General features: G+C 36.4%; 43 protein-coding genes. 23 read left to right on the top strand and 20 right to left on the bottom strand.

Features of this window, described 5'->3' with window-relative positions:
• Positions 1–103 precede the first annotated feature (103 nt).
• Positions 104–1,753, top strand: a complete 1,650-nt coding sequence (locus Q0794_RS14430; RefSeq protein ID WP_298943046.1) for a sensor domain-containing diguanylate cyclase — start codon at positions 104–106, stop codon at positions 1,751–1,753.
• Positions 1,754–1,770: 17 nt separating this feature from the next.
• Here Q0794_RS14430 and Q0794_RS14425 read toward each other — a convergent pair whose 3' ends face one another.
• The 3 genes from Q0794_RS14425 to Q0794_RS14415 all read right to left on the bottom strand — a co-directional run bounded on the left by Q0794_RS14425 (position 1,771) and on the right by Q0794_RS14415 (position 3,208).
• Positions 1,771–2,340: an HAD hydrolase-like protein gene (locus Q0794_RS14425; RefSeq protein WP_298943044.1), complete on the bottom strand. Its 570-nt coding sequence runs from the start codon at positions 2,338–2,340 to the stop codon at positions 1,771–1,773.
• Positions 2,330–2,581 carry a hypothetical protein gene (locus Q0794_RS14420; RefSeq protein ID WP_298943043.1) on the bottom strand — a complete coding sequence of 84 codons (252 nt, stop codon included), beginning with the start codon at positions 2,579–2,581 and terminating at the stop codon, positions 2,330–2,332. Before Q0794_RS14420 ends, Q0794_RS14425 begins: the two co-directional genes overlap by 11 nt.
• Before the next feature lie 417 nt (positions 2,582–2,998).
• Positions 2,999–3,208 carry a hypothetical protein gene (locus tag Q0794_RS14415; RefSeq protein WP_298943041.1) on the bottom strand — a complete coding sequence of 70 codons (210 nt, stop codon included), beginning with the start codon at positions 3,206–3,208 and terminating at the stop codon, positions 2,999–3,001.
• A 361-nt stretch (positions 3,209–3,569) separates the two neighbouring features.
• Between Q0794_RS14415 and Q0794_RS14410 the strand changes: the two genes are divergently transcribed.
• Genes Q0794_RS14410 through Q0794_RS14400 form a run of 3 tightly spaced genes read left to right on the top strand, consistent with a single transcriptional unit; the run spans position 3,570 to position 6,334 of the window.
• Entirely contained in the window at positions 3,570–4,940 is a 1,371-nt protein-coding gene (locus tag Q0794_RS14410; protein ID WP_298943040.1) for an NAD(P)/FAD-dependent oxidoreductase, read from the top strand.
• Positions 4,937–6,025 (top strand): DMT family transporter, encoded by a 1,089-nt coding sequence (locus Q0794_RS14405; RefSeq protein WP_298943038.1) that lies wholly within the window; start codon positions 4,937–4,939, stop codon positions 6,023–6,025. The genes Q0794_RS14410 and Q0794_RS14405 overlap by 4 nt, the downstream gene beginning before the upstream one ends.
• 15 nt (positions 6,026–6,040) lie before the next feature.
• Positions 6,041–6,334: a hypothetical protein gene (locus Q0794_RS14400; protein ID WP_166370629.1), complete on the top strand. Its 294-nt coding sequence runs from the start codon at positions 6,041–6,043 to the stop codon at positions 6,332–6,334.
• Between the two features lie 1,206 nt (positions 6,335–7,540).
• Here the strand turns inward: Q0794_RS14400 and Q0794_RS14395 are convergent.
• The 3 genes from Q0794_RS14395 to Q0794_RS14385 form a co-directional block, all read right to left on the bottom strand.
• Complete coding sequence (locus Q0794_RS14395) at positions 7,541–8,470, bottom strand: NAD(P)-binding domain-containing protein (RefSeq protein WP_298943033.1); 930 nt, start codon at positions 8,468–8,470, stop codon at positions 7,541–7,543.
• 402 nt (positions 8,471–8,872) lie between these two features.
• A complete protein-coding gene (locus Q0794_RS14390; RefSeq protein WP_298943031.1) occupies positions 8,873–11,209 on the bottom strand; it encodes an AsmA family protein in 2,337 nt (778 codons plus the stop codon).
• 83 nt (positions 11,210–11,292) lie between these two features.
• Positions 11,293–11,754, bottom strand: a complete 462-nt coding sequence (locus tag Q0794_RS14385) for an Lrp/AsnC family transcriptional regulator (RefSeq protein WP_298943030.1) — start codon at positions 11,752–11,754, stop codon at positions 11,293–11,295.
• A gap of 177 nt (positions 11,755–11,931) precedes the next feature.
• On the opposite strand from Q0794_RS14385, the gene Q0794_RS14380 reads away from it, so the two are divergent.
• Entirely contained in the window at positions 11,932–12,999 is a 1,068-nt protein-coding gene (locus Q0794_RS14380; protein ID WP_298943028.1) for a PLP-dependent cysteine synthase family protein, read from the top strand.
• A 185-nt stretch (positions 13,000–13,184) separates the two neighbouring features.
• Positions 13,185–14,360 (top strand): endonuclease/exonuclease/phosphatase family protein, encoded by a 1,176-nt coding sequence (locus Q0794_RS14375; protein ID WP_298943026.1) that lies wholly within the window; start codon positions 13,185–13,187, stop codon positions 14,358–14,360.
• Between the two features lie 468 nt (positions 14,361–14,828).
• Here the strand turns inward: Q0794_RS14375 and suhB are convergent, their stop codons facing one another.
• Entirely contained in the window at positions 14,829–15,617 is a 789-nt protein-coding gene (gene suhB, locus Q0794_RS14370; protein ID WP_298943025.1) for an inositol-1-monophosphatase, read from the bottom strand.
• 215 nt (positions 15,618–15,832) lie between these two features.
• On the opposite strand from suhB, the gene trmJ reads away from it, so the two are divergent.
• The 9 genes from trmJ (at position 15,833) to Q0794_RS14330 (ending at position 26,268) form a co-directional block, all read left to right on the top strand.
• Positions 15,833–16,585, top strand: a complete 753-nt coding sequence (trmJ, locus tag Q0794_RS14365) for a tRNA (cytosine(32)/uridine(32)-2'-O)-methyltransferase TrmJ (protein WP_298943024.1) — start codon at positions 15,833–15,835, stop codon at positions 16,583–16,585.
• Between the two features lie 184 nt (positions 16,586–16,769).
• On the top strand, positions 16,770–17,246 hold the full coding sequence (gene iscR, locus Q0794_RS14360; RefSeq protein ID WP_298943023.1) for a Fe-S cluster assembly transcriptional regulator IscR: 477 nt from the start codon (positions 16,770–16,772) through the stop codon (positions 17,244–17,246).
• Between the two features lie 16 nt (positions 17,247–17,262).
• Positions 17,263–18,465, top strand: a complete 1,203-nt coding sequence (locus Q0794_RS14355; RefSeq protein WP_298943022.1) for an IscS subfamily cysteine desulfurase — start codon at positions 17,263–17,265, stop codon at positions 18,463–18,465.
• 829 nt (positions 18,466–19,294) lie between these two features.
• A complete protein-coding gene (locus Q0794_RS18305; protein WP_366522559.1) occupies positions 19,295–19,387 on the top strand; it encodes a Fe-S cluster assembly protein IscX in 93 nt (30 codons plus the stop codon).
• Between the two features lie 56 nt (positions 19,388–19,443).
• The gene (gene pepB / locus Q0794_RS14350) at positions 19,444–20,739 is read left to right on the top strand and encodes an aminopeptidase PepB (RefSeq protein WP_298943021.1); all 1,296 of its coding nucleotides are present in this window, start codon (positions 19,444–19,446) and stop codon (positions 20,737–20,739) included.
• 267 nt (positions 20,740–21,006) lie between these two features.
• On the top strand, positions 21,007–21,411 hold the full coding sequence (locus Q0794_RS14345) for a hypothetical protein (protein ID WP_298943020.1): 405 nt from the start codon (positions 21,007–21,009) through the stop codon (positions 21,409–21,411).
• 446 nt (positions 21,412–21,857) lie between these two features.
• Positions 21,858–24,902: an FAD-binding and (Fe-S)-binding domain-containing protein gene (locus Q0794_RS14340; RefSeq protein WP_298943019.1), complete on the top strand. Its 3,045-nt coding sequence runs from the start codon at positions 21,858–21,860 to the stop codon at positions 24,900–24,902.
• A gap of 43 nt (positions 24,903–24,945) precedes the next feature.
• On the top strand, positions 24,946–25,374 hold the full coding sequence (locus tag Q0794_RS14335; RefSeq protein WP_298943018.1) for a hotdog fold thioesterase: 429 nt from the start codon (positions 24,946–24,948) through the stop codon (positions 25,372–25,374).
• 54 nt (positions 25,375–25,428) lie between these two features.
• Positions 25,429–26,268: a S1-like domain-containing RNA-binding protein gene (locus Q0794_RS14330; RefSeq protein WP_298943017.1), complete on the top strand. Its 840-nt coding sequence runs from the start codon at positions 25,429–25,431 to the stop codon at positions 26,266–26,268.
• A 145-nt stretch (positions 26,269–26,413) separates the two neighbouring features.
• Here the strand turns inward: Q0794_RS14330 and Q0794_RS14325 are convergent, their stop codons facing one another.
• Positions 26,414–28,048 (bottom strand): FMN-binding glutamate synthase family protein, encoded by a 1,635-nt coding sequence (locus tag Q0794_RS14325; protein ID WP_298943016.1) that lies wholly within the window; start codon positions 28,046–28,048, stop codon positions 26,414–26,416.
• Positions 28,049–28,300: 252 nt separating this feature from the next.
• Positions 28,301–28,921, bottom strand: a complete 621-nt coding sequence (locus Q0794_RS14320) for a LysE family translocator (protein WP_298943015.1) — start codon at positions 28,919–28,921, stop codon at positions 28,301–28,303.
• A gap of 370 nt (positions 28,922–29,291) precedes the next feature.
• Here Q0794_RS14320 and Q0794_RS14315 point away from each other — a divergent pair, with 370 nt between their 5' ends.
• Positions 29,292–29,930 (top strand): hypothetical protein, encoded by a 639-nt coding sequence (locus Q0794_RS14315; protein ID WP_298943013.1) that lies wholly within the window; start codon positions 29,292–29,294, stop codon positions 29,928–29,930.
• A gap of 103 nt (positions 29,931–30,033) precedes the next feature.
• On the opposite strand, the gene Q0794_RS14310 is transcribed toward Q0794_RS14315, so the two are convergent.
• Positions 30,034–31,482 carry a M48 family metalloprotease gene (locus tag Q0794_RS14310; protein WP_298943012.1) on the bottom strand — a complete coding sequence of 483 codons (1,449 nt, stop codon included), beginning with the start codon at positions 31,480–31,482 and terminating at the stop codon, positions 30,034–30,036.
• A 314-nt stretch (positions 31,483–31,796) separates the two neighbouring features.
• On the opposite strand from Q0794_RS14310, the gene Q0794_RS14305 reads away from it, so the two are divergent.
• The 4 genes from Q0794_RS14305 to Q0794_RS14290 all read left to right on the top strand — a co-directional run bounded on the left by Q0794_RS14305 (position 31,797) and on the right by Q0794_RS14290 (position 36,021).
• Positions 31,797–32,006, top strand: a complete 210-nt coding sequence (locus Q0794_RS14305; protein WP_298943011.1) for a sulfurtransferase TusA family protein — start codon at positions 31,797–31,799, stop codon at positions 32,004–32,006.
• Between the two features lie 130 nt (positions 32,007–32,136).
• A complete protein-coding gene (locus Q0794_RS14300; RefSeq protein ID WP_298943010.1) occupies positions 32,137–33,219 on the top strand; it encodes an AI-2E family transporter in 1,083 nt (360 codons plus the stop codon).
• Between the two features lie 136 nt (positions 33,220–33,355).
• Complete coding sequence (gene bcp / locus Q0794_RS14295; protein WP_298943009.1) at positions 33,356–33,820, top strand: thioredoxin-dependent thiol peroxidase; 465 nt, start codon at positions 33,356–33,358, stop codon at positions 33,818–33,820.
• A gap of 314 nt (positions 33,821–34,134) precedes the next feature.
• Entirely contained in the window at positions 34,135–36,021 is a 1,887-nt protein-coding gene (locus tag Q0794_RS14290; RefSeq protein ID WP_298943008.1) for a methyl-accepting chemotaxis protein, read from the top strand.
• A gap of 206 nt (positions 36,022–36,227) precedes the next feature.
• Here the strand turns inward: Q0794_RS14290 and uspE are convergent, their stop codons facing one another.
• The 10 genes from uspE to ccoN form a co-directional block, all read right to left on the bottom strand.
• On the bottom strand, positions 36,228–37,169 hold the full coding sequence (uspE, locus tag Q0794_RS14285) for a universal stress protein UspE (RefSeq protein WP_298943007.1): 942 nt from the start codon (positions 37,167–37,169) through the stop codon (positions 36,228–36,230).
• A 127-nt stretch (positions 37,170–37,296) separates the two neighbouring features.
• Positions 37,297–38,040, bottom strand: coding sequence for an FNR family transcription factor (locus tag Q0794_RS14280; protein ID WP_298943006.1), 744 nt, complete (start codon positions 38,038–38,040; stop codon positions 37,297–37,299).
• A 126-nt stretch (positions 38,041–38,166) separates the two neighbouring features.
• A complete protein-coding gene (locus Q0794_RS14275; protein ID WP_298943005.1) occupies positions 38,167–38,844 on the bottom strand; it encodes a sulfite exporter TauE/SafE family protein in 678 nt (225 codons plus the stop codon).
• The gene (gene ccoS, locus Q0794_RS14270) at positions 38,834–39,085 is read right to left on the bottom strand and encodes a cbb3-type cytochrome oxidase assembly protein CcoS (RefSeq protein ID WP_298943004.1); all 252 of its coding nucleotides are present in this window, start codon (positions 39,083–39,085) and stop codon (positions 38,834–38,836) included. The genes Q0794_RS14275 and ccoS overlap by 11 nt, the downstream gene beginning before the upstream one ends.
• The gene (locus Q0794_RS14265) at positions 39,082–41,505 is read right to left on the bottom strand and encodes a heavy metal translocating P-type ATPase (RefSeq protein WP_298943003.1); all 2,424 of its coding nucleotides are present in this window, start codon (positions 41,503–41,505) and stop codon (positions 39,082–39,084) included. The genes ccoS and Q0794_RS14265 overlap by 4 nt, the downstream gene beginning before the upstream one ends.
• Positions 41,506–41,982 carry a FixH family protein gene (locus Q0794_RS14260; protein WP_298943002.1) on the bottom strand — a complete coding sequence of 159 codons (477 nt, stop codon included), beginning with the start codon at positions 41,980–41,982 and terminating at the stop codon, positions 41,506–41,508. It abuts the gene before it with no gap.
• A 139-nt stretch (positions 41,983–42,121) separates the two neighbouring features.
• A complete protein-coding gene (gene ccoP, locus Q0794_RS14255; RefSeq protein WP_298943001.1) occupies positions 42,122–43,081 on the bottom strand; it encodes a cytochrome-c oxidase, cbb3-type subunit III in 960 nt (319 codons plus the stop codon).
• On the bottom strand, positions 43,081–43,272 hold the full coding sequence (locus Q0794_RS14250) for a cbb3-type cytochrome c oxidase subunit 3 (RefSeq protein ID WP_160063096.1): 192 nt from the start codon (positions 43,270–43,272) through the stop codon (positions 43,081–43,083). The genes ccoP and Q0794_RS14250 overlap by 1 nt, the downstream gene beginning before the upstream one ends.
• Before the next feature lie 47 nt (positions 43,273–43,319).
• Positions 43,320–43,958 (bottom strand): cytochrome-c oxidase, cbb3-type subunit II, encoded by a 639-nt coding sequence (gene ccoO, locus Q0794_RS14245; RefSeq protein ID WP_298943000.1) that lies wholly within the window; start codon positions 43,956–43,958, stop codon positions 43,320–43,322.
• A 13-nt stretch (positions 43,959–43,971) separates the two neighbouring features.
• A complete protein-coding gene (ccoN, locus tag Q0794_RS14240; RefSeq protein WP_298942998.1) occupies positions 43,972–45,402 on the bottom strand; it encodes a cytochrome-c oxidase, cbb3-type subunit I in 1,431 nt (476 codons plus the stop codon).
• Between the two features lie 220 nt (positions 45,403–45,622).
• Here ccoN and Q0794_RS14235 point away from each other — a divergent pair, with 220 nt between their 5' ends.
• From Q0794_RS14235 to Q0794_RS14225, 3 genes are all read left to right on the top strand, one after another.
• Positions 45,623–46,114, top strand: a complete 492-nt coding sequence (locus Q0794_RS14235) for a hypothetical protein (protein ID WP_298942997.1) — start codon at positions 45,623–45,625, stop codon at positions 46,112–46,114.
• A 595-nt stretch (positions 46,115–46,709) separates the two neighbouring features.
• The gene (locus tag Q0794_RS14230; RefSeq protein ID WP_298942996.1) at positions 46,710–47,273 is read left to right on the top strand and encodes a sigma-70 family RNA polymerase sigma factor; all 564 of its coding nucleotides are present in this window, start codon (positions 46,710–46,712) and stop codon (positions 47,271–47,273) included.
• Positions 47,266–47,985, top strand: coding sequence for a DUF3379 family protein (locus Q0794_RS14225; RefSeq protein ID WP_298942995.1), 720 nt, complete (start codon positions 47,266–47,268; stop codon positions 47,983–47,985). The genes Q0794_RS14230 and Q0794_RS14225 overlap by 8 nt, the downstream gene beginning before the upstream one ends.
• Positions 47,986–48,421: the final 436 nt, after the last annotated feature.

Here is a 48,421-nt window from a genome sequence, read left to right as displayed (position 1 = left end):
GGTTTGGCGATTACTATCAGATCAAATTCAGAGCATGTTTTCAATGTATTTTTTTCTTAAGATCCAACCTATGAACAAGTCCTAGACAATAAGTTTTAATTTAATGAAAACTATTCTTATTCCCATAACGCCATCGCGTATTTCTACTAAATTATCTATTTATGTGTCAGCATTTATTGTTGTTATTTTTACATTACTTCAAATTTATAATTTTTTAATTATTAAGTCTGAAATAAAAAATCAAATTAATAAAGAGCAATACACAGCAGCTAATTTTATTGCTAAAGATATAAAAAATAAAATTGATAAACGTACCAAATTTTTAGCCGCTTTAGCTGCTTTGATTCCACCAGAAAGAATGCAATCAGAGGAGTTTTTAACTGAAAAAATTAAAATGTATATTACTTTTACTGATTTTTTCCCGCAAGGTTTTGCTGTTATACACCCTTCTGGAAAAGGCGTAATAGCTGAATATCCAGTTATCCCAGGTAGAAGAAATTTAGACGTATCTAGTTATAAATGGATGATAAATGCTAACAATAGTGAACAGGTGATTATTAGTTCTCCTTTTCGTTCTGAGGTTAATGGTGAAATTCTTGTTGTTATTGCAAAAGCATTAAGAGATGAAAGTGGACGCGTTTTAGGTGTTTTAGAAGCGCCTATTTTTTTGAACCGTCCAGGATTTATGGAGTATATTTTTGATCGAGATTACAGTGATGCTAGCGATATTTTAGTGATATCAAAAACGAATAAGGTATTTTTAGCATCAAGTACGCCAAACTTAGTATTTAAAAGCATTCCCAAAAAAGGGGAGGTTACCTTTTACGATGATGTCATGGATGGTTTTAATGGCGTTGGTGAGACGATAAGCGCGTCCGGCGATGAGATGCTGGTTGCTGCATCTAATATTCGCGCTTTAAATTGGTTTGTGATTGTAAGGTCGCCTGTTGATAAAGTTTATCAAACAATAAACGAAAGTTTAAAAGCTTCAATTATCAGTGGCGTGATTGTCAGCTTTGCTGTTTTTTTGGCTATTACCTTTTTTCTCTTTTTCTTCTTTAGCCCTTTAAAAAAAGCGGCTGAATCTATTAAAGAAATGGTGCTAAATAAACAACCTTTAGAACATATTGAAGGTTATAAAAAAGATGAAATTGGCGATCTGATTATTGGCTTTAATACTGTGATTGATATGGTTAATGAGCGTCGAGATGAGCTTGAAAAATCAAATGCTATGCTGGAATCTTTATCTCAAATTGATGATTTAACAGGGGTGTTTAATAGAAGGTGGTTGGATTATACACTTAACAAACTATGGCAGGTAAAAATACGCAGTCAAAAGCCGTTAACTTTATTGATGATTGATATCGATGAATTTAAAAAGTTTAATGATACGTATGGCCATGTGGCGGGCGATAAATGTTTACAAAAAGTAGCTGAAAACATACAAAAATCACTTAAAAGGCCGACTGATTTCTTTGCGCGTTATGGTGGAGAAGAGTTTGTTATTTTATTAGAAGGTGATTTGGTCGAAGGTTTTTCGATTGCAGAGAAAGCAAGAAAAGTAGTTAATAACTTGCAAATAATGCATAGCGAATCTCCCTACAATCATGTAACCATCAGTTTAGGTGTTTCATCTGTTATTCCACAACTCAATACTGATTCTGTCGAATTAGTTAAACAAGCGGACCTTGCTTTATATAAAAGCAAGAGACGCGGTAAAAATAGATATGAATATTATCAACATGAAGAGTAAGCACAGTAACGATTGAATTATGCTTTAAACCAATCAATATAGAAGCTAGGCTTAACTGAAAAATCATCACATAGATTAGTGATACTTTTTTCATCACCAATCGCTTTAGTATGGATGCCTGAGGTGATGAATAAACTGCTAATATCTGCACCATTAGCGCCTGCTATATCATGCTCTAAGCTATCGCCTACCGCGATTGCATTGTCCCAACCGCCGACGAGCTCTTTACACATAGTATAAATTTCTTTCTGTGGTTTGCCATGCCAATGTACAGTGCCTCCCATTTTTTGGTAAGCACTCGCTATCGACCCCGGGCAGGTTTTTAAAGTGCCTTCCGGCGTCATGGCGACCAAATCTGGGTTACTGACAACTAACTCCAGATTGTTTTGATAAGCGAAAGTTAAGTCATCCATATAGGCATCAACGTCACCACGATCAACACCGCAACATAAAATAAAAGAAGCGTCATCTCGTTTGGACTCTATGAGACCACAGTCATCAATGACGCTATGGTCGTTATCCCAAGTAAAATGTAGTGCTTTTTTACCTAAATGTTGAAACTTTCCTGATGCAAAATTATGACGCATATGAGCGCCAGAAGTATAAATCGCGTGTAATACCAGAGTCTTTTAAACGACCGTAAGAGAACGAACCTGTTTTACCACTGTTAGATAAGATAACGACTTTTTTATTCTGTGATTTTAAAAAATGTAATGCTTCTATCGCTTCAGGAAATGCGTCTCCACCGTTATGTAATACTCCCCATTGGTCGAGAATGAAGGTATCAAAATTATCAATTATATCTTTAAGGCCATTAATTTTTTTCACTAGATAGGTTCCTTTTGTCACGAGAGTGGTAGAGTCAATTTCAGACCCTCTATTATATACCCGTTACAAGTCAAGATGCATTAGTCAGTTGCTAACTCGGAGGTCAATACAAAGCGTTACATGATCACCTTTCGAGCGATTAACTGCGTTAATCCTCTCTCGATAGGTAAAACAAGTCTTCCCGTTTAAATGGCGAGTCCTTATCGAATGTTGTTACAGATAAGGATTTTCGAGTTGGCGACCCACAGGGTAAGTCGTGAGGTAAATACCTTGGTTTCTGTTATAAATGGGCATAAAGTGTAGATTTAACCCGTTAGCTCTTCAATTTTATGTTTAGAATCTGTTCGCCTCACGGCTTGCTGATTTGCATATTGAATGATAACGGCTATACACACTCTTCACAGTTACTTGTAGGGGCTAATTTTTTGTATCTTCTTTAAATTCTCTATACAAATTTTTGAGGGTAAAAAGGATAGATCTATTTTTTGTTTTTATAGCAATTTCTGTATTAAATTCATTCATTTTTCCGATCCAATATTCAATTACATAGTTAATGGGATTGGTATTATAAATAGCATTTTGATTACTCATTGTATTGATTTTCCAATAAGTGATGGCGTCATCCATCGCAGCCATCTTGTATTTTATGGGAAGAAACCTCATCGGTAACTAAAATGTGTTAAGATAATGTTACTGGTATACGAGGTAACAAGCATTTTTATCTTACTTGACCAGTTCGAACGCACCCCTAAGGCGTATTCTCGAAACCTCGTGTTTGATCGGTGACCAGCTCACCCTCGGTTTTTGTTTCTCACAATAAAGGCCGTCTTCACTACTGTACCATCGGTTAATTCGAATTTGGTGCATTTCACTGTGGAATTTCATTGCTGAATCGTTGTCGGTTCAACCTGTGTTATTCCCTGCTTTTAATCGTCGCTCGGGCTTCTTTCTCCTGACGGACGACACATCCCCTGTAAAAGGAATTTTTATGAGTTTTAGAGTTGCAATTTTAGGTGCTGGCCCCAGTGGTTTAGCACAATTACGTGCATTTGAAGCAGCCCGCGACGCCGGTGCTGATATCCCTGAGATTGTTTGTTATGAAAAACAAAGCGACTTGGGTGGCATGTGGAATTATACATGGCGCACAGGCTTGGATGCCTACGGTGAGCCAGTCCACGGCAGCATGTATCGTTATTTGTGGTCAAATGGCCCTAAAGAATGTTTAGAATTTGCGGATTATAGCTTCGAGGAGCATTTTGGTCGTCCTATCCCATCATATCCACCACGTGCAGTATTGCGTGATTACATCATGGGACGTATCGCTAAGAGTAATATGCGTCAATACATCCGCTTTAACACTGCGGTACATTGGGTGACACATGACGAAGCTAGCGATAAATTTTCAGTGACAGTAAGGGATCTCAAAAAGGACGAACTGAGTACGGAAGAGTTTGATCATGTGATTGTCGCCACTGGGCACTTCTCTACGCCTAATACACCTTATTTTGAAGGTTTGGAACAGTTCCCAGGCCGTGTTTTACATGCGCATGACTTTCGTGACGCTTGTGAATTTAAAGGTAAAGATTTGTTATTGGTTGGTAGTAGCTACTCGGCAGAAGATATCGGTACACAGTGTCATAAATACGGCGCTAAATCAGTTACTTTCAGTTATCGTTCTAACCCTATGGGTTTTGACTGGCCAGCATCTTTTAGCGAAGTTCCTTTGCTCACGGGCGTAACCGGTAAAACAGCTCACTTCAAGGACGGGACTAGCAAAGAGGTTGACGCTATTATTCTGTGTACGGGATATCAGCATTATTTCCCGTTCCTACCTAATGAACTAACGCTGACGACACATAACAGAATGTATCCAGAAGGTTTGTATAAAGGGATTGTTTCTCTAGCAAATCCGAAGTTGATATTTCTGGGTATGCAAGATCAGTACTATACCTTTAATATGTTCGATGCTCAGGCTTGGTATGCGCGTGATGTAATGCTTGGTCGCATTAAATTACCTGAAAGTGATGTAATGACAGCTGATACTAAAGAGTGGGTTAGTCGTGAGCTTAAGCTTGCTAATCCTACTGACGATATCGACTTTCAGGCTGCTTACATTGAGGATCTAATTGCACCGACTGATTACCCAGATTTTGATGTATCTGCTGTTGCTGAAACATTCAAAGAATGGGAACACGATAAAGAAGCCGATATTCTTGGTTATCGTAATAAGAGTTATCGCTCTACATTGACTGGAACACTAGCGCCTGTGCACCATACACCGTGGATGGAAGCGATGGACGATTCTCTAGAAACCTTCCTTTTTGAAGATAAAAAGCAGATTGTAAAGGAAGTCTCATGAACTCAAGCTTGAATGAAGCCCGATCTCGTTTCACTGCGAGCAGTATACGTTGGGGTTTTATGTGGGCTTTGTGGGCAGCTGTACTGTGGGGGGCTTGGTATGTGCCGGGTTCTGCAGTCTGGTTTGAAGCTCCTTATGTTGACCTCAGCTACGATACTAATGCTGAGTTTCTATTAGCTGCGGCGGTGTTAACTACCTTTAACGCGATTATGGTGTTGTTGTTCCTGTTTGTTTGGAATGCGGTATTGGGAAAATTAGGAGAGTATGTCCGTACCATTAAGCAGATGCGTCATATCTCCAAATGGTTCTTTATCGGGGCTATTTTTGGTGGTCCGATGGCTATTTTTGGTTCGTATCTGGCGATTGGTTATATCGGCGGGGCTTTTGCGGCCATTTCAGCACTGATGTATCCGATCATTGGTGCTAGCTTAGCTAGGCTCTGGTACAACGAGAAGATTACTCGTCGTGCGGCCGTGGGTATTTTCATCATTCTTGCTGGTGGTGTGACGGTATATGCTCCCGGTATTATTGCTGAAATTAATGGTACTGGCGACGCTGGATGGCTTGGTTATCTGGGTGGCGCAATGGCAGCGATAGGCTGGGGTGTTGAAGGTGCAATCGCAGGCCGTGGCTTAGATGTCGCTGATCCTGATGTAGGTATTACGGTGAGGTTTACGGCCGAAGTCCTTTATTGGGTTTTACTTATTCTACCTGGGATCTACTTCTTCACTGATCAACCCGTTGTAGAGCTAGTTATCGCTACATTTAACTGGGCGGCTATCGGTTGGCTGCTGTTGGCAGGTGTCACTTTTGCCTTCTGCTATGTCTCTTGGTATAAGTCGTTTCCATTGATAGGTGTCGGGCGTGGACAAGCAATTGCTGCATTGTATGGGCTTTTTGCCGTTATCTTTCTTGCTGCATTCACGCTTAAGTTTCCTGATTGGAATTTCTTGGCTGGTTTGTTTTTATTTGTTGGGGGCGGTTTTGTCATGTTTACGGAAAGTGACGATGTGCTGGAGGTCGTTCGTGCTGTATCGACAGAAGCGAAAGCTGATACTGGCAATACTAAGTCGATTAAATCGTAATAATTGGAGTACGTAATGAAAAGATTACATATGAAAGGGCGCATTCTACAATTGATTCATGAGCAGCTAGATATTGGCATTTGGGATTGGGAAGTGACTGACGCAGTGATGAAAGAATACGGTCTTAATGGTGCTTACTGGCGTGGTACTACACGCGTCACACTCGCTGATTTATTTTCCAGCGGTATCATTGAAAGTGTTGAAGAACAACTCGACGAACAAGCGTACTTTGGCGAAGGCCGAGTGTTATTTAAATTTAGACTCAACGACTTCGGTCGACAGCGTATGCGCGACACTGCATTAGCCTGAGAATGAGTACTACGTTTATTTTTACTTTAAATAAGGAGATAGAATGTCTGATTTTTGGGGATTTCCGGGAGCTGATATACTTGCTGTTGCCGTTATTATCATACTTAGTGGCGTTGCACTTTACCAGGCTCGCACCTTTGTAACTAAGCTTTAAACATACAGTGCTGGTTACCCTTTAAGGTTATCAGTACGAGTTTTTAGCCGTTTTTCTGAGCTAACTTCATATAACCCGAGGTTAGCTCAGTCTTAACACTTAACTTCCCTTAGGTAGCTATTGCTACGATGATTTACCTGAACTATACCTTCATATTACCTTCATATATCCCCATTAAGTCCTGATATTTCCCATTAAGCAGAGTTGAGGTTAAATAGTATTTCAATAGGTTAAAGCTCAACCCTAAAATGCGAATAAATCGTTACTCTACACTTTTTGTATTATCTACTCCTATCTATTGCACAGTCTTAGGCGCATACTGAATCGTTATGCATCAGCCTTACTGCTACTGCGTAACCTCAATCATTAGGTTAGCTCAAACTGACTTTAGTTTAGAGTCCATCTCCAAAAGGAAAGCATCATGAGTAAAGGCCAAGACAGTAAAAAAGCGACTAAAAAGAAACCACTTTTAACAGCAAAAGAAAAGAAAGCGGCAAAAGCAGCTAAAAAGCCAGCGAGTGCTTTTTTAGCTAATTAAGCTAAACATTATATTTATCTGAGTAAGTGGCCCATCTATTTTTGGGTGCTAACTATATCCAACGTTAAATAAAATCCTGCAAATTGAATGAGTGACTTATGCATTTTTTTGTAAAACTTAGCGCATTACTAACCTGATTAATATCGAAGGCCATCATTTCATTCGATGGCCTTTTTAATAAAGCGTTGTTAGTAAAGTGAAAGATGATTCTATTTAACCTCAATTCTGGTTAACGGAAGCGAAGGTTATTTTAAATCATATAGTTATAAAAATTTATTATACAATACTGCTAGTTGTGCGTAGTTCAAGGCAAATTGTTGAAGCAATAACTGGTTATTGGGAAATAATTTAACGAAGAAATACGCTCAAATAGTGGTGTTGTATCGCTTTTCTTATCCGGAACTGAGGTTGTTTATTAATAACAAATGAAAGCCTGGCTATTTTTAAATAAACGCACTTATTATCTGAATCCAAGAAACCTTTTACTTACAAGAAATCACTCAATTATATCTGTTTACGCTTTGGTATTTTGACGACATTCCATAATGTATAGCGCTGTCATTAAATCAAGATGAGCGCCGCCACCATTTTTAAAAAGCGTGATCTCTTTATCTGTTTTACGTCCGCTATCACCATTACATAATTGGTAGAAGTCAGCGATAACAGCATCCTCATTGATAATACCTTGCTTAATTGGAATAGCTAACTCACCTATATCGTGAATGGCTGTTTCTCTGGCATCTACAAAAATACGTGATTTCACGAGTAGTGCATCATCGGCTTCTCTCATATCTGGGCGGTATGCACCAATTAAATCAACATGAGTTCCTTCTTTAATCCACTCTCCTTTGATGAAAGAAGCGGTCGACATAGTCGAAGATGAAATAATGTCTGCATGACTTAATGCTTCAGAAAGGTCTTGGATAGCCACTGCCTCTTTTTCTTCAGCGAGCTTCTGTGCTTTTTCAAAGGTACGATTCCAAATGATCACTTTTTCTAGATCAGGAAACAAGGCTCGGTAAGCATCAATGATTGATGATGCAACAGCGCCTGCACCAACCACTGTTAATACTTTACTATCGGGTCTTGCTAATAATGTTGCAGCAAATACAGAATCACCAGCGGTCTTCCATTTAGTGACTAACTTGCCATCAATAATAGCGACAGGGATACCTGTTTGATCATCAAATAAAGTAAAGATTGAATTAACACTTGGGAGCGGTGTTGATAATTTAGCGTTATTTGGAAATATCGTCGCAGTTTTAACGCCTATTCCTTTATTCTGTATCCACGCTGCACGGTTTAATAAAGCATTGTCGCCGTGTTTGAATAAAATATCATCTATGTCTGCACGAGATGCTTTGTGCCCTTCATGGAACGCTGTGCAGAGTTTTGTCCATGATAATTTACTTTCAATATCTTGTGCATTAATAAATGGAAGCATAGTAAGTGAAGTCCTTAGGTTAGATTAAGTTAAATGAGGCAAATTCAATTGATGTATGGCGTATTACCTATTTTATTTTTTCTATCAATTTTCTGGTATAGATGCTTTAGAAAGCCATTTTCTATTAATGAGTTATATCATTAATCTCATTTTTAATCTGCCTCTTGGTATTTTAGAAAGTCGATATCATTGGCTTTATAGATGTGTTGTTTAAGTTGCATTGTTTAACAGAGTGAATTAAGGAAGGTTGCTCATTAGTTTTTATTTTATTAAAGCTAATAGTGTATTTATCGGTTTTAAATGTAGAGAAGGGTTGTTAAGTATAAATAAAAAAATAGCTGAAACAGTTTCCTGAATCAGCTATTTATAATGTTAATTGTTATGTGATTAAATAGATGTTATTTAAAATAAACTTTTTAGTTTATCTTTCAGGTCTTTTGCTTCTTCTTTCAATTCATCACTCGATTTGTTTCCTAAGATCGCGTCTTTTGCTTTTTCTTGTAACGCTTTTTTACCCGCTTCAATTTTCTCTTTTAAAGCTGCTTCAGTATCTAAATTAAATGATGGTTTAGTAAAAGTACCTTTAATTAATAATGGAATTGTTACACCATTAAGATCTATGAAGTCAGTTTCTTCACCTGCTTTTGAAAGAGGAGTGACACCTAATTTGTAATTAAGCGCTTCAGTAATCGTATTAGCAGTACCTGTTCCATCCAAGCGCATAACAGGTGATGACATCAATAATTTTTGATTATTTACGATACCATCTTGTACTGTAAACTCACCGATTAATGATGCAAAGTCGGTTTTCTTAACCAGTTTGTCAGGGGCTAGCGTTTTACCTTGTATTTTTGCTTTTAAAACACGTATTTCTTGTGACAGGTTAATACCGTATAACTCACCATCAAGGATTTTAAAGTCACCTTTTGCATTCACACCTTGTTGTATCTTAGTTGAGGTTAACCCTTTGCCGTCTGCTACTAAGTTAAAGTTTGCAGTACCGCTTAATAGGTCTACTTTAGCAGCGTCTTTCAACAAGTCCATTAGCACAACATTTTTAATAGAAGTGGTCGCTTTATATTGATTTTCACCACCTTTCTCATCAACCCATGCGTCAATGTTTAATGAACCATCATAAAGCTCTGCGTTTAATGGGCTAATACTTGCTTTACCATTTTTAACAACTAAGTTATTAGTAATTTTACCTATTCTAATATCTTCATATAACAAGCCTGCGATCGTTAAGTCACCTTTAATATCAAGCTCTTTTAAAATGCTTAAGTCAGGTTCTGCTTCAGCTGTTTGCTCACTTTTTTCTGTTGTCGCGGCATCATCCTCTTGGTCTGCAGTTTTCGCTAGGTATGGATTTAAATCCCACACATTACCTTTTAAACTATAACGAATAACTGGGACGGTTTGTTGGATGAAGCTAAGTTGCCCACCTAATTCTATATCGTTCACCGTTGATTGAAGTGAATCGACACTTAACTTTTGTTTTGCAAGGTCATAGCTAATCTCACTTTCTATTGTGCTATTAATTTTATCTTTGCTTACCGCTGGTACATTTAATTCACTAACCAATTTGAATTGTTTAATTAATATTTTTTCAAAGTCACTAACATTCATTTCTTTAAACGAAAGGTTTAAGTTACCTTGTAAATCTTTACCTTCGATTGTATTTTTTAATTCAAATTGGTCTATTTTTGCAGTTTGCTTTTGTATGTCTGCTGCTAGGTTAGTTTGTAAGTTTGTGTTTAATGTATTATTGCTTAAAGCACTGCCCGTTAAACTACTTGTTAAAGTTAGTTTACCAAGCTCTAATTCATTGTGATTGGTTACATGGATATCACTACTATTAATGTAAATATCACCGTCTAAGTATGAACCTGTGAATTTATTGTTAATTGTGATGGCTTTAACATCTAACTTTTTTGTATCTACTTTATAAGTTAATCCACTAGTGAATGTTGTATTTAGTGTGCTATCTGCTAGCGCATCACTTAATACTTCACTTTCAATGGTCAAGTCAGTGAGTTCAATGTTATTCAATGTTGAATCTATAAATATATCGGCTTCTAGTGCGATATCAGCATCTACTTGTTCATTCTTATATGAACTCGTTAAGCTAAAGTGGGATTTTTTATCGAAAGCAAATTCACTTAATACCATGCTTTTTATGGCGATCTTTTGGTTTTCATTCGTTTGATGATCAATAACCTGCAATTCTGCATTGGTTAATGTGATACCAGACAAAACAAATTGAGAAAGGTCAACAGCTTCTGTTGATTGTTCTTCTTCGGTCGCAGGTGTTTCTTCTTTTGCTGTATCAGCAACGACTTCTGTACCCTCTGCTTTTAAATTATCTAAGTTTGACGAACCGTCTTTATTGGTAATAAGATTAAAATTAACACCATCTAAGATAATTTCGCCGACTTCTATTTGCCCAGAAATTAGAGGTAATACATTAATTGATATTGATGCATTTTGAACATTTAAAAAGGTTTTTTCTTCAAATTCAGGATTGTTATATAACGTGACTTGACCACTTTTAAGGCCTAATAAAGGGTATAAACTCCAATCGAGTTCACCTGTGATCACTAAATCTCTATTGATATTTTTTTTAACTTGTTCTTGGATTTGCTGCTTGTAGTCATTTGGATCAACAACATTGATGACGATTACCACGGTTAAAATTAAAAGCACAATGAGTGCGGCGGCTAACTTTAGAAACAATTTCATTAAAAACATCCTTATACTGGAATTAGGTATTCATTGGAGATACTGACATTGTAATGTGTTAAACGTTCAGGATCACTATTTGATTACATTATAGGAAGTTCGGTCGTAAATTTTAACTGTTGCATGGCAAAGCTAGTATTTACATCGGTTAATCCATCGACATCATTTACTAATTGCTGATAGAAGTGATCATAACTGCGCATATCTTTAACAATCACTTTCAGTAAGTAATCATATTCGCCTGCCATTCTATAAAACTCTAAAACGTGTGCAAACCCTTTTACCTGCTGCACACAGTTTCGCAACCAAGCTTCCGAATGTTGTTGTGTTTTTATTTGTACAAAAGCGACCAATTCTAACCCTACTTTTTTAGGTGCAATTAATGCCACGCGCTTTTGAATCACACCTTCATTTTCTAAGCGTTTAATTCTGTTCCAACAGGGGGTACTGGTTAGGTTCAATTGTTCTGATAATTGCTGTAACGATAATGAAGCATCTTGTTGTAGTAGGGTGATTATCTTTTTATCTGTAGCGTCTAAGTTCATATTACTTCCTCAATTCTTTGTACAGGGTAAGTTACTCTGCAGTATAAGTATTATTTTCTTTTTATTTAACTTTAACAGAAAAATATTTTTTATTGAGGCTTATTAGAAGGTTTATAGGAGGTTAATTCTGTTTAAGCACAGGTAAACTAGCTTTATTGTTTAAACAGGATAAATATTATGAATCATCAACGTCAATGGGTAAATACAGCCGTCGCCAAAATTCAAGCTGATGTCCAACGTAGTGCCGATACGCATTTAATTAAAGTCGATTTACCACAATTAAAAGGTATTGATATTTACCTTAAAGACGAAAGTACACACCCAACCGGAAGTTTGAAACATCGTTTAGCACGCTCTTTATTTTTATATGCATTATGTAATGGCAATATCAAAGAAGATACTGTGATAGTGGAAGCATCATCTGGTAGTACTGCAATTTCTGAAGCGTACTTTTCTCGTTTGTTAGGATTACGTTTTATTGCTGTGATGGCTAAGTCAACTAGCATGCAAAAAATAACAGAGATAAAGCGTTATGGCGGAGAGTGTTTCTTAGTGGATTCAACTAATTTAATTTATGCAGAATCAGAACGGTTAGCGAAAGAGTTAAATGGCTATTATATGGATCAGTTTACTCATGCTGAACGCGCAACTGATTGGCGAGGTAATAACAATATTGCTGATTCTATTTTTATACAAATGCAGCATGAGCCACACCCTGTACCAACACATATCATCATGAGTGCAGGAACGGGCGGTACCAGCGCAACTATTGGGCGTTATCTTCGTTATCATCAATTAACGACTGAATTAACCGTTGTTGATCCTGAACACTCCGTTTTTTATGATTATTATTTAACCGGAGATAAACTCTTAATTAATGGTGAAGCGAGTTTAATAGAGGGAATTGGTCGACCTCGTGTAGAGCCTTCATTTATTGCGTCTGTTATTGATAATATGCTGTGTGTTAGTAATAAACAGTCTATTGCTGCGATGTTATGGACTGCATCATTGTTAGGGCGAAAAGTGGGAGCAAGCACTGGCACTAATATGTTTGGTGTATTAAAGCTAGCAGAGAAAATGATTGAGCAAGGGCAAACGGGATCGATTGTGACATTGATGTGTGACCGTGGTGAGCGTTACACTAATACCTATTATGATGAACAGTGGGTTACTTCTAATATTGGCGATATTAGTTTACAACAAGCTGAGATTACACACTATCTTGATAATATAGCCAATCAATAGACTGCATCTTCTATTTATATTTACGCTAAACATAAAGCTTTAAAAGGAATGTTTAAAAGCAGTGAATAAATGATTGTGTATTTATATTCTTATACTATGACTTCTCTGTGCGATACTATTATTTATTAAACATTAAATAATTTATCTTATTCATGTTTCATCACTTTCAGGAATGATCATTAAACATGAATAAAAGAGAGGAGTTTGTGCCAATTAATTCTATGTCCCTTCTATCTACCAATAATGAACTTTCCAGTAATGCATCTTCGAGTGATGATTTATCGTCAGCACCACAAGTTGAACAAACACAAATCAAAGTCGCGACTTTTAACCTGTTTAATTACCTTGCTCCACCTGATGCCTTTTACGATTTTGATCGTATCTATTCAGCAGAGCAGTGGCAAAAAAAAGAAAATTGGATTGCTTCTTATTTGCAAACACATCAACCTGATATTATTGGATTCCAAGAGGTCTTTAGTATTAACGCTCTTGAGGCCTTGGTAAAAAAACAAGGTTATGAGTATTTTGCTGTTGTCGATAAGCCAACAGTGATTGATGATTTTATTCATCGTGACCCAGTGGTTGCATTAGCGAGTAAATTTCCTATTATCGAGGTCGCCGCGGTGAATGTTGATAAAGATCTAGCGGTACAATTAGGTTTAACGGAAGCATTTAACTTTAGTCGCCAAGTGGTAAGAGCAACCGTTGAGCTTCCTCATTTAGGTTTATGTGATTGTTATGTTGTGCACTTTAAATCTAAACGCGCCTCATGGCAGGGAGACGTTGATAAATTAAGTTCATTAGAAGGTAATGTCTTATCGCAATTCAAAGCGCAAGTCGCTGGTGGTTGGGCATCCTCTATTCAGCGAGGGAGTGAGGCGACGTTATTAATGATGCAAATGCTTGAGCGAAGAGCTAAAAAAGGTAATGCAATGATATTAATGGGGGATTTTAATAACCCGTTAAAGGACGGTATTCTTGCACACTTGGTCACGCCTAATATGTTGTTCAATAATGATCAAAATCAACAGAGACTTGTTAAGTTTTATACCTTACGAGATGCATGGGATTTATATGAAGCAAACCATGACGCTAATAAGCAAATGATTAACGATGCGAATCAAAACGTTGAAACTGATAAGGTGTTAACACGTGGCGCGACACATTATTTTGGCCAAAGCAGTTCGGTATTAGACTACATTCTACTTTCTAGTGAGTTTGATGCCGCCGAACAATCAAGTTATTTTGAAGTCAGTGATTATATCAATACTGATAAACATTTAATTAACCCCAGCTTTGATATCGATGGTGAAAGCACCGATCATGCCGTCGTCAGTATTAACTTAACTTTACGAAAATAAGGTTAGCTTTCATATTCTATAATTTTTCTAAATTAGAATATAAATAAGGCAGTTTTTTATTCATAGTGTATTACGCTTTTTTTGGTTTAGTTTATTAATTTTTTTAGTGGATAAATTAAAAAAACTTACGATAACCTAAAATAATAAAAGGGCTCATGGTTAAAGCGTTGAACAAATAGACTATAGTCTTGGATGATTTACTGCTGCATATAGATTAGAGTTCGGCGCTAGAATTCGACGAAGTTAAGTTTGTTAGGGTTTAAAAGATAAAGAGCTAAAAAGCTAAAGATTTGAAAAATAAAGAGTTGAAAGGTAAGAAATAACGGTAAAGCTAGGTGGCAACGTTTAATGTCTAAGCTTATAAAACGTTATTTTTATTAAAGTACACGCTATTAAAACACAGGCATAAAAAAACCAGAGAAAATGCTCTGGTTTATTTTAAATCTAATGGTTTTATCAGTTTAACAATTAAGCGTTATGCTTACGGATAACTGTTAACATTTCTTTTAAAAGCTTGGGATTAGCAGCAACAACATCACCAGACTTGAAGTAATCGTTACCACCATTAAAGTCTGTCATCATTGCGCCAGATTCTTTAAGTAATAATTCGCCTGCAGCGATATCCCAAGGTTTTAAACCAAATTCCCAGAAACCATCCATACGACCAGCTGCAACATAAGCTAAATCTAATGCTGCACTACCACCACGACGCATATCTGCAACATCAGTAAAGAAGTCTTGGAATATGTTCAGGTAAGTTTCAAGGTTATATTTTTGTTTGAATGGGAAACCAGTTGCTAATAAAGTACCCGCTAGTTTTGGTACAGTACTTGTACGCGTACGGTAACCATTGATTTGTGCGCTTTGGCCGCGAACAGCTGAGAATAATTCATTGCGGATTGGATCAAAGATAACGCCTACTTCAGTGCGGCCTTTAATTTTTAATGCAATTGAAACAGCAAAATGAGGAATGCCGTGAATGAAGTTTGTAGTCCCATCTAGTGGGTCAATAATCCATTGGTGATCTGTATCTGCACCGTTATCAATACCTGACTCTTCAGCTACGATGCTGTGATCTGGGTAAGATTTACGTAACGTACCAATAATTGCTAATTCAGCTTCTTTATCAACGCTGCTTACATAGTCGTTAAGTGATTTTTCTTCAACTTCAACAGACTCTAAATTTTCATAACCTTTAACAATTACTTTACCCGCATTACGCGCAGCACGAATCGCAATATTTAACATTGGATGCATAGGATCACCATTAGATTTTAAAAGAACATGAAGGGAGATTCCTTCGGCGCGAAATTATACACAGGTCACATAATTGTGCAATATTTTAATCGTTTGAAATTTAGGCGAACTCACAGACCTTTAAATATAAAATGTCAAACCTGAATGTTTAGTTGTTAATAAAACAGTGCTAAACTTTGCGCTCAAAAAAATCTCTGAATGACGAAGGAAAAACAATGCTAGACAATGTTCGCATTATATTAATTGGTACCTCTCACCCTGGCAATATCGGCAGTGCTGCTAGAGCAATGAAAACAATGGGTTTAACTGATTTAGTGTTGATTGATCCTGAATGTGAGGTCGATGGTAAGTCTGTCGCCCTTTCTGCTGGCGCAAGTGACGTATTAAAAAATCATAAAGTCTATAAAACACTCGATGAAGGTATTGCTGATTGTGGTCTTGTAGTTGGCGCAAGTGCGCGTCCGAGAACCCTTGATTGGCCTATGTTAGACCCAAGAGAGATGGGTGTTAAAGCAGCAAGCGAAAGTAAAAAACATAAAGTTGCATTAGTGTTTGGACGTGAAAACAGTGGATTAACGAATGATGAACTTCAAAAGTGTCATTTCCATGTGTTTATTCCAGCAAATCCGGACTATAGCTCACTAAACCTTGCCATGGCAGTTCAAACTTTGAGCTATGAAGTACGTATGGCTTTTTTAGCGTCAGAGAGTTTTCCTGAAGTGGTAGAAGAGTATCCAAGAGCTTCTGATTTTGAAGGTATGCTTGCTCATCTTGAAAAAACATTATTCCAAATTGGATTTATTGTGCCAGCTCATCCTGGATTAGTAATGGATAAGCTACGTCGCCTATTTAACAGAGCAAGACCTGAAATCAACGAATTAAGAATGCTTCGAGGTATTTTCAGTAGTATGCAAAAATCAATAACCAGCATCGAAGCCGATAAAGAAAAAGACATTAACAAAAAATAAAATGACGTTAAGTTTAAGTAAAATATATTGCTATTTAGATGAGGAAATTGAGGAGTTTAATACCTGACTATTTCTGTCGGGTATTTACTTGACTAATTATATCGGGTATTTATAATATTTGACTTCAAGTCACTCGTCAATTAACTGATTTAGTTAATGATCACTCATTAATAGCGAATTCTATATGAAATTAACTTCAAAAGGCCGTTATGCGGTTACTGCTATGCTAGATGTTGCAATAAAAGAGCATAATGGTCCTGTACCACTTGCTGAAATATCTGAGCGTCAAGGAATATCGCTTTCATACTTAGAGCAACTGTTTTCTAAGCTTAGACAAAAAGGATTAGTGAGCAGTGTACGTGGCCCAGGTGGCGGCTACAAATTGGGCAAAAGCAAATCAGAGATATCAGTCTCCATGATCATTGATGCAGTCAATGAAAGTGTCGATGTGCGTAAATGTTCAGGAAAGGGCGCTTGCCAAGAGGACGGAGTGCAGTGTCTTACCCATTCGTTATGGGAACAATTAAGTACACGTATTAGTACATTTTTAGATGGCATTACACTGGAAGAGTTAATGGCCAGTGAACATGTGCAAAATGTGTCAGAACAACAAAATAATAAATTTACTAATAACGAACTGCTTAATATTCTCTCGAAATAGTGGCAGTGGAGAAAAAATGAAATTACCAATTTATCTTGATTATTCAGCAACTACTCCGGTTGACAAGCGTGTTGTTGAAAAAATGGTGCAGTACCTGACAACAGATGGTGATTTCGGTAATCCTGCATCTCGTTCTCATCGTTTTGGTTGGCAAGCAGAAGAAGCAGTTGATATCGCTCGTGAGCAAATTGCTGATTTAATGAACGCTGATTCGCGTGAAATTGTATTTACATCTGGCGCGACTGAATCAAATAACCTTGCAATTAAAGGGGCTGCGCATTTTTATCAGAAAAAAGGTAAGCATATTATTACCGCTAAAACTGAGCATAAAGCCGTTTTAGATACCTGTCGTCAATTAGAGCATGAAGGCTTTGAAGTGACTTATCTTGACCCTAAAGATGATGGCATCATAACACCTGAACAATTAAAAGAAGCACTCCGTGAGGACACTGTATTAGTTAGTTTAATGCATGTTAATAATGAAATTGGTGTCATTCAAGATATTGCTGCATACGGTGAATTATGTCGTGCTAATGACACTATTTTACACGTTGATGCGGCACAAAGTGCTGGCAAAGTGACCATTGACGTGCAAAAAATGAAAGTCGATTTAATCTCTTTCTCTGCTCATAAAGTTTATGGCCCTAAAGGTATCGGCGCACTCTATGTTAGCCGTAAACCTCGTATTCGCTTAGAAGCGCAGATGCACGGTGGCGGACATGAGCGTGGTATGCGTAGTGGTACATTAGCAACGCATCAAATCGTTGCAATGGGTGAAGCTTTCCGTATTGCCAAAGAAGAGATGGCGAGCGAAAATGAACGTATTTTAGCATTGCGTACTCGTCTGCTTGATGGCTTGAGCGATATGGAAGAAGTCTATGTCAACGGCTCGTTAGAGCACCGCGTTGCAGGTAATATCAATATCAGCTTTAACTATGTTGAAGGCGAATCACTAGTCATGGCATTAAAGGACTTAGCTGTTTCTTCTGGTAGTGCTTGTACATCTGCAAGCCTTGAACCTTCATATGTATTGCGTGCTATTGGTCTGAATGATGAACTAGCACATAGCTCAATACGTTTCAGTATTGGCCGCTTCACGACTGAAGCTGAAATTGATTATACAATTAATATTATTCGTAAAAATATCGGTCGTTTACGTGATATGTCGCCTCTATGGGATATGTTTAAACAAGGTAACAACATTAATAGTATTGCATGATCACACTCTTAATGAATACTGACGTAACATAAGCTTATTTGATAAAAAGGATAAAAGTGCAGTTACTCATATGGTTGGCGTACTTGGTTGAGATTATGCAATAAAATCACCACTTAACGATGCCAACTGTATTGATATTAACGATATTATTGAAGACTCGACATTTAATTTTTATGGTTATCTACGGTTATAGTGATGGGATTACTTCAGTTGATTAAACTAGGTTAACTCGAACCTACCGTAGCTTATAAAACAATCTCATCTTAAGACGTCTGCAATACGAGACGATAATACCCATCTAAAAATCCTACAAAAAGACAGGAACTAACGGTACTTTCTAAATATTAAAAAGCAGTTCCTTACTCGCCAACATTAGCTATGATGATTACTCTTAATGATCTTCCTATTGCATGTGCACAGAACGTTTAATTTCAACTCAATCTTATCCGTTTTGCCTCCTATGTTAACGATTAAAAAATATCGTCCTCATTTATATTTTTCTTTAGTCGAGTCGATTTTTATCTATTTGAATTTTTATAAAGCAGGGATGCATTTGCCTTGAATTATCTTATTACTTAAGAGTAAGATTAGATGGATACTTGTTTAGATCGTGTTATTTATTAAATAGTTATTTTTATTAATGTAAGCAAGTTAAAGATTAACTTAAAAAACTAACCTTTAAATAATGATAAAGCAGTTAGTCACTCTATTTTTTAGGGTAACTTAATAATAAAACGGACGATTCTTTAGTGATTTCACTTACATTAATTGAACAGGATTCAAAGTAAGACCTATTTACTGCCCGCTTTAGTGAGTTGCCTAATTAAATATTAGGATTAGAAAATTCGATGATAAACCAGAGCATTCTAGAGAATGCATTCTGGCAGCAATTCAACTGAGTTGGATTGATGGAAATAATTAAAATATCAATGTATAAACACGCACTAATAGCCGTGTTTATACCCATTAAGGAATGTTATGAATCAACCATTTTTAGTCAATTTATCTGATCAAAAAGCGAACCCTGTTTGGGGTGAGAGTGCTTTATTATCTTTTGATCAACAACAAGCAACGATTCATCTTAATTATAGAGATGACGTATTATCTCAAGTGCAAAGCGCTGCGCGTAAATTAGATAACATGTCATTACCTAAAATGAAGTTAGTGGGTGAACAGTGGAATTCAGATTTGTGTTGGGCATTTTGCCAAGGTTTTTATAACCCAAAAACAGGTGCAGATGTTGAGTTTCCTGAATTAGATGTAGAGGCTATCGATGCATTAAAAACCAAAAAACTCATTAATGAATGGGTAAGAGAAACCATTAATCTAGGCCCCGCTGTTGTCACCCCTGAAGTGTTATGTGAAAAAGCCTGTCTATTATTAGAGCAAGTGTGTGCTGATAAAGTGCCATTAAAATATAAGCTTATCTTTGGTGAACAACTCAATGTTGATGGTTATGTAGGGATTTATGAAGTCGGCAAGGGCAGTGTCAACATTCCATGTATGTTGCAACTCGACTATAACCCAAGCGGTGATGAAAATGCCCCTGTTGATTTTGCTTTAGTCGGTAAAGGCATTACGTTTGACTCTGGCGGTTACAGTTTAAAACCAAGCCCATCAATGGCAGCAATGAAAAGTGACATGGGTGGTGCTGCAACTGTGACTGGTGCGCTCGCATTGGCTGCTGCAAATGGATTACAAAAACGCGTTAAATTATACTTATGTTGTGCTGAAAATATGATCAGTGGTAAAGCCTTCAAGCTAGGGGATGTTATTCATTATAAAAATGGCGTTAGTGTTGAAGTGTTGAACACCGATGCTGAAGGGCGCTTAGTGCTTGCTGATGGTTTAATTGCAGCACAAGAAGATGGTGCTAAACAAATTATTGATGCAGCTACTTTAACGGGGGCAGCTAAAGCCGCTGTTGGTCGTGATTATAATTGTATTTTAAGTATGGATGATGAGTTTACTGATGCTGCATTAGAAGCGGCAAAAGAAGTTAATGAGAAGCTATGGCGTTTACCATTAGAATCATTTCATTTACAACAGATTGGTTCTGCATTTGCTGATATTGCTAATATTCATAGCGGTGGTGAAAGCATGGCTGGCGCATCAACCGCTGCGGCTTTCCTAGCTAAATTTGTAAAAACACCTGAGAAAAATTGGATACATTTTGATTTGTCTGGAAGTTATCAGCTTGCTGCAAATGGTAAATGGGCTGTCGGTGGAAAAGGGCATGGTATAGAAACCATTAGTAGTTTGTTACTTAAGTAACCATAAAAAAGCCAATATTAGTAATGCAATATTGGCTTTTTTGATCGTCATTATTTTTTTGGTAATATGTGCTATGCGTAAAATTTAGTGAAGGTTAAATAGGATATTTAGAGGTGTTATATTGATTAATATTTTGACATATTCAAAAGCGTGAAATTAATATTTAAATTACGTATAATCTATATTTTTTGTACAGGCACTGTACGCCTAAATACATTTTTTATACGAGTTGAGAAAATAGCGATGGTTGTTAAAGCATTAATCTTCATGTTCAGTTTTTTATTGTTAAGCGGTTGTTCTACAAATTCTATCGGTCCTATTGACGCTGGAGAAGACAGTTACCTTATTAGTAAAGAGCAAACTGTTTTTTCAGATAAAGAAGATAAATTATTAGCCTCTATTCTTTCTCAAGCAAATGAATATTGCTTAGAGAAAAATCGTTTTATGGAAGTGAAACATCTCAACGAATATACTGGTTTCTTTGGTAATGATACTAAGACGACATTAGTTTTTGCATGCTTAAGTCAAAAAGAAAAGGAGTATGAACAACTTGCTCCTGTTGTTATCGTAACGCCACCGACACCTGCTGTTAAAGTACCTAAATCTGTCGCTCCAGTGATTGTGAAAGAGCCTGAATTTCCACCAAGTAAGCTGACTAATTACGCTTTTTAAATGTGATCATTTAGTCTTAAATACTTATTAATTGATTATGATGAGTGGATTTATTTAAGGGATACGTTACCTTCATGAATTCACTTTAATGGTTTATCTATAATGGCGAAGTAGCCTTGCTAAAGGCAATGCCTAGATAATTTTTTTGCTGAGTACTTCTTCGCTTATTATTTCTGTAATCTTTTATTCACTATTACTTTCGCTAAATGCCATCCAAATGAATAAAAGCCACAAACTCACTTCTTTGCTTACTTCTACTTTACAGTGAGACAATTAAAATTATTGCATGTAAACCTTAATGATAATTACTACCTTAAATAATATTTAAAATTTTAGCGTTAGCGATGATCATTTATGCGCTAAATCCTTATTTTATTGTTAATTATGCTATCATCTTCGTCTATTTTATCTTCAAAATACCATTACTGAATTAGAGCGCTCTACACATGATCCCAAACTTAAACCACCAAGAGAATATCAAGCAAGATACTTTTGCGTTTATCAAAGCATTAAGCGAAAGTGATTATTCAGGTGAAATAGCAAAAAGTTATGCAAGCCGTTTAGCCGTTGCAACAGATAACAGTGTTTATCAATGTTTACCACAAGCGGTTATTTACCCTAAATCGACAGAAGATATTATTGTCATTTGTCAGCTTGCTCAGTTGCCTGAATTTATTGATATTCGTTTCTCCCCTCGTGGTGGTGGTACAGGTACTAATGGCCAATCTCTGACCAATGATATTGTGCTAGATTTATCGAAACACATGAACAATATTCTTGAAATTAATACGGCGGAAGGTTGGGTTCGTGTTCAAACCGGTGTGGTTAAAGATCAATTAAATGATTATTTAAAGCCGCATGGTCTGTTCTTTTCTCCTGATTTATCGACAAGTAACCGTGCAACTATTGGTGGCATGATCAGTAATGATGCATCAGGGCAAGGGTCGTTACTTTACGGTAAAACAAGTGATCATGTTCTTGCATTAACCTCGGTATTAATCGATGGTAGTTTGTTAGAGACAAAGCCTCTATTACCCGTTGATTTGATAGAACAAGTTGAGCGTGATGACGCTATTGGTGCAATCTACCGTCAAGTTGTTGATACTTGTGAGAGCCAACAACAAAATATTGAAGATACTTTTCCTAAATTAAATCGTTTTCTAACCGGTTATGATTTAAAGCATGTGTATGATCAAAGTACAGGCATTGTCGATTTAACGCGTATTTTATGTGGTGCTGAAGGCTCGTTAGCCTTTATCACTGAAGCGACGTTACACGTTCAAAAAATTCCAACGTATCGTACTTTGTTCAATATTAAATATGATAGTTTTCAATCGGCTTTACAAAATGCCCCTTTTTTAGTTGAAGCGAATGCATTATCCGTTGAAACAGTCGATTCCACAGTATTAAATCTAGCGAAGCAAGATATCGTTTGGCATAGCGTAAAAGATTTAATTAGTGATGTGCCTGGGCAAGTACTAGACGGCATTAATATCGTTGAATTTGCAGAAGCGGATGAAACGATTCAACAACAAAAAATCGATGCATTAATTATCATGCTAGATGGTTTGATCAATAATAAACAAGCAGGTGTTATTGGTTATCAAATTTGCAGTGATTTAAGCGATATTAACAAAATTTATGGTATGCGTAAAAAAGCAGTGGGTTTATTAGGTAAAGCAGATAGTCGTGCAAAACCGATCGCTTTTGCTGAAGATACCTGTGTTCCACCTGAAAATTTAGCACAATATATTATTGAATTCCGCCAGTTGTTAGATGATAAAGGCTTACATTACGGTATGTTTGGTCATGTTGATGCAGGTGTTTTACATGTACGTCCTGCATTAGACCTATGTGATCCTGAACAAGAAAAACTGATGCGTGAAGTATCAGACAAAGTCGTCGCTTTAACCGCTAAGTATAAGGGGTTGATGTGGGGCGAGCATGGTAAAGGTTTCCGTAGTGAATATGGCCCTGATTTTTTCGGTGACGTTTTATTCAATGAATTAAGAAAAATTAAAGCGGCGTTTGACCCAAAAAACCGTGTTAATCCAGGCAAAATTTGTACTCCAATCGATTCAACGGATCAGTTAGTGAGTGTTGATGCGGTTAAGCGTGGCACCTTTGACCGACAAATCCCAATAAAGATACGTGAAAGTTACAAACAGGCCGTTGATTGTAATGGTAATGGTTTGTGCTTTAACTATGATACTAAATCACCAATGTGCCCGTCTGTTAAAGTCACTCGGGATCGTGTTCATTCACCCAAAGGGCGTGCTGGCTTAATGCGTGAATGGTTACGTCAATTAGCGAATAACGATATTGATGTTCTACAATTAGAAAGTGATTTGTACGCAGGCAAAAATGCGAGTATTTTTACTAAATTCAAAAATACGCTAGCTAAACGTAATGGCGAATATGACTTCTCACATGAAGTGATGGAAGCCATGCAAGGTTGTTTAGCTTGTAAAGCTTGTAGTAGTCAATGTCCTGTACAAGTTGATGTACCTACGTTTAGATCTCGGTTTATTCATTTATACCATGACCGTTATTTACGCCCGGTAAAAGATTACTTTGTCGCTTATGTTGAACAATACGCTCCAATAATGGGAACAATGCCACGCTTTTTTAACTTCTTTACTGGGTTGAAAGTGACGTCTGTTTTGACTGAAAAAATAGTCGGTATGGTGGATATTCCGCAGCTTTCATCTCCAACACTAAAATCAACATTGAAAGACAATGATATTACAGAGTTTGATTTAGAAAAGTTACAAGCATTAACGGCTGAACAACGTGAGCAGTATGTATTGATCGTACAAGACCCATTCACTACTTATTATGATGCAGACGTAGTACGTGACTTGATATTAACGATTAAAAAGTTAGGTTATAAGCCAGTTGTTTTACCCTTCAAACCTAATGGCAAGCCACAGCATATTAAAGGCTTCTTAAGTAAGTTTGCTAAAACGGCTAATGACTCAGCTGAATTTTTGAATCAAATGGCAGCGTTAGATATTGCTATGGTTGGGACAGATCCTGCGATGGTATTATGTTATCGTGATGAATATAAGCTAGCGTTAGGTGAAAAACGTGGTCAGTTTACTGTTCAACTATTTCAAGAGTGGTTAACACCGCGATTATCAGGCGAGCATAAAAAATCTGAAAATGCAGACTTCTTCTTATTAGGACACTGTACTGAAAAAACGGCTGAGCCTACTTCGGCAAATGACTGGTCATCTATTTTCAAGCATTTTGGTGGCTCATTATCTGAAGTCGCAGTGGGATGTTGTGGCATGGCTGGAACCTATGGTCATGATGCTGGTAAGCTTACTGAGTCAAAAGCGATTTATAGTTTGAGTTGGGAAGCTGAAATAGCAAAACGTGATAGAGCACAATGTGTTGCGACGGGATACTCTTGTCGTAGCCAGGTGAAACGTATTGAGGGTGAAACACTGAAGCACCCAGTACAAGCATTATTAACTTTATTGTAATGAGCTAAAATAGTATTGATGCTTAAAATTAATAGGACTTGCTATGAGTATTTGGAAAAAAAGTACTAACTTAGGTCATTTAAATGCAATCAGTGAAAATACTATTATTGCACTGTTAGGCATCGAATATATTAAGGTCGGTGATAATTTTATTCAAGGCACGATGCCTGTGGATCAAAGGACACATCAACCTCATGGATTATTACATGGCGGCGCATCAGTTGTTTTAGCTGAAACACTCGGTAGTGTTGCTGCAAATTTAGCGGTAGCAGACGATAAAGTCTGTGTTGGGTTAGAAGTGAACGCTAACCATATTAGAAGTATTAAGAAAGGTACAGTAACGGGAACAGCAACCGCAGTGCATATTGGTTATAGTACGCAAGTTTGGCAGATAGAAATCTGTAATGAGCGTCAGCAATTAGTGTGTACTTCAAGATTAACGGTTGCCGTTATCGATAAGCCTAAGCAATAAAAAACTAAACACTAAAATCTTCATATTATGAGGATTATTTAAAAAGAGAGAATTATGATTAAAGTAGGCACTTATAACGAACTTAAGATCGTTAAAGAAGTGGATTTTGGACTCTATTTAGACGGAGGACAAAATTTTGGAGAGGTATTATTACCAAAGCGTTATGTGACTGATGAAATGAATATTGGTGACAGCATTACCGTCTTTTTATATTTCGATTCTGAAGACCGTTTAATTGCAACGACACAAAAAGCAAAAGCGATTGCTGGTGAATTTACTTCGTTAAAAGTAATTGATACTAACCGTGCGGGTGCGTTTTTAGATTGGGGATTACCAAAAGATTTATTGGTGCCATTTAATCAACAAAAAGTCGCAATGAAAACAGGCTTTGGTTATGTCGTTTATGTCTATCAAGATGATATTAGTGAGCGTTTACTTGCTTCATCTAAATTAGATCGATTTTTAGATAAAGTACCTGCTGAATATAAAGTCGGTGAAAAAGTTGATTTACTCATTGCAGATCGTACTGATATTGGCTTTAAAGCGATTATTAACCATAAACACTGGGGCGTTATTTTTGAAAATGATGTCTTTGGTGACCTTGGAATTGGTAAAAAGTGTAAAGGTTATATTAGACGTATTCGTGAAGATGGAAAAATTGATTTAAGCTTAACGCAAACAGGTTATGCGAAAATGGATGGTTTAGCTGATCGTATTTTATTAACGCTTAGACAACATGATGGATTTTTACCGTTATCAGATAAAAGCACACCAGATCAAATTGCTAAAATTCTAAAAATGAGCAAAGGTAATTTTAAAAAAGCCATTGGCCAATTATACAAAAATGGCGATATCGTGATTGCAGATAAAGGTATTACGATCACTAATAAGTAATAAAACTTAATAGTGACCATTTTGATTTAAAAGCGCTTCGGCGCTTTTTTGTTATCAGATACGATTTTTATCTGAACCTAAGTAATGATGAAACTTCCATATTCTCTTTTACTAACGTGATTATTCACATAAGTGAACCTTCACGCTAGTCTGCATTAGCTAATTTAAGAATAAATAGATCGTTCACATAAAACTGATCTGCACTACTGGTTTCCCACCATTGTTGCCAAGGTTCTGGAATATTTAAATTATTGATTAAAGCATTAGACGCAAGTGGCTTGGTAATACTTTCCATTGAAACTTGACCCCCGCAAGGGGTGCGTTTTTTGATCATCTGAGGCGTCAACTTCGCTGCCGTATCTAACCCCATACTACCGATTAACTCAAAAAAGCTCGTTAATGTATTATGATGAAAGTTTTTAACACGTTCGCTTTTAACTTGGATATCTAATGCTTTTGAGCGAGCTTGATCTTGCGTTGCAATCCCCGTCGGACAAAGGTTGGTATTGCAATGTCTTGATTGAATACAGCCTAATGCCATCATCATTGTTCTAGCCGCGTTCACAACATCGGCACCCGCTGCAATTTTGGTTAATATATCAAAACTAGAGGCGGTTTTTCCTGCTGCAATAATTTTAACTTTATGACGTAACCCCACGCCAATTAGAGCGTTGTTAACAATATGGATACCCTCTAAACACATTAATCCTAAACGATTTGAAAACTCTAATGGCGCGGCTCCTGTGCCACCTTCGGCACCATCAACGGTAATGAAGTCAGGTGTTATGCCGGTTTCAACCATTGCCTTACAGATACTTAAAAACTCTGCGGGATTACCAATACAAAGTTTAAATCCAACAGGTTTACCGCCGCTTAACTCTCGAAGTTGTTGTACAAATGCGAGTAGTTCTTTTGGCGTTGTACATTCAGGGTTCACTGCTGGTGAAATACAATCTCGGTCTTTTGATACATGTCTAATACGTGCAATTTCATCTGTAATTTTGGCTTTTGGTAACACGCCACCATGACCAGGTTTAGCACCTTGAGATAACTTTATTTCTATCATTTTTATTTGTGGTAATTCTGCTGTTTTTTTAAAGCTAACTGGATTAAAACGACCATTATCATCGCGGCAACCGAAAAGGCCTGTGCCTATTTGCCACACTAAATCACCACCATGTTTCAAATGGTAAGGGCTTGCTGCACCTTCGCCTGTATTATGAAAACAACCGGCTTTTTTGGCGCCTAAATTAAGGGCTTCAATGGCATTAGGGCTTAATGCGCCAAAGCTCATCGCAGATATATTTAAATAAGAGGCAGAGTAGGGCTGTTGGCAGTTTTGTTCTCCTATCAATACACGCTGAGTTTGATGTGTTAGATGTATTGGCGATAGAGAGTGCCATAAGCTTAAATAATTATTCTCCATTAAGTCTCGTTGTGTACCAAAAGCAATGGTGTCACGTTCGTTTTTAGCGCGTTGATATACCAAAGAACGTTGCTCTCGGCTAAAAGGCATTTCTTCTGTATTGTTAGCAATAAAGTACTGTTGAATTTCGACTCGATAAGACTCAAGAAAATAACGTAAGTAAGCAACAACAGGGTAAAGACGATTCAAAGTATGGCGGCTATAAAATAAATCATAAAAACCAACGATCGTAAAAGCTAATGTAGATATTAATAATATGATGCTTAATATACTTGGGTTATGCACATAAAAGTAAACCGCTGAAAAATTACCTAATATGGCAATTAACCAAACAGCTCTCTGCATGATAGTCATAAAGTCTTCCTATATATTTTTGTTATTGTGTTTTTTGAATGCTAAAAGGAGAGAGTAGCAACTTGTGTCAGTATTTCCATTATATGGAATAGGAAGTTGGCTTTCCGACACAATTACTAGTATTTCTTTTTTTAAATGAAATTTTTTAATAAGTACCTTTTAATAAGCTCCTTTTAAGAAGCCTTCAAAACTTCTGATGTGCATTCCGCTCCACTAGGGAACGGCACTCTTTTGGTATTTATATAAAGTAATTTAACTGATCACTAACCAAACTGCGACCAGCATCATCATAGAACCTGCAATTCGGTTTAACAATTTAACACTACTTTGCTGTTGTAAGAGATGGCGTAATGTTTTGCCACCTGTTGCATAAATTAACATACACGTTAGCTCGAAGCACAATATCACTGCAATTAACTGTGTTGCTTGGGGTAATAGTGCGTTATCGGCATTAATAAAAGGCGGCAGTAGTGAAATCATAAATGCCCAGCCTTTAGGGTTAGCAATCGCCGTAATAAAGCCTTGGCTAATTAATGCGGTACGTTTGACTGAGTCTTGATTTACTGGTGTGGCTGGGATGGCCATTTTTCCACGAGATCGCCACATTTGTATACCGAGGTATAATAAATACGCTCCACCTGCATATTTTAAGAATAAAAATAGATTAGGGCGAGCGAGCAGTAAAGTCGCGACACCAATTAGTGCTGATAAAGCGACTAAACCAACACCGACTAATTCTCCAAGCATCATCCATAAACTACGTCGAATACCAATGGTCATGCCTAATGTCATTGCTAAGGTCATACACATACCCGGTGTAATGGACACAGCAAAAAAAGTGGGAATAAATAGCAATAATAAGTTGTGATCCATAAGATTCTCATGTCGATTATATTGGGGATGTTGTAAATCATTATAATGATAAATAGATGATTAAATACTAATTTCTTCGTCTAAACAATATTTTGGTATGAAGGTATATTCTATTCACTAAACTAAAGGCATCATTACTCTCAATGTATTGTTATCTTACTTTTTATTTTCATAATTAACCTGAAAGTTAGGCGTTATACTTAATTTTTAATTATTTATATGAAAAATTTATAATTTCTTAAGCTACTTTGATTTTAATCTCATTATCTCTTGAATTTCCACTTATTATTCGAATCTAGGTAGCTTAAAGTGTGCAACCCATTTTTTGTGGGATGATGGCTGAAATGTTTTATTTATCGGAGTGAATGATATGGTTGAGTTAAGCTCAATAAATTGGGTTGAATGGTTTGGTTATTGTGCTTCTTTAGTTGTATTGATTTCATTAACAATGAGTTCAATTATTAAATTACGCTTAATTAATTTTATAGGTTGTTTATTATTCGCTGCTTTTGCTTATTTTATTAACTCATGGCCTACGATGGTCATGAATCTTGGTATTGCTGTTATTAATGTCTATTTCTTATATAAGATTTATTCAACAAAAGAAGAGTTTAAAATTGTATCAACCTCTATTGATTCGGAATATCTTCGACATTTTATTAGTCATGATGAAGTAGAAATAACAAAACAAATTTCATTAGATCAGTTGTATCAAGCTAATCGTGTTTTTTATATGTTGCGTGATGACAGTATTGCTGGTGTATTGATTGGTGATTTAAATGAGAATGGTTGTTTCGATATCTATTTGGATTATGTTGTACCAAAATTTCGTGACTATAAGTTAGGTACTTATTACTTTAAAACCAATCAGCATTTTTTACAGCAAAGAGGTGTGAGGGTTTTAAAAGCGGTTGCTAATCATTATACGCATCGTGATTATTTAATTAAAATGGGATTCACTGTAGATGAAGGGAAAGAATTACATTTTTCAAAAAGATTACAAGTTTAACGCCATTAACATATCACTTCAAAAGAAGTGTTATGTATTGAATGAGTGAGTTAACTCACTCATTCATATTGATAACATGAATTTCTAACAATACTTTCTACTATTATTCATCTTGTAGTGCTTTTAGACGAATATCATCACGTCGGAATTCTGCCATTTTGGCACTATAGCGAGCTTGGTCTAGTTTTTTTTCTGTATAAGCTAATGCACTACTCATTTTTTCTGATGCTTCTTTAAATCGACCTAATAATGCTAAATACTCAGCTCTCATTGCAAACTCTTTCGCTTTCTCATGCATTCTTTTATATAGGTCAATCGCTAATAAATGCCCTAGAATATGATCTGGGTGAGATCGTAAAAAATATTCTATTTTCTTATCGGCCAATGCATATTGTTTATCTTGTTTTAATGCAACGACTAAGTTTAATAAAATAACTTCATTCCCAGGGAAGCGTTTTTCATAAGCCGTTAGTGAGTCAATTGCTTGTTGTGTTTTCTTTGTCGATAATGAAATGTCTGCTGCAAAATCAATAAAAAACAAATTATTAGGATCATCTTTAATTAATTGGTCGTTAATCTTTTCTGCTTTTTCAAACTCATCGTTTTTAAAATAAGCTAATGCTAAGCCATATTGCGCTGCTTCTTTGAATTGATATTTATTATTTTGTAATTGGCTTTGATATTTTCCAATTAGTGTTTGAGCGGATAAACGATAAAACCTGACTGTAATACGTGCTTTACTGAGATAGTATTCAAGACTGTTCTTTACATTGCCTTTTTTCAATTGGCTTGCACGTAAACGTGCTTCTGAAAGGCGCGCTTCAGGTAAAGGATGGGTGGATAACATTGTTGGTGGTAAGCTTGTATACTTGTACTTTTCTGCTAATTTACCGAAAAAATTGGCCATGCCATAAGGATCAAAGCCTGCATTGGCTAAGGTTTGTATGCCAATACGGTCAGCTTCATATTCATGTGAGCGAGTATAGTTAATTTGGTTTTGTATATTAACGGCGACTGTTGTTGATAAGGCGGCTAATCCTGCAGCGGGAGAGACAAGTGTTAATAGTATTGAACCCGCTAATGCAGCCATAGAAGCAGGATTGCTGAGAGATTGTTGTTCTAACATTCTCGCTAAATGACGTTGTGTAATATGAGCGACTTCATGTGCAATGACACTGGCAAGTTCACTTTCACTTGCTGCGTATAGAAATAAACCCGTATGAATTTTCACATTGCCGCCTAAAAACGCTGCGGCATTAATATCTTCATCTTCGACTAAAAAGAATTTAAAAGGTAATTTTACTGAATCTGCATGGCTGACAATGTCTTGTCCAAGATCTGTAATATAATGATTTAATACCGGATCTCGGATAATAGGTAACGCTTGATTAGCCATCATATTAAATGCCCAACCATATTGTTTTTCTTTTTCAATGGTCAATGCACCAGCACCTACTGTGCCAATTTCAGGTAAATCATTGCTAGCAAAACTAACGGGAGATAGGCTAGATAAGAATAAATATGCTGTAAATAGCTTTAATTTATAACGCATTACTAACTCCAAGTGAATGATTAGCCTAATATGATCTAAATAAGACCATCAAAGTAAGTTACTTCAAATTACGTAAAAATATGTCAGAGAGATCAAAATAAAACACGTTTAAATCATACTGCTTAAACGATCAATTCAGTATTCATGTTTAATTGTACTAGTAAGCTGACATTGAATAACGAGCATAGCATTTCCTGCTCCGATTTTGTTGCGAAATACGGTTGTTTTTATTACGCTATAGTGAACTATTCAATTAAAGGAAATGCTATAATTCAATTATTTATCACCTCTTTAAGCACAATAAGATAGTATCTATGCAAAGTTTAGATTTACGCCAAATACGTTGTCCATTAGCACTCGTTTTATTAAAACAGCAATTACTTGGCTTAGATAATGGAACCCATCTCGAGGTGTTATTTTCTAACCAAGTCGCAATACAAGATATTCGCTTGTATTTGGATAAAAAAAACTATTGCTATCGCTGTAATCAAAATACATTATTGATTACCTTAGATAATCAATAAGCTTAGATATTACTTATATAAAAAATATCGAGATAAAAAAGAACTTTAGCTGCCTAAAGTAAATTGTTGTTTATAAGTGTTTCTGGCCTATAAAACGACCACTGTGCACCAATAGAAGGATTAATCTTCAATGTTTATGCAACTATTTCAATGGTATAAGACACGTTTTTCAGACCCTAATTTAAGTGTTTTGTTCCTACTTTTGTTATTTTCTTTTATTGTTATTTATCTTTTTGGCAATATTTTAGCCCCGTTATTTGTTGCCATTGTATTAGCTTATTTACTCGATTGGCCGGTAACTTATTTAATGCGTTTTAAAATAAATAGAACGTTTGCTACATTAATTGTGATGTTGTTATTTATCTCTATTTCTATTTTTGCTTTCCTAGGCGTATTACCTACCATCTTCAAGCAAGCGGCTTCTTTTATCCGTGACTTGCCTACGATGCTAAATCAAGGTCAAGCTTATATTCTGACTTTGCCTGCCCATTATCCAGAAGCGATTGATCCGGTAACGATTACCCACATCATCGGCACGATAAAAAGTTATTTAGTCGACAGTGGTGGTTTTTTATTGTCTCAATCTTTTGCCTCTTTACTGAATATTGCCGCGTTATTAGTGTATGCGGTATTAGTGCCATTAATGATGGTTTTTATGCTCAAAGACAAAAACCAATTAATCGCAAGTATGACTCGTTTTTTACCACAGAATCGAAAGTTAGCAGCACAAGTTTGGTCAGAAATGAACGGTCAAATTATGAATTATATTCGAGGTAAAATAACGGAGATCTTAATTGTCGGGTTTGCTACTTACTTCACTTTCTTTTTTATGGATTTACGTTATTCCGCTTTACTAGCAGTGCTGGTTGGATTATCGGTGCTTATTCCTTATATTGGAGCAGCAGCAGTGACGGTCCCTGTTGCTGTTGTCGCGCTATTCCAATGGGGGATCTCGCCTGAGTTTGCTTATTTGATGATTGCTTACGGTATCATTCAAACACTTGATGGTAACTTAATCGTGCCTATTTTATTTTCTGAAGCCGTTAATTTACACCCCGTCGTGATTATTATTTCAGTATTGATTTTTGGTGGGTTATGGGGGTTTTGGGGCGTATTTTTTGCCATCCCATTAGCAACGTTGGTTAAAGCGGTCTTAAATGCATTGCCTTCGGTACCGTCTGAATCAGATGAAATAGAACTTATTGAAAAATAGTACCTTTTATTAAAATAATAGTAATAAAAAATAAAGAAATTTAACTTTCAGCCGTTAAAGCAATTAGCTATTAAGTAAAGTTGATCTTGAAATGTTGTATTATCACTTTAAATATTAAATGACAGGAATAAATCTTATGTTAGAAATCGGTAGCTTAGCACCCAACTTCACCTTGCCAGACGAAAATAACTCAGCTGTTACATTAAGTGATTATCTTGGTAAAAAAGTATTGGTTTATTTTTACCCAAGAGCCTCAACTCCAGGCTGTACAACACAAGCTTGTGCTTTAAGAGATAGTAAAGAAGCGCTAGCTGCGTTAAATGTTGTGGTACTAGGGATCAGTCCTGATACCCCTAAAAAATTGACTAACTTTATTAACAAACAAGCACTTAATTTTACTTTACTCGGCGATGAAGATCACAGCGTTTGTGAAAGCTATGGTGTTTGGCAGTTAAAGAAATTTATGGGTAAAGAGAATATGGGCGTAGTGAGAACTTCTTTCTTAATTGATGAGAAGGGCAACCTAGAACATATTTTTAATAAATTTAAAACCAAAGATCATCATGAAGTTGTCCTTAACTATTTACAATCGGAAGATTAAATTTATAGTTAAAATCTGCAATAGACCGCCTCAATGATCGATGAATTAAGAATGGGATATTGCAGCTAGTTTCTTTAGGAGGTTAATATCGTTTCAATGTATTTAGCGTTATTAACTCCTAATAAGAAATAATAAAAAACGATAATGAATTATGGTTCGTAATTTATTCATTTCATAACCTATTTACTATGACGCTTAATTATCTGTTATCTATCTGCTAGTCTCGTTAAAAAGCGATAAAAGAATACTCTTTATATAACCATTTGATACACAGCCCCCTCGAATAAAAACGGCTCATTTTAGGCAGAGTAAATATGACTGCGAAAGCAAAAATACTATTATTAATCGGGTTACTGTTCTCATCAGCTATATTCCTAGTGTCGGGTGTTGGTTTTAGTAATTTCAAATCTGCATCTACAGTCAATAAAAAGCTAAAGTTAGATAACCAAGCTTTTTTAATTTCTAAAGCACTTGAGCAGAAAATTGAACGTTATTTTGATGTGTTAAATGTTGTCGCAAATGATATTGAAATCGATGAAACTGGCTTATTAAATATAGATAAAGCCGTAAAATTATTACATATAGTAGTAGATAATTTAGGCGTTTTTAATGCATGCATTACGACAAAAGATGCGCGCACTTATACACATCAAAGCAATGGGTTAGAGGTTGGCTTTAATGCGAAAGAAAAAAAACGTGAATGGTACATACGCGGAGTTAATGGTGAAGATAAAATAATCACTACACCTTATATCAGTAATGCAGGTAATAAAGTCACTGCATTAGCCGTACCGCTTAAACGTAATGGAAAAGTGTTAGGCGTACTGGCTTTAAATCTTAGTATTCATCAGATTACAGGTTTCATTCAAGAACTCGCCCCTGAAAATAATATTTTTGTTAGCCGACAAGATGGTTTTTTACTTGCAGCCAAAGAGGTCGGATTAATTGGTAAAAATATATATGATGAACGTCCTTCTTATAAAGAGTTCAAAAGTAAAAGTATCAGTAATCATAATTACTATTTCGAGGGAGTCGAGTATACCGTTTCGGGTATTGTCGTGGATTCTTTACAGTGGACCGTATGGAGTTGGAGTAGTTGGAATGACATTAATGCGGCTTCGAATAAAAACTTACAAGTGAGTTTATGGATAGCATCAATATTTATAATTTTATCGCTGTATCTTATTTATTTGATTGTTATTAAAGTAATGTATCGCCCTATTGGCGGGGAACCAGCCGATATAGAAGCGATCGTAAATAAAATTTCACAAGGGAAGCTTAATTCAGTTACTGCAGTGACGGGCAGTGAAACCGGGATTTATAGTGCCATTCTTATTATGGTTAATAATTTAAAAAGTATCATTCAGCATATTAACCTCTCTACTGGGCAGTTAAATATCTCATCAGCACAAATGTCAGAGTCTGCTTCAAGTGTTAATAGTCGCTCTGCGTTGCAAATGAAGAAGCTAGAGCACACATCTGTAGCGATGAATGAAATGGCTGTCACAGTCGATGAAGTTGCACGTAATGCTTTGTCTGTTTCAACGGCAGTGGATCAAGCAAACAAACAATCGACTAAAGGTCTTAACGTTGTCAATGAGGTGAATATCAATATTTCGACACTCGTTGAAGACATTACTCATGTACAGCAAGTGATGGTTAAGTTTGAAGAGGAAGTTGAGAATATTGGGGGCGTCATTGACGTTATCCGTGGTATCTCAGAGCAAACTAATTCACTTGCATTGAATGCGGCGATTGAAGCGGCCCGAGCTGCTGGACAGGGGCGAGGGTTTACAGTGGTCGCTGATGAAGTAAAAGGGCTTGCTAATAGAACGCAAGAAAGTATTGCTGAAATTCAAACGATGATCAGGGGTTTACAAAATGAGTCAAAAAACTCGGTAGAGCTGATGCAAGTTAACATTGATAACGCACAATTAACGGTAAAAAAATCACAAGAGGCGAATAATGCCCTGGAAGAGATACGTCGAGCCATCTTTATTATTCAAGAGATGAATAATCAAATTGCCTCCTCAGCTGAGCAACAAAAATTGGTTGCAGCTGACATTAACCAAAGCATTGTTGATATTAATGATGTGGCTAAAATGACCTTTGATAGTTCAAAAAATAATACTCAAAGGGCTACTGAGCTATTAAATATAGCAGCTGCTTTGAACAAATCAGTTGAAGTATTTAAACTGTAAGCAATAAAAGAGCGTGTTCGTTATGCTCTTCAATGTTGAATTCGCCAAGTGTTTAATTTGCTTCATCTAAATGAGAAAAGTCCAATACCCGTTAAATAAGGTATTGGACTTTTTATTTTCACAATGTTATTTCCAGTATATTTTTCAGAAAAATAAAGTGTTAGATCATGTTTTACACACTTTTAGGTTATGGCGACAGCGAACAATTATGATTCTAATTTTATTGGACTTATAAACCCATCTGGTTTTAGGGCAAGCAAATCACTGTCTAGCTTATCAATGACTTGTTCTGCAGTGTGGCCTAATAGCGTTAAACCTATACCAGAACGTCCCACCGTTCCTAAAATAACCAATTCTGCTTTAATTTCTTGTGCCACATCGCTAATAGCATCTTCCGGCAAACCCTGTCGTAAATGTATATTTTGCGTTTCGATATTATATTTATTAGCATAATCATTTAAGGTTTTTTGGTGGAATTTCTTTAAGCCGTCTTCATAATGAATAGGATCAAATTCAGGTAGTTCCATCATAATATTCATTGGTGGGCTAGGATAAGCATTGACGACATGTACATTTGATTTCACCATTCCTGCAATATCATTCGCTTCGGCTAAAATAGCTTCATTCAAATTATGATGGTCTGGATCTTCAATACTTTTACAATCTACAGCACATAAAATATTACCATTTTCAGGCCAAGATTTAACTTTAACCAATAATAATGGAATAGGGCACTTACGTAATAAATTCCAATCAGTTGGTGTGAATAAAATGGCACTAAGTCGAGGGTGAGGATGGGTTGATTTTATTAATAAATCATAACCGTCTTTTAATATTAATTGAATGGCAGCTTGAAAAGGACGGTTATGCCAATGTACTTGACAGTTTATAGTATGTCCACGCTCTCTATAAGGTGCAGCAAGCGTTTCTAACCACCCTTTGTTATCACGGATAACTAAAGATTGCATCGCTTGACGTTCTTCCATAGAGCTTAAAGAGGTCATTTCGTAGGTTAGGTCGTAACAGGATAAGAATAAAGTTATTTTCGTCTCTTTTTCTTTTTCCGCTATTTCAATTGCACGTTGCAAAGCGGGCTGCTCTTCCTGTGTTGGATCTATATAAACTAAAATATTACGGTATTTAAGCATGTTAGCCTCCAATTTCTAATAATCTATATAACTATAACTTAGATCAAATAAGGGCAAACAGATAGTGATATCTGCCAGAAAATTGAAATTAATTTATTTTCTGGCGGGTTATGCAGGAGTTTGATTTTTAAGTTAATGAACCAGCTAACTCTGATAGTTGTGCATCATCTAATACTGTGATGTATTTACCTTTAACAGCAATCATGCCACTTTTTTGGAAACGTCCTAATAAACGACTTATTGTTTCAACTGTTAGACCTAAGTAATTACCGATATCACCGCGTGTCATCGATAACCTAAACTCTTTTGGTGAGAAACCACGAGCAGCAAAGCGAACTGATAAGTTATGAATAAATGACGCCAATCTTTCTTCTGCATTCTTTTTCGATAAGAGTAAAATCATATTTTGATCGCCAACAATTTCAGCACTCATTAAACGTAAAATTTGCTGTCTTAATTTAGGCATAGTCGTCGATAATTCATCTAGCGTATCGTAAGGGATTTCACAAATCATTGCTGTTTCAAGTGCTTGAGCAAAACTTGGGTGTGTACCTGTGCTAATACCATCAAAACCCACTAAATCACCCGCTAGGTGGAAAGCAGTAATCTGCTCATCGCCTTGCTCTGTAATGGTATAAGATTTTAAAGTACCTGAACGAATGGCATATAAACATTTCATATTATCGCCAGCTTTAAAAATTTCACTGCCTTTTTGAACTGGTTTTTTACGTTCAATGATCGTATCTAAACGATCTAATTCAGTCTCATTAAGAGAGTAAGGAATACATAGTTGACTAATACTACAATCTTGACAATGAATTGAATTGCCACCGGTTTGTGCTCGACTTGAATTACTTTTATCCATACTCATCTCTTAAATAATATTGACTATAGTTAATACTAACATCTTATAAAGTGGCTTTGAAATTGTTAATGACAAAGTTGCTCACCTAGGTCAGTATTTTCGAAACATTAGGCTTAATGGCAATATTAAGGGCTAATGTAATTGTATTAGGGCAATATAAATAGTTTGAAAAGCAAATAGCGCTAATATTAATCCACTGCCATACCTAAACCATTTTTTATTGAGGATATTTTTTAATTTATGGCTTAAAGACCCGACTAACATCATGGCAGGTAATGTGCCTAAACCAAAACCAAGCATAATAACTAAACCATTAAGGCCATTGGCCGTACTAATTGCCCAGACGAGAGAGGAGTAGACTAAACCACAAGGTAACCAGCCCCAAAAAAAGCCAAGGGGGAAAGCTAAAGCCGGATGTTTTAGTGGCAAAAAATATTGCGCTAAAGGCTTTATAAACTGCCACAAAAATTGACCTGCTCGTTCAACTATTATTAAACCATTCCATAATCTAGCAATATAAAACGCTAATAACAGCATCATAATGGCAGCGAAGATACGCAAATAAATAAGTGATTCTTTGCCTCCCATCCAGACAATTAACACACTGCTACTGGCTGCGAAAATAAAACCAGCTACTGAATAACTTGTTATGCGGCCTAAGTTATAGAGTAGTAATGAAAGTAATCCATTTTTTTGATCTGGGTTGATTGAAAAGCTCAGTGCACTAGCAATGCCTGAACACATACCAATACAATGTCCAGCCCCTAATAAACCGATTAAAAAAGCACTTAAAAAGTCATTAATGAGCATCTGGTTTTATATCACTTGTTTTCAAAGGCGTTGTTTGAGGTGACTTTATCTCTGAGTATTCAGATTTTTTTTGCGTTTTTTTTATTGAATTTGATGGCTGTACATCTTCATCGAATAAAATATTAACACCTTCTCTATCGAGGTCATCATATTGGTTTGACTTAACTGCCCAAAAAAACACGATGACTGCAATGGTGACAAAGATCATCGCTATTGGAATCAGTACATAGATAATATTCATTTTAATAACCTTAATGAATTGCTCACTACAATTAATGAACTAAAAGACATCCCTAACACTGCAACGTATGGAGGTACTAACCCCATCACGGCTAATGGCACAATGATCACATTATAGCCGATTGCCCAACCTAGATTCTCTTTAATGATACGTGTTGTTTGTTTCGAATTATTAGTTAATAGATTTATTTTACGTAAATCAGAACCTAATAGAATGACGTCTGCACTATTTTTAGCAATATCGGTTCCACTGGCTAATGCCACTGAGATGTGAGCACCTGCTAACACAGGCGCATCATTGATACCGTCTCCAATCATCATAACTTGTTGTGATTGTTGTAACATTTCGATATGCGCTAATTTTTGTTGTGGGCTAACGCCTTTAACTACATTTTTAATGTTTAATTGCTTTGCGACTTCTTCACTTTTATCTGAAATATCGCCTGTTAACATAGTCGTTTCTAGGTTGTTTTTATGACAAAAACGCACTAAATCCATTGCAGATTCACGTATTTCGTCACCTAATTCAAAGGTTGCAGCAAGTTGCTGGTTAACCGTTAGGTAGATTAATAACTCATGACTACTAAGTGTTTTATTTACTTCGCAGAATGCTGCATGGCCTAACTTCACTTGCAATTGTTGACCACCATCTTCCCAGATAGCTTGTAAACCTTGCCCTGGAATGTTTTCAATATTATTTAATACTAATGTTTGACCTTTTAATTGTGTGAAAGCAACTGCAATAGGGTGCTCTGAGTTCATTTCAAGGTTTGCAGCCAGGTTAATACATTGTTGTTTATTATATTGGGACTTTGTAATTTCTAATGTGGGTAGATGTGTATTAAGTAATTTAAAGTCACCTTGCGTTAACGTGCCAGTTTTATCAAAAACAACATGATCTATTTTATTCACGGTCTCTAATACGTGATGTTGTTTAATTAAAATGCCTTGTTTATTAAGCTGTGCCGTAGCACAAGTTAGTGCGGTAGGGGTTGCAAGAGAGAGTGCACATGGGCAAGTGGCCACCAGTACAGACAAGGTGATCCAAAATGCTTGGTCAGGATCAATGATGCTCCAACCAATATAAGTGAATGTTGCGACTAATAATAACGCCGCTACAAAGTAACGAGATACCGTATCAGCAATCACTTCAATATGAGGTTTATTTTGTTGTGCACTATTTTGCAATTGTATGATGTCTGAAATGAGTGTGTTGTTACCGATATTGACCACTTCAATAGTGAGTACACTACTAATATTCACGGTACCCGCATAAACAATATCTTGAGGTTTTTTGAAAACAGGTAAATGTTCACCGGTGAGCATGGACTCTTCAATATTACTTTGACCGTCTACAATGATACCGTCGATAGCAATGGTTTCGCCCGGCTTAACCAGTATTTTTTGACCTGGTATAAGAGTTTTTGCCGGGGTTAAGTGGTGTGTGGTTTCACCATCATTTGTTTCTAATAAAGTTGCCATCGAAGGCAATAAACGCAATAAATTACTGCTGGTTTCAGATGCTTTACGACGAGCACGAAGTTCTAATAAGCGGCCTAATAGCAGTAAAAAAGTGAACATTGATACGGATTCGAAATAAACTTCGCCTTCGCCCACAATAGTGGCATAACTAGAAGCCGTATAAGCGCCCAACAAAGCAATTGATATGGGGATATCCATCCCTAAGGTTTTATTGCGGATATTACGCCATGCATTTACATAAAATGGTTGTGCACTGTATAGAAGCACTGGCGTTGCCAGAATAAAACTAACCCATCTAAAGTAAGTAATGAATTCTTGCTGCATGCCCGAAAAGAAGTCTGCATATAACGCGATTGCAAACATCATTACCTGCATAGTCGCAAGACCTGCTAATCCTAATCTACGTAAATATGATTTAACTTGTTGAGTATAAAAAAGCTCTTGTTGATTCACTTGGAAAGGGTAGGCTTTATAACCAATACGTTGAATTTGTTCTAAGATTTTACTTAATACAAGTTGCTCATTATCCCAACGAATAACGGCGCGATTTAAAGTGGTATTGACGTTAACAAAAATAAGACCGGGTAAAAAACGTAACTGCTTTTCAATAAGCCAGGCACAAGCAGCACAGCTTATGCCTTCGATAGTTAAGGTTATTTCTGTCGTGTTGCCATTTTGTTTTATAAAATCGAGTTGTATTTGTTCAATATCATAATGTTCAAGTTGCTGTAGTTCATCTGGGATTAATGATTCCCCTTTAGCTGCAACTTCTGTTCTGTGTTCATAATAAGAGCTTAACCCACTATCAACAATTGTCTGAGCGACTGCCTGACAACCAGGACAACACATCGTTTGTTGCTGACCATTAATCAGGACATAAAAAGTTGAATTGCTTGGATTAGGCTCTCCACAATGAAAGCATTGGCTTACCTGTTGCATTTATAATGTTATTTTTTCAGATGGAAAAATGACTTTCTTCTCTAAACGCCATTTTTTATCAAAGGGTTCAAGTCGAAGTGACCATTTACCTTCTAATGGTTGGTCTGTTTCAAAATGATAGTTACCCTCTGCATCTGCCGTTAGCATAGAAAGCTTATCGCGCTTAGATTGAGTTGAATGAAATAAAGAGAAACTGATTGAAGTATTTGTTTCTAATCCTTTCATCTTGATTAATAAACCATCTGCTTGTTGTACTACTTCAGCAGAAAGACCTAACTTTTTAGCATTAGTTAATAAGCTTAAATCGGCATTAATTGCTTTGCCAGTTTTATAGTAATCATCAACAACCATATCGGGTTTATTATCAGAGGCGATAATAAACGTACTGATACCAGCAACAACAGCAGCCATTGGTAAAATAATTAAAAACCAAGGCCAAAATTGTTTAAACCAAGACTTTTTTACTTCTGTTTGCATGACAATTCCTGTTATTAAAAGTAGGGGGAGGCAATACGCGATAATCTAGCATTTATGACGAATTTTAGCTATAAAAAAGCCTCGATTAACGAGGCTTTAAATGTTCGATTCAATACGCTAAATAGCGATTAAATTTAACTTATTTTGGTTGTGATAAAGAATAAACAAATGCAGAGATTAGTTGAATCTTATCTTCGCCTAACACATCTTTCCAAGCTGGCATGACACCATTTCGGCCATTGTTTAATGTATCTTCAACTGCTTTACGTGAACCACCGTATAACCACACTTTATCCGTAAGGTTAGGGGCACCAAATGCATGTAAACCTTTACCGTCAGCACCATGACATGCAGCACAAACCACAAATCGTTCTGCACCGGCTTGAGCATCAATGTCATTCACACGACGACCACTTAGTTGTAATACATAGCTTGTTACTTCTTTTATACCGTCTTCGCCTAGAATATCTTTCCACGCTGGCATTGCTGCATTACGGCCATTCATTAACGTTTCTTTGATGGTTAATGGGTCACCACCATATAGCCAATCATCATCAGTAAGATTTGGAAAACCTTTACTACCACGAGCATCAGAACCATGACATTGAGCACAGTTTTGTAGGAATAAACGCTGACCTACTTTTACTGCTTCTGAGTCTTTAGCAATGACTTCGATGTCTTTATAAACACCTGCATCGGTATAAACGAGTTGTTTAAATACTTCGCCGTATTTAATTTCTGCAGCATCTATTTCACGTTGGTATTGTGATTTTGATGTTTCCGCGCGCTCATCTAGTTGAGAGACATCAGTAACGTCTTTATCTGCACTCGTCCAATTTAAAAAGCCGTTCCAATTTGCTGTGTAGCTTGGGAACGCAATAGAGTAAATTAACGCGATAACAATCGTAAACCAAAATAAACCAACCCACCATTTAGGCAGGGGATTATTCAATTCTTGAATACCATCAAAGGTGTGCGGCATTGGTTCGCCTTCTTTTACACCTGTATTATTCGTGTTTGCTGCTTTTAGAAGTACTGCACAACCGATGATGACGGTTAATGTGATGACAGATATCCATATTGTCCAAAAAATGCTCATTATTTTTTAGCTCCTGTATGTTCGCTTGAGGTGCTTTCATACTGTGTTGAGTCCAGGTCATCTTCTAAAATAGAATTACCCATTTCTTCAAATGACTTTTTTTGTTTTTTACTGTAGGCCCATAAAATTAACCCAACGAAAATAATAATTAAAAATAATGTATATAATCCGTTAAAAGTTCCAAAATCCATATAGCCTCCAGTAGCCTGACGTGCCTATTACTAGGCACTAACTTTAATTATTTAAACGCATGACCAAGTGATTGTAAGTATGCAATCAATGCTTGCATCTCAGTTTTACCTTCAACGGCTGCTTTAGCACCTGCAATATCCTGTTCAGAATAAATTGGCTGCATTACACCATTTTCATCTTTATGGCCTTGGTTTTTAGTCAACATGTTGAAAATTTCTAGCTTGCGAGCAGTGTCTTCACCTGTTAACAAATCAGTTGCTAACCATGGGAAGCCCGGCATGTTCGACTGAGATACAACATCACGAGGGTTTATTAAATGAACCTCGTGCCATGCGTCAGAATAACGACCACCTACGCGTGCTAAATCAGGACCAGTACGTTTAGAGCCCCATAGGAATGGATGTTCCCAAACACTTTCACCTGCCATGCTGTAGTGACCGTAACGCTCAGTTTCAGCACGGAAAGGGCGGATCATTTGGCTGTGACATACATGGCAACCTTCGCGAATATAAATATCACGACCTTCCATTTCTAGTGCTGTGTATGGGCGTAATGTATCAACCGGTGTATTGGTTTCTTTTTGGAATATTAACGGCGTAATCTGAGCCAATCCACCAAAGCTAATCGCAATGATAATCAGAATGGCTAATAAACCAACATTCTTTTCAATAAATTCATGTTTCATTATCAACTCCTTCCTAAGCTAATTCTTGAGGCTTGATAGAGCCTTCTTCTGCAGTCACTGTTTTAAATGTATTGTAAGCCATTACAAACATACCAGTTAAGAAGATAACACCGCCTAGGAAACGTAATGCATAGAACGGGTAAGATTTCTCTAATGATTCAACGAAGGTATACGTTAATGTACCGTCTGCATTTACAGCTCTCCACATTAGCCCTTGCATCACACCAGATATCCACATTGCGACTATGTATAAAACAGTACCAACAGTTGCTAACCAGAAATGTAAGTTAACTAATGCCGTGCTGTACATGCCTTGTTGACCAAATAAACGTGGAACCAAATGGTAAATAGAACCAATTGAAACCATTGCTACCCAACCTAGTGCACCAGAGTGTACGTGACCGATTGTCCAGTCAGTATAATGTGATAAAGCATTAACTGTTTTAATCGCCATCATCGGACCTTCAAACGTAGACATACCGTAGAAAGAAAGAGAAACCACTAAGAAACGTAAGATAGGGTCTGTACGTAGTTTATGCCACGCGCCAGATAGCGTCATAATACCATTGATCATGCCACCCCAAGATGGAGCAAATAAGATCAGTGACATCACCATACCTAATGATTGAGCCCAATCAGGTAATGCAGTGTAATGAAGGTGATGTGGGCCAGCCCAGATATAAACAGCAATTAGCGCCCAAAAATGAATAATAGATAAGCGGTAAGAGTAAACTGGGCGGTTTGCTTGTTTAGGAACGAAGTAATACATCATTCCAAGGAAGCCGGCTGTTAGCAAGAAACCAACGGCATTATGGCCGTACCACCACTGTACCATCGCATCAACCGCACCTGCATACACAGAATATGATTTCATCGATGACATTGAAACTGGAATCGCCATACTATTAACAATATGCAATACCGCTACTGTCAAAATAAACGCACCAAAGAACCAATTCGCTACATAAATGTGTGACGTTTTACGTATCGCCATTGTGCCAAAGAAAACCGTCGCATAAAGCACCCAAATGACGGTAATAAGTAAGTCAATTGGCCATTCTAACTCAGCGTATTCTTTTGACGTTGTGTAACCTAGAGGTAATGAAATAGCAGCAGATAAAATTACTAATTGCCATCCCCAGAACACGATAGAGGCTAACGGGCCACCAAACAATCTAGTTTGACAGGTACGTTGAACGACATAAAAAGAAGTGGCCATTAACGCTGACGTACCAAATGCAAAAATAACAGCATTGGTATGAAGAGGACGTAAACGACTGTAAGTAAGCCAAGGTGTATCGAAGTTTAAAGCTGGCCAGACGAGTTGAGCTGCAATAAGCACCCCTACACTCATGCCAACGATACCCCAAAGAATGGTGGTAAGTGTAAACTGACGAACTACTTTCATGTTGTAGTCAGGTTGGATATTGGTTGCGGTTGTCATTGTGTTGATTCCATGCATGTATTTACAATGTACGTTCGTTATGACGTAAAAATAAGTATTCAACATAAATGTTTTAAAGTTAAACTGAAAACATTTATATTTGGGCCGAAGTTTACGCGAGAATTAAAAAAATGAACAGATTTCCATTGATTTAATGTTAATAAAACTAATGTTTGTTTTAAAAAATGCGCGTTAACCACTATTTTTACAAGGAATTGCAATGCTTACAAAAAGTAGATTGATTCAACTAGTTAGTATGCTTAGTTTACTAATTGGTTTATTCGTTTGGAGAACCATTGATTTATCTGAAACAGAAACGGATAAGTCTAAAATTGATAAGCAGGGATTGGAGCTTGATGAAACAATTTGTGATCTTGCCCAACCCTGTGTTTTTAACTCAATTTTAGGGAACTTTGTTTTATCGGTTGATGAAGGGAAAATTGTACCTGAACATTGGTATAACTTAACACTAAAAAGTGATGCTAAAAGTTGGCAAGTCAAGAGTGCTAAAATAGTGGGTAAAACAATGTTTATGGGACAAATACCTATTAAATTTTCTCCTGTAGAAAAAAAGGATGGAGAGCTTCAATCTCACGCTAAAAGTATGATTGGTGTTTGTACTGAAGATAGAATGTTGTGGCGATTGAAAATGATCATAGAAGTTGAAGGGAAGTCAATTGATATACATTATGATTTTCTGATTATCAAATGAAGCTAATTAAATCATACTTATTATCTGAATTTTTATGAAAGTAGCTTATTTTATCTTGGTTAGATCAAAGGAAGTGCTTTGTGTCATGCAATTTTTGAAATTGTTATAAAAGCGTGATTTATCTGGTTATGCAAAGTGCTATTATTGATTTCAGTGTATTTTATATGACTTCATTGAACTGTATAACGTTAAAGCGCTTTATAAATAACCTTAAGTGACTTTACATCTAGTATTAAGAACACTTTACTTTTCAGTATCCTAAATGAGAGTCGTATTATTATTTTGTTTAACAATACTAAGTGATGTAGTAGGCAAATAACCATATAAATAATGCTATAAATAACAAAGTAACAACAAACCAATCATCTCAATATAGTATTAATTTTAGGGTGCCAAAAGGTAATTAACACTTTTCTTTATATTACTCATTTAACCGTCAGTAATAGATACCGTTTTTTTTAGAGAAAAATTTCAAAAAAAATTAAAAAGCTTCAAACTTTGAGTGCCTGAACAAATGTCAGGTGAGACTATTTTAAGTAAAAGTTAAATACACCCCTTATAATTAGGGGGGTAAAGTAAATAATTAAGGAAAATAATGAGTTTTTTTACATTAAAGCGAAATAAAACTGAGCCATCCGCGGTCCTTAAGGATATGAATAGAAAACAAAAACGATATGAATCATTAGTGAATGTTTATAGCGCGGATTTATACCGTTATGCATTCTGGGTGTGCCGTGATCCTGAGGTTGCTCAAGATTTGGTGCAAGAAACCTGTCTGCGTGCTTGGAAAAGCATAGACAGTTTATTAGATGACAAGTCAGCAAAAGCTTGGTTGTTCACTATTTTAAGGCGAGAGAATGCCAGACGCTTTGAACGTAAACAATTATCATTAGTTGATATTGATGATTATGAAATAGCGGCGGAAGAAAATTCGAGCCCATATGATCAAGAACTTATTCAGCAAAAAATAGCTGCTTTACCGGTTGAATATAAAGAACCTTTATTATTACAACTCATTGCAGGTTTTACCGCTGAAGAAATAGCAACACAACTAGACCTAAATAAAAACACCGTGTTAACACGGTTATTTAGAGCGAAAAATTTACTTAAAACTAACTTAAAAGTAGAGATGAATAATAATGGAGAAGCGCATGGATGATATTTTATTTCGTCATACTGCAATAGCGACGCCTAATGATAAATCCGACGAGTTTTTATCGCGCGCTGCTGAATCAGATTGTGCAAAAAATTTAATAGAAGAGTCAAAAGCATTCGATAAACTACTAAAAAATAGTTTACGTATAGATGTACCTGATGATTTAACTGATAAAATAATGCTAGAACAAAGCTTTGCATTAGAACGTGATAAAAATATGAGTGCTCGTTGGCATATTGCTATTGCGGCCTCAATTGCATTTGTAATTGGTTTAAGTCTACCAATGATGGGGAGCCTAACAGAAAATAAAGGCCCATCCGATATCGGGACGGTTGCTTTACAGCATGTTCAACAAGAATACTTCTTAACTGCAAAAGCAAATGAAAATGCAACATTGCAAAGTGTTAATGCTAAATTGGCTGTTTACGGCGGTACTGCCGAGCCAGGTTTAGGCGAAGTGATGTTTGTTAATTACTGTAGTTTTGAAGGTACTTCTGCTTTACACATGATTTTTAAAGGTGAAAAAGGGCGAGTGACGGTATTTGTTGTACCAGAAGATGCAAATTTTACCCCTTCAGCTGAATTTAGTAACACACATCTTAAAGGTATTTCCGAACATGTCGGCAAAGCGAGTGTTGTTATTGTCGGCGAACCAGATGAACCACTTGAAATGATGAAAGAAAAAATTAATAAAAGTATTAAGTGGGATATCTAAGCTGTTCTAATATTGAACAATAAAAGGGCTAGTTAGCCTATAATTGTGATTGGTTGCTTGAATTATCAGCAACCAATTTTTTTATCTGCCTTTTTTGTTGACATGATTAAACGCAAAAAATATACTGCGCCCGTCTTTAACGTGACTGAAACAAATAAGTTCTGGTTGCACTATCAATTATTTAACCAATTGATATGATAGAAGGCTAGCTATATAAAACTATAGCAAATTAGAATTCCTCTTAGGTTAGTTAGTAGAGCCATAGAGACACTGTTAATTTGTATTTAAATTTAATAGTGAGAAAGTTACAATTCCTCTTTAGCTCGGTTGATAGAGCAATAGAGACACTGTTAATTTATATTTAATAGTGAGAAAGTTTACAATTCCTCTTTAGCTCAGTTGGTAGAGCAACGGACTGTTAATCCGTGTGTCGCTG

It is taken from the genome of uncultured Psychromonas sp. (assembly GCF_947489755.1).
Taxonomy (GTDB): Bacteria; Pseudomonadota; Gammaproteobacteria; order Enterobacterales; family Psychromonadaceae; genus Psychromonas.
This window is presented reverse-complemented; position numbering and strand designations above follow the sequence as displayed.

Excerpts from the sequence above, each read along its gene's own strand:
- Q0794_RS14330 (WP_298943017.1), top strand. The coding sequence starts at position 25,429 with ATGATTAAAGTAGGCACTTATAACGAACTTAAGATCGTTAAAGAAGTG.
- uspE (WP_298943007.1), bottom strand. The coding sequence starts at position 37,169 with ATGCTTAAATACCGTAATATTTTAGTTTATATAGATCCAACACAGGAA.
- iscR (WP_298943023.1), top strand. The coding sequence starts at position 16,770 with ATGAAATTAACTTCAAAAGGCCGTTATGCGGTTACTGCTATGCTAGAT.
- Q0794_RS14265 (WP_298943003.1), bottom strand. The coding sequence starts at position 41,505 with ATGCAACAGGTAAGCCAATGCTTTCATTGTGGAGAGCCTAATCCAAGC.
- Q0794_RS14375 (WP_298943026.1), top strand. The coding sequence starts at position 13,185 with ATGAATAAAAGAGAGGAGTTTGTGCCAATTAATTCTATGTCCCTTCTA.
- Q0794_RS14415 (WP_298943041.1), bottom strand. The coding sequence starts at position 3,208 with ATGGATGACGCCATCACTTATTGGAAAATCAATACAATGAGTAATCAA.
- pepB (WP_298943021.1), top strand. The coding sequence starts at position 19,444 with ATGAATCAACCATTTTTAGTCAATTTATCTGATCAAAAAGCGAACCCT.
- Q0794_RS14345 (WP_298943020.1), top strand. The coding sequence starts at position 21,007 with ATGTTCAGTTTTTTATTGTTAAGCGGTTGTTCTACAAATTCTATCGGT.
- suhB (WP_298943025.1), bottom strand. The coding sequence starts at position 15,617 with ATGCATCCAATGTTAAATATTGCGATTCGTGCTGCGCGTAATGCGGGT.
- Q0794_RS14325 (WP_298943016.1), bottom strand. The coding sequence starts at position 28,048 with ATGACTATCATGCAGAGAGCTGTTTGGTTAATTGCCATATTAGGTAAT.
- Q0794_RS14310 (WP_298943012.1), bottom strand. The coding sequence starts at position 31,482 with ATGCGTTATAAATTAAAGCTATTTACAGCATATTTATTCTTATCTAGC.
- Q0794_RS14305 (WP_298943011.1), top strand. The coding sequence starts at position 31,797 with ATGCAAAGTTTAGATTTACGCCAAATACGTTGTCCATTAGCACTCGTT.
- Q0794_RS14405 (WP_298943038.1), top strand. The coding sequence starts at position 4,937 with ATGAACTCAAGCTTGAATGAAGCCCGATCTCGTTTCACTGCGAGCAGT.
- Q0794_RS14300 (WP_298943010.1), top strand. The coding sequence starts at position 32,137 with ATGTTTATGCAACTATTTCAATGGTATAAGACACGTTTTTCAGACCCT.
- ccoS (WP_298943004.1), bottom strand. The coding sequence starts at position 39,085 with ATGAATATTATCTATGTACTGATTCCAATAGCGATGATCTTTGTCACC.
- Q0794_RS14335 (WP_298943018.1), top strand. The coding sequence starts at position 24,946 with ATGAGTATTTGGAAAAAAAGTACTAACTTAGGTCATTTAAATGCAATC.
- Q0794_RS14315 (WP_298943013.1), top strand. The coding sequence starts at position 29,292 with ATGGTTGAGTTAAGCTCAATAAATTGGGTTGAATGGTTTGGTTATTGT.
- ccoO (WP_298943000.1), bottom strand. The coding sequence starts at position 43,958 with ATGAAACATGAATTTATTGAAAAGAATGTTGGTTTATTAGCCATTCTG.
- Q0794_RS14260 (WP_298943002.1), bottom strand. The coding sequence starts at position 41,982 with ATGCAAACAGAAGTAAAAAAGTCTTGGTTTAAACAATTTTGGCCTTGG.
- Q0794_RS14355 (WP_298943022.1), top strand. The coding sequence starts at position 17,263 with ATGAAATTACCAATTTATCTTGATTATTCAGCAACTACTCCGGTTGAC.
- Q0794_RS14290 (WP_298943008.1), top strand. The coding sequence starts at position 34,135 with ATGACTGCGAAAGCAAAAATACTATTATTAATCGGGTTACTGTTCTCA.
- Q0794_RS14275 (WP_298943005.1), bottom strand. The coding sequence starts at position 38,844 with ATGCTCATTAATGACTTTTTAAGTGCTTTTTTAATCGGTTTATTAGGG.
- Q0794_RS14425 (WP_298943044.1), bottom strand. The coding sequence starts at position 2,340 with ATGCGTCATAATTTTGCATCAGGAAAGTTTCAACATTTAGGTAAAAAA.
- Q0794_RS14250 (WP_160063096.1), bottom strand. The coding sequence starts at position 43,272 with ATGGATTTTGGAACTTTTAACGGATTATATACATTATTTTTAATTATT.
- Q0794_RS14400 (WP_166370629.1), top strand. The coding sequence starts at position 6,041 with ATGAAAAGATTACATATGAAAGGGCGCATTCTACAATTGATTCATGAG.
- Q0794_RS14230 (WP_298942996.1), top strand. The coding sequence starts at position 46,710 with ATGAGTTTTTTTACATTAAAGCGAAATAAAACTGAGCCATCCGCGGTC.
- Q0794_RS14430 (WP_298943046.1), top strand. The coding sequence starts at position 104 with ATGAAAACTATTCTTATTCCCATAACGCCATCGCGTATTTCTACTAAA.
- Q0794_RS14320 (WP_298943015.1), bottom strand. The coding sequence starts at position 28,921 with ATGGATCACAACTTATTATTGCTATTTATTCCCACTTTTTTTGCTGTG.
- Q0794_RS14225 (WP_298942995.1), top strand. The coding sequence starts at position 47,266 with ATGGATGATATTTTATTTCGTCATACTGCAATAGCGACGCCTAATGAT.
- bcp (WP_298943009.1), top strand. The coding sequence starts at position 33,356 with ATGTTAGAAATCGGTAGCTTAGCACCCAACTTCACCTTGCCAGACGAA.
- Q0794_RS14410 (WP_298943040.1), top strand. The coding sequence starts at position 3,570 with ATGAGTTTTAGAGTTGCAATTTTAGGTGCTGGCCCCAGTGGTTTAGCA.
- Q0794_RS14390 (WP_298943031.1), bottom strand. The coding sequence starts at position 11,209 with ATGAAATTGTTTCTAAAGTTAGCCGCCGCACTCATTGTGCTTTTAATT.
- ccoP (WP_298943001.1), bottom strand. The coding sequence starts at position 43,081 with ATGAGCATTTTTTGGACAATATGGATATCTGTCATCACATTAACCGTC.
- ccoN (WP_298942998.1), bottom strand. The coding sequence starts at position 45,402 with ATGACAACCGCAACCAATATCCAACCTGACTACAACATGAAAGTAGTT.
- Q0794_RS14395 (WP_298943033.1), bottom strand. The coding sequence starts at position 8,470 with ATGCTTCCATTTATTAATGCACAAGATATTGAAAGTAAATTATCATGG.
- Q0794_RS14340 (WP_298943019.1), top strand. The coding sequence starts at position 21,858 with ATGATCCCAAACTTAAACCACCAAGAGAATATCAAGCAAGATACTTTT.
- trmJ (WP_298943024.1), top strand. The coding sequence starts at position 15,833 with ATGCTAGACAATGTTCGCATTATATTAATTGGTACCTCTCACCCTGGC.
- Q0794_RS14380 (WP_298943028.1), top strand. The coding sequence starts at position 11,932 with ATGAATCATCAACGTCAATGGGTAAATACAGCCGTCGCCAAAATTCAA.
- Q0794_RS14235 (WP_298942997.1), top strand. The coding sequence starts at position 45,623 with ATGCTTACAAAAAGTAGATTGATTCAACTAGTTAGTATGCTTAGTTTA.
- Q0794_RS14385 (WP_298943030.1), bottom strand. The coding sequence starts at position 11,754 with ATGAACTTAGACGCTACAGATAAAAAGATAATCACCCTACTACAACAA.
- Q0794_RS14280 (WP_298943006.1), bottom strand. The coding sequence starts at position 38,040 with ATGAGTATGGATAAAAGTAATTCAAGTCGAGCACAAACCGGTGGCAAT.